Source organism: Daejeonella rubra (assembly GCF_900103545.1).
GTDB classification, from domain to species: Bacteria; Bacteroidota; Bacteroidia; order Sphingobacteriales; family Sphingobacteriaceae; genus Daejeonella; species Daejeonella rubra.
Genome location: NZ_FNHH01000032.1, coordinates 1 through 47,621, shown reverse-complemented (window position 1 = coordinate 47,621; position 47,621 = coordinate 1). Strand labels below are relative to the sequence as shown.

34 protein-coding genes and 2 tRNA genes are annotated in these 47,621 nt (G+C 37.7%); 12 read left to right on the top strand and 24 right to left on the bottom strand.

Translation table 11 applies throughout. The features are described 5' to 3' along the window. Positions 1 to 395: 395 nt before the first annotated feature. From BLR27_RS16405 to BLR27_RS16395, 3 genes are all read right to left on the bottom strand, one after another. Positions 396 to 1,094, bottom strand: coding sequence for a hypothetical protein (locus BLR27_RS16405; RefSeq protein ID WP_090706686.1), 699 nt, complete (start codon positions 1,092 to 1,094; stop codon positions 396 to 398). 10 nt (positions 1,095 to 1,104) lie between these two features. Further along, positions 1,105 to 2,352 carry an MBL fold metallo-hydrolase gene (locus BLR27_RS16400; protein WP_090706684.1) on the bottom strand — a complete coding sequence of 416 codons (1,248 nt, stop codon included), beginning with the start codon at positions 2,350 to 2,352 and terminating at the stop codon, positions 1,105 to 1,107. A 414-nt stretch (positions 2,353 to 2,766) separates the two neighbouring features. Next, positions 2,767 to 3,663, bottom strand: a complete 897-nt coding sequence (locus tag BLR27_RS16395; protein ID WP_221406367.1) for a GIY-YIG nuclease family protein — start codon at positions 3,661 to 3,663, stop codon at positions 2,767 to 2,769. 78 nt (positions 3,664 to 3,741) lie between these two features. Between BLR27_RS16395 and BLR27_RS16390 the strand changes: the two genes are divergently transcribed. Further along, on the top strand, positions 3,742 to 4,146 hold the full coding sequence (locus BLR27_RS16390) for an EVE domain-containing protein (RefSeq protein WP_090706683.1): 405 nt from the start codon (positions 3,742 to 3,744) through the stop codon (positions 4,144 to 4,146). A gap of 167 nt (positions 4,147 to 4,313) precedes the next feature. Here the strand turns inward: BLR27_RS16390 and BLR27_RS16385 are convergent, their stop codons facing one another. The 3 genes from BLR27_RS16385 to BLR27_RS16375 all read right to left on the bottom strand — a co-directional run bounded on the left by BLR27_RS16385 (position 4,314) and on the right by BLR27_RS16375 (position 8,579). Beyond that, a complete protein-coding gene (locus BLR27_RS16385; protein WP_090706695.1) occupies positions 4,314 to 4,844 on the bottom strand; it encodes an acyl-CoA thioesterase in 531 nt (176 codons plus the stop codon). A gap of 474 nt (positions 4,845 to 5,318) precedes the next feature. After that, the gene (locus BLR27_RS16380; RefSeq protein WP_090706681.1) at positions 5,319 to 6,614 is read right to left on the bottom strand and encodes a type IX secretion system plug protein; all 1,296 of its coding nucleotides are present in this window, start codon (positions 6,612 to 6,614) and stop codon (positions 5,319 to 5,321) included. A 45-nt stretch (positions 6,615 to 6,659) separates the two neighbouring features. Then, positions 6,660 to 8,579 (bottom strand): ABC-F family ATP-binding cassette domain-containing protein, encoded by a 1,920-nt coding sequence (locus BLR27_RS16375; protein ID WP_090706679.1) that lies wholly within the window; start codon positions 8,577 to 8,579, stop codon positions 6,660 to 6,662. Positions 8,580 to 8,750: 171 nt separating this feature from the next. On the opposite strand from BLR27_RS16375, the gene BLR27_RS16370 reads away from it, so the two are divergent. Then, on the top strand, positions 8,751 to 9,458 hold the full coding sequence (locus tag BLR27_RS16370) for a hypothetical protein (protein ID WP_143007772.1): 708 nt from the start codon (positions 8,751 to 8,753) through the stop codon (positions 9,456 to 9,458). 244 nt (positions 9,459 to 9,702) lie between these two features. Beyond that, on the top strand, positions 9,703 to 12,147 hold the full coding sequence (locus BLR27_RS16365; protein WP_090706676.1) for an AsmA family protein: 2,445 nt from the start codon (positions 9,703 to 9,705) through the stop codon (positions 12,145 to 12,147). A 25-nt stretch (positions 12,148 to 12,172) separates the two neighbouring features. Here the strand turns inward: BLR27_RS16365 and BLR27_RS16360 are convergent, their stop codons facing one another. Beyond that, positions 12,173 to 12,922: a methyltransferase family protein gene (locus tag BLR27_RS16360; protein ID WP_090706674.1), complete on the bottom strand. Its 750-nt coding sequence runs from the start codon at positions 12,920 to 12,922 to the stop codon at positions 12,173 to 12,175. 211 nt (positions 12,923 to 13,133) lie between these two features. Between BLR27_RS16360 and BLR27_RS16355 the strand changes: the two genes are divergently transcribed. Then, a complete protein-coding gene (locus tag BLR27_RS16355) occupies positions 13,134 to 14,153 on the top strand; it encodes a quinone-dependent dihydroorotate dehydrogenase (RefSeq protein ID WP_090706673.1) in 1,020 nt (339 codons plus the stop codon). 196 nt (positions 14,154 to 14,349) lie between these two features. On the opposite strand, the gene BLR27_RS16345 is transcribed toward BLR27_RS16355, so the two are convergent. From BLR27_RS16345 to BLR27_RS16335, 3 genes are all read right to left on the bottom strand, one after another. Then, the gene (locus BLR27_RS16345; RefSeq protein WP_090706669.1) at positions 14,350 to 14,532 is read right to left on the bottom strand and encodes a spore protein; all 183 of its coding nucleotides are present in this window, start codon (positions 14,530 to 14,532) and stop codon (positions 14,350 to 14,352) included. 25 nt (positions 14,533 to 14,557) lie between these two features. Beyond that, positions 14,558 to 14,628 (bottom strand) — tRNA-Cys (locus tag BLR27_RS16340). A 51-nt stretch (positions 14,629 to 14,679) separates the two neighbouring features. Further along, entirely contained in the window at positions 14,680 to 15,522 is an 843-nt protein-coding gene (locus BLR27_RS16335; protein ID WP_317040500.1) for a TrmH family RNA methyltransferase, read from the bottom strand. On the opposite strand from BLR27_RS16335, the gene tamL reads away from it, so the two are divergent. Next, entirely contained in the window at positions 15,465 to 17,786 is a 2,322-nt protein-coding gene (gene tamL, locus BLR27_RS16330; protein WP_245704542.1) for a translocation and assembly module lipoprotein TamL, read from the top strand. The two genes, BLR27_RS16335 and tamL, sit on opposite strands and share 58 nt — an antisense overlap. A gap of 98 nt (positions 17,787 to 17,884) precedes the next feature. Here the strand turns inward: tamL and BLR27_RS16325 are convergent, their stop codons facing one another. The 5 genes from BLR27_RS16325 to BLR27_RS16305 form a co-directional block, all read right to left on the bottom strand. Further along, the gene (locus tag BLR27_RS16325; RefSeq protein ID WP_245704541.1) at positions 17,885 to 18,445 is read right to left on the bottom strand and encodes a hypothetical protein; all 561 of its coding nucleotides are present in this window, start codon (positions 18,443 to 18,445) and stop codon (positions 17,885 to 17,887) included. Continuing rightward, positions 18,442 to 20,757: a patatin-like phospholipase family protein gene (locus BLR27_RS16320; RefSeq protein WP_090706667.1), complete on the bottom strand. Its 2,316-nt coding sequence runs from the start codon at positions 20,755 to 20,757 to the stop codon at positions 18,442 to 18,444. The genes BLR27_RS16325 and BLR27_RS16320 overlap by 4 nt, the downstream gene beginning before the upstream one ends. Before the next feature lie 85 nt (positions 20,758 to 20,842). Next, a complete protein-coding gene (locus BLR27_RS16315; protein WP_090706666.1) occupies positions 20,843 to 21,604 on the bottom strand; it encodes a hypothetical protein in 762 nt (253 codons plus the stop codon). A gap of 19 nt (positions 21,605 to 21,623) precedes the next feature. Continuing rightward, complete coding sequence (locus BLR27_RS16310; RefSeq protein ID WP_090706664.1) at positions 21,624 to 22,688, bottom strand: carbohydrate-binding family 9-like protein; 1,065 nt, start codon at positions 22,686 to 22,688, stop codon at positions 21,624 to 21,626. 122 nt (positions 22,689 to 22,810) lie between these two features. Then, positions 22,811 to 23,623 carry an endonuclease/exonuclease/phosphatase family protein gene (locus BLR27_RS16305; RefSeq protein WP_090706688.1) on the bottom strand — a complete coding sequence of 271 codons (813 nt, stop codon included), beginning with the start codon at positions 23,621 to 23,623 and terminating at the stop codon, positions 22,811 to 22,813. A 184-nt stretch (positions 23,624 to 23,807) separates the two neighbouring features. Between BLR27_RS16305 and BLR27_RS16300 the strand changes: the two genes are divergently transcribed. The 7 genes from BLR27_RS16300 to BLR27_RS16270 all read left to right on the top strand — a co-directional run bounded on the left by BLR27_RS16300 (position 23,808) and on the right by BLR27_RS16270 (position 35,497). After that, on the top strand, positions 23,808 to 25,151 hold the full coding sequence (locus tag BLR27_RS16300) for a 3-keto-disaccharide hydrolase (protein ID WP_090706662.1): 1,344 nt from the start codon (positions 23,808 to 23,810) through the stop codon (positions 25,149 to 25,151). A gap of 359 nt (positions 25,152 to 25,510) precedes the next feature. Then, positions 25,511 to 28,090, top strand: coding sequence for a phosphoenolpyruvate carboxylase (locus BLR27_RS16295; RefSeq protein WP_090706661.1), 2,580 nt, complete (start codon positions 25,511 to 25,513; stop codon positions 28,088 to 28,090). A 247-nt stretch (positions 28,091 to 28,337) separates the two neighbouring features. Next, positions 28,338 to 29,564: a site-specific integrase gene (locus BLR27_RS16290; RefSeq protein WP_090706659.1), complete on the top strand. Its 1,227-nt coding sequence runs from the start codon at positions 28,338 to 28,340 to the stop codon at positions 29,562 to 29,564. A 215-nt stretch (positions 29,565 to 29,779) separates the two neighbouring features. Then, positions 29,780 to 30,208, top strand: a complete 429-nt coding sequence (locus BLR27_RS16285; protein ID WP_090706658.1) for a helix-turn-helix domain-containing protein — start codon at positions 29,780 to 29,782, stop codon at positions 30,206 to 30,208. A 534-nt stretch (positions 30,209 to 30,742) separates the two neighbouring features. After that, complete coding sequence (locus BLR27_RS16280) at positions 30,743 to 31,357, top strand: hypothetical protein (protein ID WP_090706656.1); 615 nt, start codon at positions 30,743 to 30,745, stop codon at positions 31,355 to 31,357. A 71-nt stretch (positions 31,358 to 31,428) separates the two neighbouring features. Continuing rightward, a complete protein-coding gene (locus BLR27_RS16275) occupies positions 31,429 to 34,491 on the top strand; it encodes an Eco57I restriction-modification methylase domain-containing protein (protein ID WP_090706654.1) in 3,063 nt (1,020 codons plus the stop codon). 16 nt (positions 34,492 to 34,507) lie between these two features. Next, positions 34,508 to 35,497, top strand: coding sequence for an FRG domain-containing protein (locus BLR27_RS16270; RefSeq protein WP_090706653.1), 990 nt, complete (start codon positions 34,508 to 34,510; stop codon positions 35,495 to 35,497). Positions 35,498 to 35,660: 163 nt separating this feature from the next. On the opposite strand, the gene BLR27_RS16265 is transcribed toward BLR27_RS16270, so the two are convergent. From BLR27_RS16265 to BLR27_RS16225, 9 genes are all read right to left on the bottom strand, one after another. Then, a tRNA-Arg gene (locus tag BLR27_RS16265) sits at positions 35,661 to 35,732 on the bottom strand. Positions 35,733 to 35,792: 60 nt separating this feature from the next. After that, positions 35,793 to 36,893 carry a redox-regulated ATPase YchF gene (gene ychF, locus BLR27_RS16260; protein WP_090706651.1) on the bottom strand — a complete coding sequence of 367 codons (1,101 nt, stop codon included), beginning with the start codon at positions 36,891 to 36,893 and terminating at the stop codon, positions 35,793 to 35,795. Positions 36,894 to 37,102: 209 nt separating this feature from the next. Next, positions 37,103 to 37,975 (bottom strand): SMP-30/gluconolactonase/LRE family protein, encoded by an 873-nt coding sequence (locus tag BLR27_RS16255; protein ID WP_090706649.1) that lies wholly within the window; start codon positions 37,973 to 37,975, stop codon positions 37,103 to 37,105. 39 nt (positions 37,976 to 38,014) lie between these two features. Further along, positions 38,015 to 38,782 (bottom strand): SDR family NAD(P)-dependent oxidoreductase, encoded by a 768-nt coding sequence (locus BLR27_RS16250; protein WP_090706648.1) that lies wholly within the window; start codon positions 38,780 to 38,782, stop codon positions 38,015 to 38,017. 15 nt (positions 38,783 to 38,797) lie between these two features. Continuing rightward, positions 38,798 to 40,510, bottom strand: a complete 1,713-nt coding sequence (locus tag BLR27_RS16245) for an IlvD/Edd family dehydratase (protein WP_090706646.1) — start codon at positions 40,508 to 40,510, stop codon at positions 38,798 to 38,800. Positions 40,511 to 40,712: 202 nt separating this feature from the next. Beyond that, the gene (locus BLR27_RS16240; protein ID WP_221406366.1) at positions 40,713 to 41,537 is read right to left on the bottom strand and encodes a polysaccharide deacetylase family protein; all 825 of its coding nucleotides are present in this window, start codon (positions 41,535 to 41,537) and stop codon (positions 40,713 to 40,715) included. A gap of 43 nt (positions 41,538 to 41,580) precedes the next feature. After that, entirely contained in the window at positions 41,581 to 42,435 is an 855-nt protein-coding gene (locus tag BLR27_RS16235) for a sugar phosphate isomerase/epimerase family protein (protein ID WP_090706642.1), read from the bottom strand. A gap of 26 nt (positions 42,436 to 42,461) precedes the next feature. Further along, a complete protein-coding gene (locus BLR27_RS16230) occupies positions 42,462 to 44,225 on the bottom strand; it encodes a neutral/alkaline non-lysosomal ceramidase N-terminal domain-containing protein (protein WP_090706641.1) in 1,764 nt (587 codons plus the stop codon). A gap of 35 nt (positions 44,226 to 44,260) precedes the next feature. Continuing rightward, entirely contained in the window at positions 44,261 to 47,311 is a 3,051-nt protein-coding gene (locus BLR27_RS16225) for a PVC-type heme-binding CxxCH protein (protein WP_221406365.1), read from the bottom strand. Positions 47,312 to 47,621: the final 310 nt, after the last annotated feature.

Genomic DNA, 47,621 nt, shown 5'->3' with positions numbered 1-47,621 from the left:
TTCAATTGTCCGCCAGAAACGGAAAACTCAGCAAAGAGATTAATATATTTATTAAATAAAAAAGGCCATCTCGAATTGTGTTTCGAGACAGCCTCTTCTTTTTTGGTCAAAAGGTGCTTTTTCAGATGTTATTAACCTGAAGATAATTCTTAATGTACTTAATTATGTAAAAATTGACGTACATAAAACTATGTTTAATATGTTTATCTGGGATGTGTTTAAGGAAAAGAAATATTTTTTGGTTAAGGGGCTGCGATTGCGGCTTATCAAAAAATAGGTTCAAAACATTTGCTAGTGCACGCGTGTCGGGTGTATTTTTTTAATTATTTATTATCGTTGGCATTTAAATAGAATTATTATGGTATTTCAGTAGCATCCGCATATTAATGACAATTTTATTCTTTTGCAAAAGTTACCTTATCCATTATTACGTATTCGTTTGTTCTTTCACCATCAAATACGTAATTGTATAATTCAACCTCGTCTAAAAGGTTATTTGACAAAATTGGTCTTTGTGATTTTGGAGCTTGCCAAACGGCAATTTTCCTTATATTTCCATTCCACGTTTTGCCGGTAATTATTTTAACAAGTTCTTTTATTAATGGGGTTGTATCAAGTCTAACCTTTTTTTCAAATTCAATTGCTTGTTGTTTAACCTTATTATTTCTTATAGATTTTAATTCAATGATTGCCAGTTTGTTATCGGAATCAATCGCAAGGATATCGTTAATAATTTTTTTACCATTTGACAATTTTAAAACCATTTCAGAAGTTACAAATTCGAAGTCTCCAAAGGGTAAAATTCCATTGTTGTTTAAGGAATGATTGATAATAAATGCTTGTAAATTCTTTTCTTCAGTTTTTCGACCTGGATTTTTTAGCCAATGTTTAGGGGAGACATTTAGGTGCTTTTCTGCTTGCTCTTTAGATATTAATCCGCTTTTGCCGCATTCTGGTGATTTTTGACTGACAGAAACAATTGAAAATGATTTAAGATTACCTCTGAAATGCAATTGATTTTCAAGTAAAGAGGTATGATGTTTTTTGTTTAGTTCTTTAGCAAGTTTAAAATATTTTAATTCTTCTTCAAACATACTATTAAGATTAAATTAGATAGTCTATTCCATCTTCCCAAAGATTAACATTACTAAATCCATTTTTCTCGAATTCTTGTTTAAATTTTTCAGGAAAAGCAGTATGGATTGGGATAATTTTATTTGAATTAATTGCTTTCGCAAACTTCATTAAGTCAGGAATAGTGGCGTGTCCGCTTGTGTGAATTGAGTGATATACTATATCTTTATCTACTTTAAGAGCATTAATGTTGTCTGTGAAATACTGCTTATGATCTTCTTTTAAGTATCCTTCCCATTGAGAATAAATTATATTTATTTTTCCGTATTTTCTTAGTTTATCTACTAATTTCATATTTGGATTGCGAACAAAATAAATAAAATCAGAAGGTTTCTTAAAAATGTCAGGACCAATTCTGTTTGTTTGTATTCTTGCACGAAACTCGTCAAATGATTTTTCAGTTATTCTTTCCATTTGTCCTGGATGGTCAAAGACTCTAATTTCTTCCCATTCCATAGTTGGAACATTTCCTGACTGTTTATGTAGCATATCCAATAACCAGGAGGTATAAACATCGATCACAACTTTCTTTCCAGATTTTTTGCATGCCCGAATGATTGAAACCAGACGGTCAATGTTTTGTGCCGAGCTAATTACAAATGAAATATTTTTTTGTTTTTTGATTACATTATAAATTCCTTCTTCAACACTTTCTTCAGTTAAATAAATATGGTTTGCTCGCTCCACCATAGTTCCTTCAATCAAAAGCAGATCAATATCTTTAGGCGGGGCTTCAATAATTTTGTCAAAAACTATTTTTTTTCTTCCGGTGGCTCTAAAGTCCCCACTATAAAAAACTCTTTTTCCATCCGCTTCAATAATAAACGAAAATGACTCTGGTGTTGAATGATCAGTTAAAAAGGATTCTATTTTGAAAGTGCCAGCAATTGTAAAAGTTTGCCAGGGCTTATTTTTTTTGTGATTCCCTTTTAATAGAGGCAGGCCTATGAATAGTTTTGTTGTATTTATAAAATCATAGGCTAGTTCACCGATGTAAATGGGAACATCAACTCCAACCTTTTCCATTAAACCAAAGTGATCTTGATGTGGATGGGAAATTAATAAGGCATCAACTTTCTTGTTTGCATAGCCAATGTCAGGATTTTTGTCGTCAAGAGGTGCACCCAGGTCAACCCAAAGGATTTTTCCGTTTTCTGCTGTAAGTTCTACGCAAGTCCCTCCAATTTCTTTTGTGCCTCGATATATTTTCGCCTTCATTTGAATAGTTTTGACATTTGTAAAAGAATCAAAAGTTTGATTTAGCCCTTCCTCACAGAATTGCTGTTAAAGGTTATTGTTTTGGCGTATATGGCGCATTAAAGGCATTTATCTGTAGCAAATAACAATAAAAATGGAAGCCCAACAGTTCATTTTGCCCATAATGTAACCCTCCCCTAATTCGGACTGTTGTTTAAACAACAGATTTCATTCAAAGTCAGTTGTTACGTTATATTCTTGTTTTTCAAACTCTCCTGTCGCAGGATGTTGAATATAATCAAAGCGAGCTTTAAACTCAACTGTCATAATGTTGAGTTTACCGATACCAAGAAAATTGCATAGAAGGAAACATTTTACTTGAGAAAGATTTAATATCTGTCCAGTGTGTTTTACTATTTATAGTGAATTCATAATTTAGTTATTGTTAAGTCCGAAAGAATTTGTTCCGAGCTTGTTTTTAAAAAGTCGTTCTTTTTTAATTGCTTCATCAGCAGTAATGGTCCGTGGCAACAACATTAAGATTGAGAACTGAAAATTATTTCCGTGCGTTGGGTCATCCATAACAAGCTCCATTAAAGTTTTGTTGTTTCCGTGTCCGTTCGTTAAAACGTATTTACACCAACGCCCCCAAATTCCTTCTTCTCCGTAAGCAGAGCCAACATAAAGTTTACCTGTTTTTGTGTCACTAATTAAGTAAATGCCTTTTGTTACTGAAAGCATTTTTTTCCAGTCGCTATATTGTTCAGTTACAATTTCTTTTAATTCGTTAAAGCTTAGAGTGAAATCAGAATAGTCAGTGAATTTTTTGTAATGAAGCCCAGGTTGGATTTCAATTATTTCCATTTCATTTTTAATCCATTGATGCCAAGAGATTGCATTTTTCCAGCGGATAATTACACGTTCTTTTAAGTCGTCAAACTGTTCTTTGACTTCTTCCATTTGATATTCAAAATGGTCGTCTGCAAACTTTTTCCTGTCGGTTAGTTTGTAAACGCCAATAAAACGTGATTGAAATCCTTCTTCGCCAATGAATGAAACAATATAGTCAACACCGTTAAATACGTCATTTGATTGAGAGTTTTGATACTCAAAAAATTCAGCTTTGTCAGTCCGATAAAGATTATATAAATCTTTGCTATTCTCCTTGTGTCGAACTAGTTTAATTTTCGACTTTGCGTCAAGGCCTCGATTAAAAAGTAGTTCTTGTATCGTTATCATTTTTCTGTCTCTTTTATAGCCACCTAAATTTAGATGCATTGTTTCAATAACATCTATCCTAATTAAATATGCACAATATTTATCCAGAATCATTACCTCAAATCTCAAACAAAAGGAGTCTTTAATAAAAATCCCTCAGATTTCTTAGTTTTGCCCAAACGGAAAATTTATATGAACTATTGGTTAGTCAAGTCAGAACCTTTTAAATACAGCTGGGATAAATTCAATCAGGATGGCCGTACCTTCTGGGATGGTGTGCGTAATTATCAGGCCCGAAATAACCTGAGAGAAATGAAGGAGGGCGACCTTGTTCTGTTTTATCATAGTAATGAAGGCAAATCAGTTGTAGGGATAGCCAAAGTGGTGAAAGAATCTTATCAGGATCCTACGACAGATGATAAAAATTGGGTTGTGGTTGATCTGGTGCCAGTTGAAACCCTTAAACATCCGGTTACTCTGGAGCAGATCAAAGCAGATTCACGCCTGCAAAATATCGGCCTGGTTAAGCAGGGCCGACTTTCTGTGATGGGAATGAAGGTTGAGGAGTTTGACAGGATTGTGGAATTGGGTAGCTGATTTTTATTAGTTGGTTAGTAGTTACCCGATAGCTATCGGGTTTGTTAGTTGGTTAGCCCCGATAGCTATCGGGGTGGTTAAATAAGACTGCTTCATTTCAGATGATTACTCTTTTGTGCTTTTTGCTTTCCGCTTTCTGCTTTTACCTTTTAGTTTTCCGCTTTCCCTCACAATCCCTCTTGATTCAAAAACAGCGCCTTCAACTCTGTGGCATCATGAGCTTTCATTTTTCCAGCCAGAACAAGTCGTAATTGACGGCGGCGCAGGGCTCCATCAAACAGTTTTTTTTCTGGTTCGCTTTCGGGGAGTATTTCCGGAACAGGGACTGTTTTGCCATTGGCATCGATTGCCACGAAGGTGTAATATGCTTCATTAGAACGTACTCTTGTCCCGGAAGGGATATTCTCGGCCCAAACATCCAATCGTACTTCCATGGAGGTGCTGAATGCGCGTGTAACTTTGGCTTCGATCGTGATCACATCACCCAGTTTGATGGCATGCCTGAAGGATACATTATCTACTGAAGCGGTAACCACAATATTATTGCAATGCTTTTGAGCTGAAATCGCTGCGGCAATGTCCATCCAGTGAAGGAGACGGCCACCCATCAGGTTGTTTAATGTATTGGTATCGTTTGGAAGTACCAGTTCATTCATGATGGTGAATGAACCCTGTGGGCTTTTTAAGATTGTGCTCATGCGGCAAAGATAATCCTTTTTGTGATTGCTAGCCTGCATACCGGCTGGCAAGCTCATGCCGATGCAAAGGATTACACACTATTTGTGATAATTTACTTTAAATCAATAATTTAGCGTCTCTGCGTCTCTGCGAGACCATTATTAAAATACTATTTTTGCCGATTTTATAATTTAGCTTTCACGTGTTGATTTTACATAAAAAGATATTTCTCGCGAAGACGCTAAGACGCAAAGGGTTACCGCACCAAGTTTAAGATCTTTCTTGGATTTATGTCAGTCCGGACTTGATCCGGTACAAATTTTCAGCTTATATGGGCTTTATGTCAGTCCGGACTTGATCCGGTACAAATTTTCAGCTTATATGGGATTTAGGTCAGTCCGGACTTGATCCGGTACAAATTTTTAGCTTATATGGGCTTTATGTCAGTCCGGACTTGATCCGGTACAGATTATCAGTTTTACTGGGATTTAATGTCAGTCCGGACTTGATCCGGACTGCGTAAACCCAATCAGCTCATCCCATCTTGAACCTGGTTTACGGTAATAAAAGAAGATTTGGTAGTAATTCTCGGTTTCGAAATGTGAACCGTCAAAGAGCACATCATCTCTGGTTTTACCGTCTTCACTTACCCATACATAATGATAGTCTATAAGTCCTTGTTTTATGAATATGGATCCGTTGAAGCGGTTTCTGCTCTCATCATAATCCAGCTTATCGATGAGCCGGTAATCATTGAACTGGCCTACAACATAAAGATTTCCGTTAGTTGCTGGTTTTTTTGCCGACAGGCTTAAATGAACGGTAGTATAATCGGCATCGGTCCGGTTATCCCGACCGTCAAGGTTACGGACATAAAAGGCTCCGTTTTCATCATTAATAAAGGTATAACCCGACCTATTTTCTGTGACATCGGTCAGCAGGTATACATTATTGACCGTATCCTGTTCAATTTTTCCTACTCTTTCTGTCCGGAAGCGGAGACTGCGAAGGTCGAAACGTCTGAATTCATTTCCTGCCTTGAAATCCATCATCCGCATATCATTATACACCAATTGATTAGGTCTGATGAATGTGGGACGGTTCAGGCTTTGTGAATTATCATGTCTGCCATTCTGCAATACCCGCACTTTTGCTTCTGTATAAGGATTGTTGATCACTACCTGTCCGTGGTTGATGAGAAAATTAATTTTCTGCATCTGATCGCGGTCAGCCACATTATTGGAGCGGGTGATCTCGGCTGCAATGGTGGTTTGCGGATCAACAACAAAGAACCGCTTGGTGATTAGTATTTTACGCTGGTCATTATCCTCATAAATTTTTAAAAGATAATTGCCTGAAATTTTGGGCTTTATGGTCAGATTGGGTATGCTCAGCTCATAATGGGTGAACTTTTGCAGGGTATTGAATGAATTGCGGTAATCGATGATCCTGTCTTCAGAAAAGCCATCCAGATAATCGATAGGGGATAGCCGGCTGCTTTTCCATTCAAAATCGCAATGTTCAATGGAATAGGTGATATTCCTGCTGCCGGCACGCAGATCATCGAAGCCTAATAATAGGTTTTCTGTGCTGCCCAGAATATATACCGGAATGGATTGTTCCTTGGTACGATTATAAAATTCAACCGTTCTTATTTCCGGGATATAGGTATAGTTTTCATACCGGATAGTATTGAATGGAGCCTCAGGAGCACGAACACGCACTTTTTTTTGTCCAAAACCAATAGTGAAAGCCAGTATAAGGGGAATAAGAACTGATATTTTCTTCATACGATCATTTTATGCCCCAGAGTAGAAAATGTGGAGAGGGGATGATTACTTCCCCTCTAGTTCCATAATTTCTTCTGCCATGCGTTCCCATTCAGCCTGGGCTTTTAATAAACGCGGACTTAACTGTTGATAACGTCTGTTTGCTTCAGATAGTTTTTCAGGATCACTATAAACTTCCTCCCTGCTCAGTTCAGCTTCGGCATCTTTGACAGAGCTTTCGAGTTCTGCGATGTCGGTTTCAAGTTTTTGAAGTTCCTGATTCAGTTTTTTGATCTCTTTACTTTTATCGTCAGTCTGAACCTTCGGCTTCTCTTCTTTCTTTTCCTCTTTCTTAGGAGCTTCTGCTATTTTCTTAGGAACATATACTCTTTTTGAGTTCCATTCTTCATATTCTGCATAAGTTCCCGGATATTCTTTGATCTCCTGATCTTCAATGAACCAGATCTTATTGGCCACATTATCAAGCATATACCTATCGTGAGATACCACGATGAATGTTCCTTCATACTGATTTAAAGCAGATATCAGAATATTTACGGAGGCAATATCCAGGTGATTGGTAGGCTCATCCAGGATCAGGAAGTTTGCATCGGCAGTTAACGCTTTGGCAAGAGCAACCCTTGATTTTTCTCCTCCGGAAAGGACTTTTATCTTTTTAAATACATCATCACCGGTAAACAGGAAACATCCTAAAATGGAACGAAGCTCAGTTTCAGTATGCTTGGGAGCAAATGCCTGTAACTCCTGAATCAGCGTGTTTTCTAAATGCAGGGCTTCCAGCTGATGCTGAGCGAAAAATGTTTGTGTTACATTATGTCCGGTTTCACACATACCGGTAAAATTATTCTTATCTGCACCGGCAATGATCTTAAGTACGGTTGATTTACCGCGACCGTTTGCACCGATCAGTGCTATTTTATCACCTTTTTCAATGGTTGCTGTAGCATTTTTAACAATTGGCACACCCGGATATGCTTTGGTCATATCTTCGATGCGTATAACATGCCTTCCGGATTGCTTGCTGAATTTAAAGCTGAAGTTAACCGATGGGTTGTCATCATCCACATCATCAACGCGCTCCATTTTTTCGAGTGCTTTGATCCGCGACTGGGCCATTTTGGCTTTGCTGGCTTTAGCTCTGAAACGCTCGATCAATCGTTCTTCCTGTTTGATCTTGGCCTGCTGGTTTTTAAACTGTCCGCTCTGGATCTCTTCTCTTAGTCCTTTTTCCTCTACATAAAAACTGTAATTTCCGGCATAAGGGATCAGTTTACCTTTTCTTGATTCAACGATCTTTTTAACAACCCTATCCAGGAAATATCTATCGTGGGATACGATAACGATCGCACCTTCAAAAGCCTGTAAATAGGTTTCAAGCCATTTGATAGATGGAAGATCCAGATGGTTTGTAGGCTCATCCAGCAAGAGGATATCGGGGCTCTGAAGTAATATCCTGGCAAGCATCACACGCATGCGCCATCCTCCTGAAAATTCAGATAAGGTACGCTGAGTATCTACTTCGCTGAAGCCCAGACCTGCCATGATCTCATGTGCCCGGTATTCAATGCTATACCCATCAAGTGCCTCAAACTCATTCTGTTTATCACTTAACTTATGAAGCAGATCATCGGTATATTCCGTTTCTAATTTCTTAAGAAGTGCTTCTATCTCAGTATGAAGCTGGTTTTGGCGTTCAAAAGCCTCCATAGCCACATGCAGTATGCTCTTGTCGCTCTGATAAGAGAGAAGGTCCTGATTCAGGTACCCTATCTTAATATCTTTTGCCATAGAGATTGTTCCGCTTGTAGCGGCATAGTCTCCAACAATTATTTTTAACAGTGTAGTTTTTCCAGTTCCGTTTGCACCGATCAGACCGATTTTTTCTCCCGGTTTGATGTGCCAGTTCGCTTCGTCGTATAATGCCCTTGCACCGATCTCGAACGTTAGGTTATTTATTGCAATCATTTGCCGCAAAAGTACGGATTTTATGCATTTAATTTGAATTATACTGGTTAATAAGATCCATAGGATGATAAAGTCCTCATAGATGGCAACATATTTGAAATTAATACGTATTCAAATATATCTATGAATATATTTTATTACACATCTTACATCTTACCTAAAACAATTAAAATGAAAAACTACTTATTTAGTTATGGATCAGTGATACTGGCAGCAGGACTGTTCCTGACATCATGTACCAAAGATAATTCGACCGGAGATGGTAAGCTTGCTTATAAAGTTAAGCCATCTAATTTTACAGCTTCTATTGGTCCGACAACTTCAGGGAGCGGTTTAATTATTGCTGTTAATTCAAACTCAAGTTTAACATGGACTTCCGGAAATGTAAATGTCAGTGAAATTGATTTTGAAGCAGAAAGCAAGAGTGCCAAAATTGAGTATGAACTAAAACAAGCTTTTAATGTTGACCTGTTTAATCTGAGTCCGGTTTTGGGAAGTATTAGTCTTCCAGACGCAACTTATGAAGAGGTGGAATTAAAACTTGTATTAAGGAAATCAGCTAATTCTAATATTCCGCTGACGTTAAAGGGCTTATATACTGACGGGAGTGGTAATAAAATTCCGGTTGAGTTTTACTTCAACGAAGACTTTGAAGCAGAGGTTGAAGCAGAAAACCTTGTTGTCAGTGGCACAAACGATTATATAGGTTTAATAAATATTCAGCTGAATAAGTTTCTTACGAATGTTGTTTCCGCTGATTTGAGTGGAGCTGTAAAATCGAACGGAGTAATTGTGATCTCCAGTACCTCAAATGCTGAATTGTACGCTAAGTTAAAAGCAAACCTGAATGTATTTGCCGATTGCGATTTTGAAGATTAATTAAATCGTTAAAATTTTATGGAAAGAGACTGTATTTAAAAGCAGTCTCTTTTTTTATGCTTAAAATTTTATTCTTAGTTCGGTGACAGCTTGATCTGACAATAAATGTAGTTTTAGTACTCCAGAATTAAGGTTCAATGCCAATTGGTTCAGGAAGTTATATTACTGGCTCATCTTTTGTTTGTATTGAATGGTATCATAAGTATTTATGTAATCTTCAAATTATGAAATTCAAATTCAAATAATGTCGCGCTGGTTAAAAATATCTTTATATCTGGGAGGGGGCATTTTCAGCCTTTTCCTGATAGCCTGGGCAGTACTTGCATCCTATGTCTTCACACATAAGGAACAAATACTCAATACAATTATTTCACAGCTTAATGAAGACCTCAATGGCAAGCTCAGTATCAAGAGTATGGAACCTTCGCTTATACGCGGATTTCCGGGAATTTCAGTTTCTCTGGAAAATGTTCTGCTCAGAGATAGCTTATGGGATATTCATAAACATGATCTGCTGCGGGCGAAAAAAGTTTACGTGGCAATTAATGCGTTTTCAATTCTTTCAGGTTCGGCAAGTATAAAGGACATCAGGATTAATGATGCTGAAATCTACCTGCTAACAGATAGTAATGGTGTTCGGAACACCGACATATTTAAAAAGAAAGCTCCTTCAAGCGATAAGGGAGGGGGGATAAGTAAAAAGATCAGTCGTGTATATTTAAACAATGTTGAATTAACTATCGATGACAAACTGAAAAATAAGTTTTTCAAGTTCAATATCAGGAATTTCAAGGGTAGTATTAAGCATGGGATGGAGGGATGGAAGGGAGAATTAAAAATGCAGACGAAAGTTGATTTTTTTGCATTCAACATCAAAAGAGGAAGCTTCCTCAAGAATAAGCTGGTCGACCTTGATATTGATATGAGTTATGATAAGAAAAACGGTCTGTTGAATATACCATTGCAAAAGATCAGGATCGATAAGGATCAGCTTTATCTATCCGGAAAACTCAATTTTTCACCTAAATCATCTGATTATCTGATAGAAATACAAGCGCCTTCCATTTTGTTTAATGATGCAAAGAGTTTACTTTCTTCACATATCATTTCAAAATTAAAACCTTATGATTTTCAGGGACCGTTTGAGATCAGTGCTGTTCTGGATGGGAAATTAAAGCGGGGTGGTGATCCTTTGATCCGGGTAAATTTTACGGCAAAGGATAATACCATGAGTAAGGGAGGAGAGAGCATTACAGATTGCAGTTTTACCGGAATCTATACCAATGAATGGATAAAGGGGCAACCACGAAAGGACCCAAATTCTATGATTGCATTTTATAATATGGACGGTAAGTTCTATGATATTCCATTCAAGGCCGATTCAATACAGATCACTGACCTCAGGGATCCCATATTTACCGGGAAATTTAAGGCTGGATTCCCGCTTTCCCAACTCAATAAGATATTTGGTGGCAATACATTTCAGTTTAATGAGGGATCTGCAGATCTGGATCTGGTTTACAAAGCGCCATTCAATCAGCTCGATAGCGGAAAGCGTTATATTCATGGGACTGTTAAAGTGCAGAATGGACAAGCCAGTTATAAACCACGGAATTTACAGTTTAATGATATCCGCTTAGTGATGAATTTCCGGGGGGAAGATCTGTATTTGCAGAACCTGAAGGTTAAAAGCGGAACGACTTCCCTGAATATGGAAGCAGTGCTGAAGAATTTTTCAAACTTTTATTATACCGACCCACAAAAAATCCTGATTGACTGGAAAGTTAAAAGTCCGAATGTTAATTTAAATGAATTTATGGTCTTTTTAGGGAAGCGTAAATCCGGGTCGAATTACTCCTCTAAGTCTAAAAAATCAGTTCTGACTATGTCTGAAAATTTGGAAAGAATGCTGGAGCAGGCCAGTATGAATATGGATATTGATGTAGACAGGGTAGTTTATAAAAATTTCAGGGGTTCTGATCTAAGAACTAATATTACCCTTAAACAGTCCGGGATCCTGATAAACAGACTAACTCTTAATCAGGGTGGGGGAAGTTTGAACATTAGTGGTGATATAGACCAAAGCGGATCATTGAACCGCTTTAATGTGAATTCAAGGATCACAAATGTCAATGTACAGAACCTGTTCCATGCTTTTGATAATTTCGGGCAGTCTGCCATTACAGACAAAAATTTAAGAGGGACATTTTATGGTGGAACCTCCATTTCCGGTTCGATGTATGATAATGGTAAAATTGTCCCACGTTCATTCAGGGGCACGGTGAATTTTGATATCCGCAATGGAGCACTTGTCAACTTTGAACCTATGAAGAAAGTGGGTGCATTTGCCTTTCCAAACAGGGATTTTTCTAATATCAGCTTCCTGAACCTCAAAAATACACTCACTATCCGGGGTGATCGTGTTATTATTCCTCCAATGGAGATCAGTTCGAGTGTACTTAAAATATTTCTTGAAGGTATTTACAGCTTCGGTAAGGGAACCAGAATGGCTATGAAAATACCCTTAAGAGATCCGCGAAAAGACGAATTGCTTGATAAGTCGGGTCAGAAAAGGGAACGAACACAAAAGGGAATCGTAATTAACCTTAGGGCCATTGAAGACGAGGATGGTCAATTGAAGTTCCGTCTGGGAAAAAGCACACCGGATAGGCTTAGCGATATGAATTAATTCGGCAAACCTTCGGTCTGATCTCCTAATGAGGATCCTGTAGCAGCTTTGTATTGTACTTGATGAATTTCAATATGAAATAGATAACAATTGAAGTTGCTCCTGCAATATATAGGGCTTCATTAAAGTTCCTTTGCTCTTTTACCATTTCTCCGGCAATATCGAAAAGGCAGAATATGATGAGGAGTGCTGCAAGTCCGTTTTTTTCCTGACGAAGTACTTTCTTCCAGTTAAAGCTATAAGCTGTTTTTTTGAAAGAACTGAACTTTGGAACAATGATCGGTGTTTTTCTGGCCCATTCTAAATAGTTATGTCCGAATTTATTCTTTAAGAACTGCTCTTCTGTGAAAATTATACGTTCGTAGTATAAAAAATAAAAGAGGGTAAAGGCAATAATAAACCAGAAATTACCAGTTAGCATGGCAATACCCAGCCACATGAAAAAATTGCCTACATAAAGAGGGTTTCTCATGATGGAATAGATTCCAGTGGTATTTAATACATCAGCAACCTGATGTTCCGTGTTTCTGCCGGATGTATTCGGGCGACTGAAGCCAACGGTATATACACGAATAAAAAATCCAATAAAAGCAACCAGCAGACAGGCTAGTTCATAGAAACTCTCCTGCAGCTTGTCCTGGAGGATCCAGTTTTCAGGATTCGATTCGTTTTTAAAAAACAAGACTATTCCAATTGCGAAAATGATCAGTGGTAAAATGCCACGGTACTTAAATAGCCAGTTGCCCTGACTTTCCATTTGCTCAGTTAAGGCCATTTAATGTTCTCCGATAAAATTAATGATAACGTAATGTAAATATTAAAATTATAAATATCAATCATGTAATTGGCTCCACAACAAGGTTTAGCTCGATTTTTCTATAATTTCATGCTGTATGGTATTGATAAACAAACAATTGGCAACATCGGGTCTGATTATTACAAAGGCTCAGAAAAAAAAATATAAATCAAACCTGTAACTTTGCTGTATGTACGAGCTGATTAAACCCCTGTTATTTCAATTTGACCCGGAAAATATTCATTATGTAGTTACCGGAGGGTTACGGAGAGCAAACCGGATCTGGGGTGTAAAGTCAATGTTGAAAAATCTTTATCAATTTGAGGATAAACGACTTGAGAGAGAGGTGATGGGCTTAAAGTTTAAGAATCCTCTGGGCTTGGCTGCAGGTTTCGATAAAAATGCTTCAATGATTGAGGAGCTCGCTGAATTCGGGTTTGGTTTCATTGAGATTGGAACGGTGACTCCCTTGCCACAACCAGGTAATGAAAAACCGAGGATGTTTCGTTTACCTCAGGATAATGCATTAATAAACCGGATGGGTTTTAATAATCAGGGGGTTGACGTTGTTGCAGCACGTTTAAAGCAGCTGGACAGAAAGGGATTGATCATTGGAGGTAATATAGGCAAGAACAAGCTTACTCCCAATGAAGATGCTGTAAGTGATTATATCAAGTGTTTTGACCGTTTATTTGATGTGGTAGATTATTTTGTGGTAAATGTGAGTTCTCCCAACACACCGGGATTGCGTGAATTGCAGGAAAAGGAACCTCTAAAACATATTTTGAATACGCTGCAGCAGCGAAATAAGAAGAATGATATTTCGAGGCCTATTTTGCTTAAAATAGCTCCGGATCTGACGAATTCACAGTTAGATGATATTATTGAGATCGTAAAGGAAACAATGATCGCCGGGGTCATTGCCACCAATACTACGATCTCGCGCGATGATTTGCTTTCACCAGAGAATCTGAAAGGGGAAAGCGGCGGATTAAGTGGAAAGCCTTTAACCAGGCGCTCAACTGAAGTTATTCGTTATCTGTCGGAACATTCAAACCGATCTTTTGTGATCATAGGAGTAGGCGGAATTCACTCTCCTGAAGATGCCATTGAAAAGATCAAAGCAGGTGCATCTCTGATTCAGATCTACACGGGTTTTATCTATGAAGGCCCCGGTTTGATCAAAAGGATACTTAAAGGCTTGTTATAGATCAAAAATACTGCAAGAATTATCATCATCCCGAACATGCGAAGCATATTTAGTTTTAAAAATAAAATGACGCACTGAGAGATCTGTTGATAAATCCGCAAATTTGAATCTGATTCGGTTATTGATTCCTTCAGCATGAGGCAAAAAAAAATCCTGACCATAACTGATCAGGATTGAATTCTTTAACAAAAAACTATTATTTCTTTGCAGCAGACTCAATGGCAGCCAAAACTGCATTGTTTTTGCTTACCTGACTTTTAGCAGATTCTGCAGAACGGCTACCGATCTCAATATCGCGGCCTAGTTTTAAAAATTGAACCTCTAAACGTGAAGTGGTTTTATTTTTTCTGTCTTTTCTTTTTAAACGTGTAACACCCATGGTTTTAAATTTAATTTTTTTAATGAGGTCAGGAGCGGATTCGAACCGCTGTAAAAGGTTTTGCAGACCTCTGCCTAGCCACTCGGCCACCCGACCTTCTGTAAAGGAATGCAAAAGTAGCAAATTATAATTGCTACCCAACAAATTTTAACAATTTCTTCTTATTTCCGAGCAGAATATAGATGCAGAAATTGCAACGTTCAGAGATTCTGCACTTCCGAAGCGTGGAATAGTCACAGGAAAGGTAATCATTTTCATCAGATCAGCACTAATTCCTTTTCCTTCATTTCCCAATAAAAGGATTCCTTCCTGCCCGAAAGTGGTTTTATAAATTGATTGGCCATTCAATAGAGCACCATAAACAGGGAATTTTGTCTTCACGAAAAGATCTTTCAGATCTGTATAAATAATATTTACTCTGGCCAGAGATCCCATACTTGCTTGTACAACTTTCGGATTGTAGGCTTCAACAGTGTCTTCAGAACAGATTATGTAATTGATTCCGAACCAATCTGCTGTACGAATTATAGTACCAAAATTACCAGGATCCTGAATGCCATCTAAAGCCATGACGAAATTGCCTTCAAGTAATTCTATTTTTAATTCTTCAGGATTGGGTATTTTAATTGTTGCCAGCAATTGTTGTGGAGCACTTAAAGAACTTATCTTTGATAATTCGTCAGGGCTTATTAGATGCAGCTTTATATTATGTGATAATTTACCCAACTTTGGCATCACATCTGCAATATGATAGATAGAATCAATTTCAAATTTAGAATTAATGAATTCTGACACTGATTTTAATCCTTCAACAATGAAAAGACGATGTTCTTTTCTGAACTTTTTTTGATGTAAAGATTTTATAAAACTTATTTGAGACTTTGAAATCATACCTTCTCTGCCGTAGTTGCTTACCTGCAAGTATACTGCTTTTGTTCCTAATATTTGCCGGCTGTAATGCATCCAGGTATCTGCCTGAAGATCAGGCATTGGTTAAGAAAGTGAAGCTGGTGGGTGTAGATAAGCAATTTTCAGAAACTGCTTTAACTTTTGTACAGAGCGATATCCGCCCAAATTCAAGGCAGAATCTGGCATTATATAATATTTTTAATACCAGTAAGGGAAAATATCGTACAGACAGGATAAAAGCAATTGGAGAGGCTCCCCATGTTCTGGATAGTTCATTAATGGAGATATCACGTGTCCAGATCGAAAAATTTCTTGCCTCTAAAGGTTACTTTAATGCTAAAGTAAAAAGTGATCTGAAAGTAGAAAAACAGAAGGCTGAAATTGTTTTCACTGCCGATGTTGGTCCTGAATTCAAGATCAGGGATATTAGCTATGAAATTGAAGATACCACTGTTTCTGCCCTCTATCTGGCCAATCGTAATAAGTTTTCCCGTTTAAAAGAAGGCAAACGCTTTGACTCTGATACCCTGGCCTATGAGAGGGAACAGATCTACAAGCTAATGAAGCAACATGGTTATTATGATTACGTCAGACAGTTTGTGAGGTTTGATGTAGATAGTAATCTTCTTAGCAGTGAAGCTAATCTTAGATTATTTCTTGCTAATCCAGCTAATAAAACAGCACATCAAACGTATAATATTGATAATAGCCTCTTAACAATTTCTACCAGTAATGGGGTAAGCGATGCTCTGAAAGCAGACACAGTTGTGGTAGATTCACAATTTCATTTTGTTGATTATTCCGGGAAATTTGATGCAAAACCGATCAGTCGTTATATCTATTTAAAGAAAAATGATCTTTATAGTATTGATAATGAAGAGATTACATATGATCGTTTATATGATTTGAATGTGTTCAGAAACCTGAAGATTGAATATCAGAAGTCAGGCGACAGTACCTTTAAACTATTACCGAACTATACTATTACACCTCTCAAAAGAATGAGTAACAGGATAGAAGGTGAATATACTTTCAATTCAGGCCGTAATGGTTTTAATATCGGTAATACTTATACCAACCGAAATCTATTTGGTGGGGCTGAACATCTGGAGATTAAAGCAAAATATGGAATATTTTTTGATGCAAATGGAAGCGGGAATGTTTTTGACCGGATCTTTAGCCGTGATCTTCAGTTGGGAGCTAATCTGGTCATACCGAAATTATTGGTTCCATTCAATATCCCGGCAATGGGAAGAAATGGGATTCCCCGAACGACTATTTCAAGTAGTTTTCAACTTTTTGATCAAAGACAGGCGTTTTCAAGCCGGGTCTTTATTAATTCTATAACCTATGACTGGGTTGAAACAAAAACTAAATTGCACTCTTTAACCCCGATAAATATTGAGTTCAGAAAAGGTAAACTGGATCCTGTTTTCAAGGATAGTTTAATACAAAGAGGCTTTGAATTATATGTCAGGACCAACGATAGGCGTTTTTTCAATCTTGGAAGTCAGTATGCTTTTACCCAGAATGCCATCAAACTAAATACTTATGGTAATTTTTTCTACTTCAGGGGATCACTTGATGCAGCAGGAAATTCGCTTGGACTACTGAATAAGATAGTAAACTTTAATGTAGATAAGGATGGTTTCAGAACAGTTATGGGATTGCCATACCAGCAATATGTAAAAACAGAGCTTGATATAAGATATTACAGGTCATTTGGTGGAGAAAAGCAATTGGTGGCACGTATTAATCCGGGTGTTGGTATTGCCTATGGAAACAGCGATCAATTAACTTTTGAGAAGAATTTCTTTGCAGGCGGATCAAGCGGAGTTAGAGCATGGCAGGCACGTACTTTGGGCCCCGGTAATTACAATCGAGCTGTTCTGGGTAGTGATGGCAAGGCAGATACCCTAAGAGCTAACCTTCGTAATCTGGATCAGTTAGGAGAAATCAAACTGGAAGGTAATCTTGAATATCGTTTTAAGATCGCAGATAATATTTTGAATGCTAAGGTCAAGGGAGCAACTTTTGCCGATATTGGAAACGTTTGGAGAAGAAAACGAACTGTTGAAAATCCAGGTGGTGAATTTAAATTCAATCAGTTTCTTGGCCAGCTGGCAGTTGGAGTCGGGGCAGGTTTGCGGTTTGATCTTAACTACTTCGTTTTCAGACTTGATGCAGGTATCAAGGTCAAAGATCCACAGTTCACAGGATCAGATCAGTATGTTATAAAACACCTGTTTAATAAAAAGCAATTTAAACTGGATTATGCAGAAACACACCGACCGGATATTTACCGCTTTGTGCAGTATAATTTCGGTATTGGAATGCCATTTTAATGAGTCGACCTGAGTTTTGAGTGCCTGAATTATTGCCTTCCCTAAAGATTTGGTATCAGATTTCAGGTTCTGATATTTTTGCAGGGCATATTCTTACACTAAATCAAGTTCTTTAAGCCATCAAAGACCGTATCAAAGAAAGTAGGTAATTTAAGTCCGTTGCTTGAATTGTAATAGAAAATAAAAATCAGAAGGATTCCGGCAATAATAATAAACTTACGGAATAGGGTAGCCAGTATGATAAGAATTAGTGGTACGATCACCAGAACCCACCAGCTTATTTTTATAGGATTTATAAAATCACCCTTTCGCACCACATAATATAATTTACCATGAGTGCCCGTTTCATTCTCATGTCTTAAATAAATGAAGGTAGACTTATCGATTGGCTGTGCCGCTACAGCCACGCCATTATTGAATTTTAATTCCTGGCCGAATCCATTGATGCTAAATTGAAAAGTGCCGCTCAGTGTCTCTATAGGCTTGTCTAAAGAATCAGCAGCAATAATTGCGATCTTATTGTTCTTGAGCAGATCCTCTTTTACAATGAAATTATTGAGAACAACTTCCTGGCTCAGAGTTGATTCTGTCTGAGAATGGACCTGATTTCCTGATAAAATAATAAATAGTCCGATGAAAATAGTTTTGAAATTACTCATTCAAATGATCGTTTATTGTAAATTAAAAATCCAATATGAAACATTAGTCCGAAGCGTTTTTGGTCATCATCATAATGGTTTAAGCTTAAGCTGATCGGCCCTGCCAATGTATTATAAACAAAGCCGGCTGTCAGTGCATAATGACTGTCAGCAAATAGCTCACCATAACCCACAGATTGGAGTTTATTTAATTTAAACTCTTTCACCGGCTGGAAAATATATCCCTCTGCACGAAAATCAAGGTTTTTATAAACTTGAAATACGTTCTTCAAACCAAAGGCACCGTAGTTATTTGCTCTGAAATTTTCTAAATAGAGCGACTTAGAATCCTGCAGGGGATTGAATGCAGGAGCACTTAATATTGTTGCTTTATATGTACTGAAATCAGGTCTGTTTGATACAACAGCTTCAATAAGATACCCCAAGGAATATTTTTTGGATAAGACAAAATACTTTTCTCTGTTTATTATAGCTTTGAACCAATGGCGGTTTGTTTCTGAGGCTTTGATCTCGTTAAAAGTGCTTTCATCCCTGAAAATATTACCCGGAGTATACGATTCAGTACCGGTATAGGCGCTAAGCCCTACTTTAAATGATGAACCGCTTTTTGCATATTGCCTTCGTGTTAATAAATTCTTGCTGTAGTTAATAGATGCCATGAGGCCATTATAACTGTTGAAGTCCATAAGGTCACCAAATCTGAAAACCTGATTAGGGCTGTATTGATCATCAAAATTTATAAATCCGGTTTGTGCCTCAAGTTTTCCATTTTTTGTAAAAGGGATACCCAATTTTAGTACAATGCGCCGATCAGATTGTTCAATGAAGGCCGGTTTCACGTTCTCAATAAATATCTGACTCTTATTAAAATAGTTCCAGTGGTTATATGTGAACTCTGCCTCCAGATACATTGGAAGTTTACTGGGCATATCTACTCTTGCGGTTGTTTGTGCCGACTCATAAAAACCACCGGCATAGAAATTGGCGGAGAATGTATAAGATTTTTTTCTGAGGTAGTTGTATTGCAAGCCCACAAAGGCATTACTAATGGGCCTTGTTGAAATAACACCGCCAAAATCAATTTTAAAGTTCTTTTCCGGCTGAACGGCAACCTCGAAACTATTGACATCAGACACTTTATCATAGACAATTTTCGGATAAACGGTTTCGAAATTCTGGTCGGCCACTAATTTATAATAACCCTTTTTGATCTCTGAAAGGTTACTTCCTTCTTCAATATTGTTGTGAATGATTCGTTCAACATAGGTCTTTTGCTTACTGTTAATTCCGCTTGCAGTAATTTTGTTAAATTCCAGCAGTGATAAGCCTCCCTTAAAATCCTCCCTTCGTTTTTTTAATTCCTCTGCAGTATTACTTCTTCCAAGTGCTTTTTTTATCCTTGGGATATCAGCCAGCGCAGCTTCATAACCTTTTTTGATCAGTTCTGCTACGGGTGTGAAATTGGTAGTGCTGTATTCCGAAAGATCAGGTTGAATATATGCTCCCTTTTCTCCTATTGAGGTAGAATCTGTTTTAGAAAGGAACATATAGACCAGAAAACGGTTCATTAATTTCTCATCATTATCCTTGGGATAGTTATTATATGTTTTTGATGATACATTCGTTCCGATGATATAATCAGGCTTGAAATCTTTTTTCATTACATCAACAGGAAAGTTATTGTAAATTCCTCCGTCAAATACATATTTATCGTTCACTTTTATAGGCCGGTATACCAGTGGAACAGTAAATGTTCCACGAATAGCCTCAGATAGATTCCCGCTTGAAACAGGGATCATTTGCTGCGTAAAGACATCCGCAACAATACATCTGAAAGGTACAAAGAGCTTATTGAAATCATTCTTCGCTGTTGCAGATGCTTGTCCGTAAAGCTCCAGTAAAGCAAAGTTCAGAGGTACATCATTGATCAGGTTTGATCGTAATTTGATGTTAAAGCCTGTGTCAATCTGCAGTTTTGCAGTGATAAACGAGGGGTTTTCAGGTTTTTTATTGTAAAAATAGCGGTATTCACTTTCGAAATATCCGCTCACCCAATTTTGAAAATCTTCACTCAGAGCGATAGTTTCTATTTCGGCAGGAGTATAGCCTGAAGCATACATTCCACCTACGATACCTCCCATAGAGGTGCCAACGATATAATCTATGGGAATATTATTTTCTTCAAGTGCTTTTAAAACCCCGATATGGGCAAGTCCTTTGGCTCCACCTCCACTAAAAACCAATCCGACTTTCTGCCCGCTTACAGCAAAAAAACATAGAAGAAGGATACTAAGTGTGAGTGTTCTTTTCATTTAATCTGACTCAAAATTAAGGTATTTAACCATCAATCAGATTCTCTGCTCCTAAATTATAATGGAATGGAGCTTATTTCAAAATTTAATGGTCCTGAACCTGTGTAACAAGATTTACAGATCTTACTTTCCGCAATTCATTTACTGCTCTGTTATGGTGATTGGCTCCTGTAAGAACGATAATTCGTTTGCCTTTATTTTTCAAGGCCAATGCTTTGATATTATCAGCAATGCGCTGATCACGACTAACCTGAAAGTCATCATAAAATTGGTAGGGAGTATTTTTCAGAACTTCAGTCTGTCCGCGAGTAAATTCTTCAGTTAATGCATCATACTTTCCATCCATCAATTGGTTTGCGCCTAAATTAGCCATCATTTCTCCCCGCTTTGAAATAAGTGCAGGCAGCCCTCTGGCAATACGGGCTTTTACAATGGCAGTATCGCGCATTAGTTTCTGATTCATTGCTCTGAATTTACCAAACTCACCAATTATTTCCTTCATGAAATCAGGAGGTAATGATTTTCCTTCAAAATCGGCTCCCATAAAGTCAATACCAGCTTTTTCAGCTTCCGGAAATTCATTCTTGAACATGATCATTTCCGGATTATAAAAAGCTTTTAAATAGCTTGTATCCCGGTCCATATCTTCCGGTCTGATCTCCACGGCAATAATGTCTGGTTTAAAGTTCTCAATGATATGTCTGACATGTTCAAAATTGTAATTCACATTCTTTTTATGTCCGCCATGGATCGTTGGGAGGATGAGCAATTCGGTTTTTTGAGCAAACAACGGATTTGTGAAGCTGCTGATAATAAATATGACAGCCAGATAAAATTTTATTTTCATTTGATTCGGGGGTATATAATTAATTACTGATCAATCCATCCTGATCAAGGCTGATGGTACTAGTGCTTCCTTCTTCTTTGATATTAATAAGGAACTGCCGGCTATTCGCTTCCAGATGTAAGGTATTCTTTTTACCATCGATCAGGATATCGCTTTCAGGAACATTGAGTTCATTCAGGCTTAAAGCGTATTTTTTATTTTTCTTAAAGTATTCCTTCTGCTTGTAATAGGCCAGCCACAAATATTTTCGCTGTTTTTCTGAGTAGGGTAGCAAAAAGCTTTCTCCTTTGTCGCTTGCAGGGTTTTCAGAGAAAATTGTATATCCCCATCTTTCCGGGTAATGCATATTGATTATTCCCTGCGAGGTCCAGCATGCATAATGTGGTGGAAAAGCCTTTCCTGTATTATCCAGAGCTTTAGAATAAACTCCATCTTTCACTGTAAAATCAAAATTAGTTCTCAGGAAGTTGATTCTGAATCGTGTATTTTGCTTTGCATCTTTTGGATTAAAGCTGAATGCTGAAAGTGGTAAGGCGATCTCAGCTGTCCATCCATTATCGGTATCCTCTGATCTGTTAATCGTTCCGTTTATTTTGACGGCCGACTTGTATCCTATGGGTTCCCATCCGCTCACAGGTACTCCACCATCCCTGTAAGGCTTATTCATGATCAGAAAGAGCATATTGTTTTGAGGGTTTATCTGGATCTCAAAATCATCATTCATGTTATTGTCCGGGTCAATAAAGATCTTAAATACATTATCTCTGAATATAATATCCTTTTCAGGTCTTTTGTTAGCCCAAACATGTGGCTCTTCCAATTGTGCTGCTATGTACAGATACTTTTCATCCCAGAGCATCTTAACCCTGGTTTTATTTGCAGGAGCAGGCTTAAGATTGCCCTCAATATCAACAAAAAGGTCAGACCAGGGACTTTCAAGCCATGCCTTTTCATTCAGTTCTCCATCAATTTTAAGTGGTGTTTTACTGTTATATAAGGTATAGGATTTTGGTTCGGTAAACAGATTTTCAATCCCGGTAAACGCAGATTGGGCATTCACATTTGAAGATATAAAAAAGCTCATTGATATAATTAACAAGCTTTTCAGGTTGATTTTTGGTGGCAAGGGTATGTTTTGTTAGGTTTTTTATGTGATTCAATAAGATCGTTAAAGCTATAATAAATTGGACTTATATGCTTGTGCAACTAATAGTTATATCGTAACAATGCTATAACAGGTAAATGGTCTGATGCATAATGTTCCTGAACAACCTTATGTTCAAGGGTACTGAATTTATTTCCTGTCCGGAAGGCGATAAAATCAATCGTCCTGTTGGGATTAACTACAGGGAATGTTGGGTCACATTTCTGACAGGTGCGGGTGAATACTTTGTCCAATTTTTGTATGACAGATGATTCCTCAAGCGCATTCAGGTCGCCTGCAATAATAAATGGCAAGGTTTCATTTAAAGCTACCTGATTGATCTCTTCTATCTGAACTTCCCGGTTTGTCGATTTTCCCTGTGCATCGAGGTGGGTAGATCCAAAACGTATGAATTTCCCATTTTTCAGATGAACTTTGGCGGTCGCTAATATACGCGGCTCACCACCGGTTCCGCCAATGGTTGTCAGTCGGTGGATCTTTGTTTCACTGATGGGGAATTTCGATAAAATAGTAACTCCATAGTCGCCGCCATCGTGATCAATTGCTTTTGCAAAGAAAAAGTTCATCCCAAGATTTCTGGCAATGATCTCGGCCTGATTGATCTTACCTGAGCGGACAGTGTTCACATCTACCTCCTGTAAGGCTACAAGGTCGGGGTTTTCAGCTTTTATAGCTTTAACTATTGATTCCATATCGATTAAGCCCGGTTTGGAAGGAGGGTTGCCGATATGAATATTATAGCTCATTACTTTTAGTTCGTTCGGTGCAGATTGCACGGAAATTTTTGTCTTTTCTTTAAAAATGCTGCAGGATGTTGCCAATAAAAGGAAAAAGGCAAAAATTATTTTTTTCATCAGAATATACTTGTTTTTTCGGGGTTTCATTTCTGTCATTTATGACGAGTTGAATTTATGACATTTTTAGAAATTACAGGATGGAAAATGGCTTTTTTGAACATTCGGAACTATTTTATTATTTGCTTATGCCCTCATGTAGGTTCATTGGAATGAATTTGTACATTTATTAAAAAAACTAAACATGAAGATTTTTGCATACCTGCTACTTTTTACGGCATTCACTGCTTCTGCTCAACCTAATGACAGGAATTGGGAATATTTATTTAACGGGAAGGACCTGAGTGGTTGGAAGTTATTGGGCGGAAAGGCTACCTATGTCGCAAAAGATGGCGAATTGATTGGCACAACAGTATCCAATACCCCTAATTCATTTCTATCAACCGAAAAGGAGTATGGAGATTTTATTCTGGAGGTTGAACTTTTAGTACACCCTTCTATGAATTCCGGTATTCAGATCAGGAGTCTGAGTAAGAAAGAATACCAAAATGGAAGAGTTCATGGCTATCAGGTTGAAATTGACCCTGCTGCACGTGCATGGAGTGGTGGAATCTATGATGAAGGCCGCAGAGGCTGGTTATATAATCTGGAATTAAATCCTGCAGCAAAAACAGCTTTTAAAAATAATGTGTGGAATAAGTATCGTATTGAATGTATCGGTAACAGCATCAGAACCTGGGTGAATGGAATTCCTGTGGCGCATTTAATAGATGCAGAAACAAGTAAGGGATTTATAGCGATGCAAGTTCATGCTATTCCTGCTTCCGAACCTGAAGGCAGGCAAATCAGATGGAAGAATATCAGAATTCAGACCGGTAAATTAAAGCCTTCTGCGCCCGACAATATTTTTGTTGTTAATACAGTGGCCAATGATCTTTCTAAACAAGAAAAGGACCTGGGATATCGTTTATTATGGGATGGTAAATCAGGAAAGGACTGGACGGCTGCGAATAATGCCATGTTTCCTAAAAATGGCTGGAATATTCAGGAGGGTGTTTTGTCGGTACAGAAAGACCAGGCAGGGCAGCCTGCAGTTGGAGGTGATATTGTAACAACAAAGGAATTTGCTGCATTTGAATTGAAGTTTGATTTCAAAATGACTGAAGGAGCCAATAGTGGACTGAAGTACTTTGTGAATACGGTCAATGGTTCTGCCCTGGGTTTGGAATACCAGATTCTGGATGATGAAAAACATCCGGATGCAAAAATGGGGATTAAAGGTAACCGCACTTTAGCATCATTGTATGACCTGATCCCGGCTCAAAAAGTCCCGGCTTCTATTAAAAAGATGGGTGAATGGAATCAAGCTATGATCCGGGTATTGCCTGATAATAAGGTGGAGCATTGGTTAAATGGATATAAGGTTCTTGAGTTTAATCGTGGATCTGCTGAATTCAAGGAATTTATTGCTCAGAGTAAATTTAAGAATGCACAAGGTTTCGGTTTAGCTCCAAAAGGGAAAATAATGCTTCAGGATCATGGAGATGAGGTTTCTTTCAGAAGTATAAAGATAAGAGAGTTGAATTGATTTAAAATTTCGATATCCGGTAGGCTTTAATTGTTGGAATCAGGAAGTATTTTACACGAAAATTCATTTTTTCAATACTCTAATTTTTAGCCTGCTTGTGTACTTGTTTAATTGCTGTTTCTTTTATTTAAAGCCTGTAAAATATTGACTAACAATTGATTAGTAAAATTTTTGATTCAGAGAGTCTATCCCTGAGTTTTGAAAGCGATTTGTATTCCGGATCTTAAGTCTATTTTTCATTGTTAATTATCTAACAAATGGTTGTTTTTGTTAACATTTATCAACTAAAAATTGATTATTGTTATAAATATCGCACTTTTGTGTATTGGCTGTATGTTATGCCAAAGAATAGAATTTAAATGAAACTCAGCGAAAAAGAATCAATTTTCACTAATGAAGTTGTAAACAGATTTGAACTGTATAATAGCTTATTTCTGACATTACCCTTTTATCAGATCAAGCATACAGGTACTTTATTGCCATTTTTTACCTCACATTGTGAAGATGGTGTGAAGTCTCAGTTAAGTCCGACGGACATTATAGAAAGCTTTTTTGGTCAATATGAACAGTATATTCAGGCTGCCGACCGTTTTGACCTCCTATTTCGTTTTATACAATATATAGAGCGTCAGGTGGTTTTATTTGATGCTGTGGAAGATGCTTCCTTCAATAAAACGGGTCGCTGGGAGGATACCGGTTCTTTGAACTCCCTCTTTCAGCAGGCTGCAGCTAACCCCCTGATTGAAAAAAAGATCAAGGATAAATTAAAGGATTTCTCCCTGCGATTAGTCCTAACAGCTCATCCAACCCAGTTTTACCCGGGCCCTGTTTTAGCAATAATTACGGATCTTATTGAAGCATTAAAGCAAAATGATATTAACTCTATCAACCTGCTTCTTAAGCAGTTGGGGAAAACACCTTTCTTCAATAAAAATAAGCCTAGTCCGGTAGATGAAGCGGTAAGTCTGGCCTGGTTTCTTGAAAATGTATTTTATCAAACTACCTCAAGCATTCAGTCGCAGATAGATAAGGAATTTGATCTTACCGACCCACCCCAGTTTATTGAATTAGGATTCTGGCCGGGTGGTGATCGTGATGGAAATCCTAATGTGACCACCGAAAGTACAAAAACAGTTTCTGCATTGCTCCGAACAGTCCTTTTCCGCTGTTATTATCGTGACTTCAGGAATTTGAAAAGACGCGTCACCTTTCGGGGAGTTGAAAAGTATATCGCCACCTTACAAAACCTGTTTTATGAAAACAGTTTTAATGTGGCAGAAGAACCAAAAAATCAGCAGGCTGAGATCATCAGTAATCTGGAGGCCATCAAAAAAGTATTAGTAGAGGTTCACGACGGATTGTTTTTGGATAAAGTTGAAGATCTTATCCGTAAAGTAAAACTATTTGGCTGTTATTTTGCCTCTCTGGATGTTCGTCAGGATAGCCGGATCTTGCGTACTGTACATCAGTTCGCCCTTAAGGAGAATGGTTTAGATACTGCTAAAAAAGATAAACATGCAGAGCTGACTGAGGATGAAAGGATCTCCGGACTTACATTCAAAGAAGCTGATTTTCATTGTCCGGCAAAGGCTGATAAACTCATCAGGGATACCTTAGATACCATTCGTTTGATACATCAACTGCAGCATGCAGGAGGAGAAAAGGCATGCCATAGATTTATCATCAGTAATTGTCAGCAGGCCTCAGACATACTCCAATTAATGGAATTGTTCCTTCTGAGCGGTTGGAAAAAGGAGAAGTTAAATATTGATTTCGTTCCGCTTTTTGAAACCATTGAAGACTTATCGAAGGCCACTCAGATAATGGAAAGGCTGTATTCTCATCCTTTCTATAAAAAGCATTTAAAGCGTCGCCACAACAAGCAAACTATTATGCTTGGTTTCTCAGATAGTACCAAGGATGGGGGCTATTTAATGGCAAACTGGTCTATTTTGAAGGCTAAAGTATCCCTGACCACTGCTGCCCGAAATAATGGTGTTGACCTGGTCTTTTTTGATGGACGAGGTGGTCCGCCGGCAAGGGGTGGTGGTAAAACTCATTTATTTTATGCTTCAATGGGTAAAGATGTGGCAAACGACCATATTCAATTGACCATTCAGGGCCAGACAATCAGCAGCCAGTATGGCTCTTTTGACAGCGCGCACTATAATATGGAGCAATTGATCAATGCCGGAATTGTATCCTCACTTGATCAGAACAATACCAACACGCTTAATAAAGCTCAAACCGATCTGATCGCCAATCTTGCAGGAGAGAGTTATCAGGTATTTGCTTCCTTAACAGCGCATCCATTATTTTTGAAATACCTGGAGAAGCACAGCCCACTGAAGCTCCTTTCTCAGATCAATATCAGCAGCAGGCCGGTAAAAAGGAATGTTGATGCTGAATTAAGACTTGAGGACCTTCGTGCAATTAGTTTCGTTACGGCATGGAGTCAGCTGAAACAAAATATTCCGGGCTATTACGGCGTGGGTTCAGCCTTGAAAAAGGCAAAAGATGCGGGTTCATTCAATGATATCAAGCAGCTTTATAACGAATCCGGGCAGTTTAAAACGATGATTGATAATTGCATGATGTCCATGTCTAAATCAGATTTTCGGGTAACTGCCTATCTTGAAAATGACGATACATTTGGCCAATTCTGGAAGATGATCAAAGAGGAGTTCGAGCTTACCAGAGATTTGCTTCTTGAAGTTTCGGATACTAAGGCTCTGATGGAAAAGTATCCTGTGGAGCGGAAATCTATCGCTTTACGGGAAAAGATCGTTCTTCCATTGGTAATTATCCAGCATTATGCCTTGCAGCAGCTTAATAATCTGAAAACTGAAAAGATGGACGATGGCCAATCAGAAATTTATGATAAACTGATCATACGCACGGTATATGGAATTGTAAATGCAGGGAGGAATTTGGTTTAAGGAGTGTATTTAATCTGCCTTTAAAATTGACACCCAATAATGAAAAAGCCTTCCTGAATAATCAGGAGGCTTTTTTTGTGTGCCCAGAGGGTGAGGGGAATATTTAATCAGGTTTTATCAAATTTGATTAAATTTTACTATAACTACCTGTATGTCAGATATTTAAATTGCATATCTGGTATAATGTTGTCAAATTTAGCCAAAGTCAATAAAGAAGGTTTTGACACCTACTTTGACACCTAATTTTATGGCAACACTTAATTTTTATTTAAAAAAATCAGATAAACAAGGTTTATCGTTAATCTTATTAACCTATCAGGGAAGTGGTAATAAATTTCGCTATGCTGCGAAAGCGAAAGTCAATCCTGCACAATGGATTGAACGCAGACAGCGAGTGAAAGTTAAATCTGAGATGGATGATTTGGTAAACAATCATTTAGACAGCCTTGCATCAATCATTTCAGAGGCAGAAAGGGAAAGCCTGTTGATAAACCATCATATTGATTTTAATTATGTCAAGGAAAGATTTGAAGAGAAGATAAGAGGCAAAAAGGTTATAAAGGCAAAACGAGTTATTAAAGCTTTAAGGGAGGATTTTCAGAATTTTTTATTGGAGGTTAAGGCAACTAAAACTATGTGGACATGGAAACATTATGGAACTTGTTTTAATCATTTAATAAAGTTTGAAAAAGAAAAAAACTATAAGCTAACCTATGAATCTTTAAACTTAAATTTCTATCACGCCTTCGTTGGATACCTGTCGAATGACAATAAGCTATTGAACAATACTGTAGGATGTATGATTAAATCCTTAAAAGTATTCCTTAATTGGGCAACAGATAGAGAATTGAATACTATTTTAATATTCAAAAAATTTAAAGCTTTCAAGGAAGAATCTGAGGCAGTTTCTTTATCAGAAGAAGAATTATTAAGAATTTTTAACTCGAAAAAATTAACACCCAGCTTTATGAATGTTAGAGATCTCTTTTGTTTTGCATGTTTTACAGGTTTAAGATTCTCAGATATACATTCATTTAAGGAGACATCCATTAAGGAAAATTATATTGAAGTAAAAACTGAAAAAACACGACAATTTATTAGAATTCCTTTGAGCAACTATGCAAAGGATATTTTGCTTAGAAATGGAGGGAAATTGCCAAAACCGATTTCAAATCAAAAAATGAATAATTTCTTAAAAGAAATAGCTGAAATATGTGAACTGAATGAAATAATCAGACTGACAAAGTATAGAGGGGTTGAGAAAGTTGAGACAATTGAACCAAAGTATAAATTAATAACAACTCATACTGCTAGAAGAACATTTGTTACTTTGTCATTGGAAAAAGGAATGAGAGCAGAAACGGTAATGTCGATTACAGGGCATAAAGACTACCATTCATTTAAAAAGTATATTAAGTTAACTGATAAGGTTAAATTAGTAGAAATGAATACAATTTGGAATAATGAACAATAAAATTTACTATTGTATAACCTTAAGCCAGACTATCTGGCGCTAACCTTAGCAAATTTAATTTTGCTACCTTTTAAAAATAATTTGTTAATTCTATTAATAGGTTATTCCTTCTGACCTTTTATATAATTGAGGTTATACTTCAATTTACCTTCGCACATTAAATTTTAACGTTTATTACTTTTCAATTGGAATAGACTATCAGTTCTAAAACTATTTTGCTCACAACAGAGCCTAAACGCGGTTTGGTAGTAGCCATAAAAAATTTAAACAAAATGCAATCAAGGGAATATAATGATCTAGAAAAAGCAATACTAGAAAATATTAAAATTTGTATTAGAGAAGAGGTGCAGAAAATACTTCAAATGCATATCGAAGATAAAGCACCGCTTTTAACAATTAAAGAACTGGCAGAGAAACTTAAAGTTACCAAAGCAACTATTCATAATTACTTAAAAAAAGGGTTGATTACAGGAGAGAAGATGGGAAAAAACAGATATTTTGAGTTCCGTAAAGTTCTAGAGGCCATGAAAAAATATGGATATCATGAATCAAATGCGATTGGACGCCTTATTATTGAACAAGAATGCGAAGCTAGAGATATACAGAGAGCCGGCAAAGTTAAATTTGATGAATTAGTGAGTTAATTTGAATATATGAATAGTATAATGTAGTCCCATTGGCGGGAGTAAATGTAGTATGTTATAATACTTACTACTTTGTTTTTGATTTTTACAATAAAGGAGGAGATCGGAAGATTCCTCCTTTTTCTATGTCAATAAATCCAGAATGTCAATAACTCAATATTTCAATCGTTCTAGAGCTAAAATGAAGCTCCTGAGCAATGTTTAATTTGTTAATTAATTCATTAATAAATAACTAAAACGTCTTAAAAGAGCCAAGAACGCATCGTGTAAATCACATCTATTCAGCGAAGGTAGCTCAATCTTAAAAGACAAGCCTGCGGTAGTCAAAAGACTACGGCATAAACCCTCAAGGCCATTCCTGCCCTTCAGGCCTACATCACCCTCTCAGCCCATTTATTCCGTTTCCTTTTGCCTATCTCTTAAGATTTTGCTCTGGTGGCTTAAGATGAGATTAGACCAGACTTGAATTAATTAGTGGAACTGAAAAAAGAATTTAACTTTAGAGAAAATAGTTGATTTTAATTAACCTTATTTATGGCCAAATGCATAAAGTGTGGTGGTGTTTCCAAGTTTGAAGGAGGATTGTGTTATTCCTGTTTTAAAAATGCTAAACCTGATGAAATTAAAAGTGATGTTATAGAAAAACCTGCTACTGATGGATTATCGGATAAAGATTACTCTTATAGATATGGGATGATAAAAGGGAGAATTGCAGAAACCCTTGTTCAGGAACTATTTTTAAGCTTAGATTATTTTGTATTCCGTTATGGTATGGAAAATACTATCCCTGGCATTATGGAATTATTAAAGGGTGTTAGATCGGATGTTGCTCAGGAGATAAGACGGATGCCAGATTTTGTTGTGCAGAATAGGGGAACAGGAGAAGTTTTTTTTATTGAAGTTAAGTTTAGAGCAAGTGGGGAGTTTAGACTTAAAGACCTGCCAAAAGATTATCCGTACAAGAATGCATATATTATACTTGTTTCAAAAAAACATATTAAATGCTTATCTGTAACTGAATTAGAGGCAGGACAAGAAATAACCCCCACATCTAAAAATTATTTAGGTAACAGGAAGGAATTTGAACTGGATAAAAAGGTGATTATTGATTTTTGTGATTTTGCTATTAAGTTTTTCGAGAATGTTTAAATAATTAAAACATGGTTCCAGTATTAATTTATCATTTTTACTGTTACATAATCTATACCTAACATTACCAAATGGCATTATTTCAAAAGTCAGTTCTAAAAAAATATCTGAATGAACTTTCAGTTGAAGATATTGAAAAGTCCTATTCCAAGTTTCAGAGTATTTTTAATAATCCTGCTAAGCAACAAAATATAATAAACTCAAAAGAAGAGCAATATCAGGAGGGATTTTTAAGGGAATTATTTGTTCAGATTCTAGGCTATACTTTAAATCCTGATGAAAACTTCAATCTAATTACAGAGCAGAAAAATGAAACGGATAGTAAAAAGGCCGATGGAGCAATCTTAAATGGCCTACAGATATTAAGTGTTATAGAGTTAAAGAGTACAAAAACAATTGATTTAGCCAGTGTAGAAAGTCAAGCCTTTGGGTATAAGAATAATCAACAAGGGTGCAAATATGTAATTACTTCAAATTTCAGAAAGCTTCGCTTTTATATTGAAAATGCGATTGATTTCGAGGAATTTGATTTATTTAACCTCAGTAAAGATCACTTCAAGCTTCTTTGGATTTGTTTAAGCTCAGATTATTTACTAAAAGATATACCGGCTCAAATAAAGTCCATTTCAAACAATGAGGAAGAAAATGTAACCAAAAAGCTTTATGCAGATTATGCAAATTTTAGAAAAGCGTTATTTCAGGATATAAGCATAAAGAACCCTCAAACAGAACGTATTTTAATTTTCAAAAAAACTCAAAAGCTTTTAGATAGGTTTTTGTTCCTGTTCTTTGCAGAGGATAGGGGCTTAGTTTCTCCAAATTGGACGAGAAAAATCTTACAGGACTGGACAGATTTAAAAGATCGTTATGATAATTATTTACCCCTTTATAGTCGATTTAGGAAAAATTTTGAATATCTGAATACTGGATACAGTGGTAAGGATGGCGAAGTATTCGCATATAATGGCGGTTTGTTTGCCCCTGATGAACTTTTAGACAGTCTGTTAATAGATGACGACCTTTTATATAAAGGTTCTTTAAAACTCAGCAATTACGATTTCGAGACAGAAGTAGATGTAAACATATTAGGCCACATATTTGAACATAGCTTAAATGAAATTGATGAGATTGAAGCGAGCCTTATAGTTGATGTAAAATCAGGGATTAATAAAGTAACAAAACGAAAAAAGGATGGAGTTTTTTATACGCCTAAATACATAACCAAATATATCGTTGAGAATACCATTGGAACACTTTGCAAAGAACAAAAAGTAGTTTTAGGGCTTGTTGAAGATGAATTCGAGTATATAGATGCAAAAGCCAAGGGAGCTTTAAAAACAAAAAGAGAAGTCTTAAATCAAAAAATAAACGATTATCGCAAATGGCTCCTAGAATTAAAAATTGTTGATCCTGCTTGTGGTTCAGGAGCATTTTTAAATCAAGCCCTAGAGTTTTTAATAGCAGAGCATAGAAAGATTGATGAATTGAAAGCAGAGCTTTTGGGAGGAAGCTTTGTTTTGTCAGATGTTGAAAACAGCATTTTAGAAAACAATCTTTATGGGGTTGACCTTAATGAGGAAGGTATAGAAATAGCCAAGCTAAGTTTATGGCTTCGTACAGCTCGAAAGGGTAGAAAATTAAGCTCCTTAAACAGAAATATTAAATGTGGGAACTCTTTAATTGAAGATGTGAGCGTTGCGGGTGATAAAGCCTTTAATTGGCAAGCCGAGTTTGCAGATGTATTTAATCAAGGCGGGTTTGATGTTGTAATTGGAAATCCGCCTTATGTTGATATTAAAAATCTTCCTGCAAAAACATCTAAGTACATATTTTCAAAGTATGTAACTTCTGAAAACAGGATTAATTTATACTCAATATTCATTGAAAAAGGGTTTAATATATTAGCTAATAATGGACTGTTATCTTTTATAAATCCAAACTCAATGTTAGTTAATAGTTCATACAGAAAACTTAGAGAGTTATTAATCGATTCATTAATTCAAATTGTAAAGCTTCCAGACGATGTTTTTTTAGATGCTAAGGTTGAAACTATAATTTTTGTCTGCCAAAGAATGAGTAATAAAAATGCAATAAAAATATTGTCATATCCAAAAGATGCTAAAATTAATTCAATTGACTTCGAAGGATTTTCTACAGTAAGAAAAGAGGAATGGTTGAAAGAAGATTCCATAAACTTCAATCTTTACTTATCTGACTCAATTAGTAAGGTGATAAGCCAAATTGAGAAAAATTCCTCGCCACTACAGGGAGATTGTTATTTTTCCTTGGGTATCACACCATACGATAAATATAAAGGACATAGTGAGAGTGACATTAATAATCGAGTATTTCATTCTAGTTCAAAATTAAATGAGTCATATAAACCTTTAATTTCTGGAGAAAATATTATCAGGCACTTCACTTTACCTCATGTTAAGGGCTATATAAAATATGGGGATTGGTTAGGGAGACCTCGAGAGGAGAGGTTTTTTACTGAAGAAAGAATAATTGTCCGTCAAATTATTTCAGGTAATCCACCAAGAATATATGCTTCCTATGCAAATCAGCAATATTTTTTCACACATCATGGTTTCGGACTGATTCCCAAAAGTACCTTAGCAGTAAAATATCTATTAGTGATAATGAATTCAAAACTCATTAATTATTATCACACATATAAATTTTTAGATATCGAAAAAAGACTTTTTCAAAAGTTTTTGATAGAGAGCTGTAAAAAGCTTCCCATTAAAGTGATAAACATGGATTGTCAACAATCATTCATTATAAAAGCTGACAATATACTTAGTTATCACCGTGACCTTAATGTAGTAAAATGGCAATTCCTTCAATTAATTCAGGCTAAAGTAGGTGACCTTAGCATAACTAAAAATTTGAATGATTGGCCAAGTTTATCATCAAAGGAATTTATAAAAGGAATAGAAAAAAACAAAGTAAGGCTGAGCTTATCAGAACAAGCCGAGTGGTTAGAATACTTTGAAGAGCAGAAATACAAAGCATTAAGCATTAAATCTCAAATAGAAAAAACCGATAAAGAAATAGACCACATGGTTTATGATCTTTATGAATTAACTGAAGATGAAATTCAAATTGTAGAAAACTATCATCAGGAATGAAAAAATGTAAAATAGAATGAGCAAGGAAAAAGAAATCAAGTATGTTAAAAGCCTTGCAGAATTTATGGAAGTGCTTTTGTCTGCAATTGAACCTTTTGAAGAAGCCCATAAGATTTGGTACAGAGGACTTGGAAGTGAGGAATTTGATCTAATACCTAATTTATTTAGAGGTAAAACACAACAATATAAGAAGGGAAGTGTTTTAAATGATCCTCAAAAATTTAGCAGAATAGAGGAGAATATTGATTCCAGTTTTTCAAGAAAGACATCTCAGTTTTTCAGAAAAAATGGAATTGAGGATAATCTTTTAAATAAATATTTTTTGAAGCAGCATTACGGTATTAAAACACGTCTATTAGATTGGACAGAAAGTGCATTAATTGCCCTTTATTTTGCTATTAGAGAAGAAAATGGAAAAAATGCAAAGTTTTGCATTTTATATCCATTCATTTTAAATAACTATTCTATAACAAACAATAAAAGTATTCAGGATGTTGAACACCTGAAGAGTAAAAATTTTTATACGATTTTAGGGCCGAATAAAATTGATAAGAAAGGCGAGTTAATTAATGATAGTAATATTATAAAACTTGACGAATTAATGCGTCGATATTATAGATTAGACTGTACAGAAAGTACAAAAATGTATCCGATTGCAATTTATCCACCGTACCTAGATGATCGAATGGCCTCACAGCAAGCTTGTTTTACCTTGTTTGGCAATATTCCTTTAGGGCTCGATAATTTTGAGTCTCAAGAAAAATTTATTGACTTTATCTATATAGATAAGAATAGCAAAAGAAAAATTTTAAGACAGTTGAATTCAATCGGCGTAAATCATTATTCTGCATTTCCAGATTTAGATGGTCTTGGAAAATCTATTAATTATGATTTTTCAGATACAATTAACCAAATTAATAGTGATGAGTATTTTAGAAGTTTAATTAAAAACCAAATTGAAATTACTGACAGTGATACTGATAGTAAAAATAAATCTCCCTTGTAAATATATTTTTCAACTAGTTTTTTAAAATAATATTTTGATCGGTTGAGGTTATCAGCCATTAAATTTTATTATTTTTAACTGTAATAGATCGTTCTTTATTGACACCTATTTTGACACCAAAGCATAAAAAAAGCCCTCCTAAGCTATCAGGAGAGTAATTTCGTGTACCCAGAGGGATTCGAACCCACATCAGCAGAACCGGAATCTGCAATTCTATCCATTGAACTATGGGTACAATCTTTCAGAGAAAAAGATTAAGCTGCAAAGATAGTTATTCCGCTATCAGTGGCAAGGTTTAAACATTAAATCTGAAGTGCATAATGTCTCCATCCTGTACGATATAGGTTTTTCCTTCCACTCCCAGCTTTCCTGCTTCCTTGCAGGCTGCTTCAGAGCCCAGGCTGACAAAATCTTCGTATTTTATAACCTCTGCACGAATAAATCCTTTTTCAAAGTCTGAATGGATCACACCGGCTGCCTGAGGAGCAGTAAATCCTTGTGTAATGGTCCATGCTCTTACTTCCTGAACACCGGCAGTGAAATAGGTGGCTAATTTTAATAGTTTGTAAGCAGCGCGGATCAATTGTGTAACGCCAGACTCAGTAAGTCCCAGGTCTTCAAGAAACATTTGTCTTTCTTCAAAACTCTCCAGAGAAGCGATCTCGGCTTCGATCTGAGCAGAAATGACCAGAACTTCCGCATTTTCCTCTTTCACAGCTTCCCTTACCAGATCTACATATTTATTGCCATTTACAACCGATTTTTCATCCACATTACACACATACATCACTGGTTTTTCGGTAAGTAAAAATAGATCTGCGATAAATTCTTTATCCTCTTCGCTGATCGGTGCGGTTCGTACAGATCTGCCTGTTTCCAGATGAGCTTTTACAATATTACATACCTCATAGGTCTTCTTGGCATCTTTATCGTTTCCGGTCTTTGCCATTTTTTCAACCTTCTGGATCCTTTTTGTGATCGCATCAAGATCCTTTAACTGCAATTCCGTATCAATGATCTCTTTATCGCGGATAGGGTCCACAGAACCATCCACATGGATCACATTGTCATCATCAAAACAACGCAGAACATGAATGATAGCATTTGTCGCCCTGATATTACCCAAAAATTGATTTCCTAATCCTTCACCCTTACTGGCACCTTTAACAAGTCCGGCGATATCAACTATTTCAATAGTATTTGGCTGTATTTTGACCGGCTTTACAAGTTCAGCCAATTTGGTTAAACGTGCATCAGGTACAGTAATGACACCAATATTAGGTTCAATGGTGCAAAAAGGAAAATTCGCAGCCTGTGCTTTCGCATTTGATAAACAATTAAAAAGTGTGGATTTTCCAACATTTGGTAATCCGACTATACCGCATTGTAATGCCATTTGTATTTATTTGTAGGTAATAAGTAATAAGTTGTAGGTAATAAGTAATAAGTTATAGGCTTTCAGCTTTCAGCTTTGAGCTTTCCGCTTTCCGTTTTGAGCTTTCCCCCATTTTGCCGCAAAGATAGAAATTATGTTCTGAGTTTTACTGTGCTATTGAGGACAGAATGAGATATTCCTTTAAAGACAGATTCAATTCATGTGTAAATTCAAAATATACATTTATTGGATTCAAATCCCTTTACTTCCAATTTAATCCAAAAGGTATTTCCGCTTTCCGGATACCGGGCAAGATCTGCTTGATTCAGGTCGCCTTTTGCTGTGGTTATGACCAGGTGGTCCAGGTTTTCGCCGGCAAAAGTACAGGAAGTAACGTAAGGGGCAGGGATTTCAATTTTATCTAAAAGTGAACCATCGTATGGATTCCATCTGTAAATTCCGTATCCACCCCAGTGTGCGATCCATAACATTCCTTCCTGATCGATCGTCATTCCATCCGGGATGCCCAATTCTGAAGGGATTTCGATCACGTTTTTTTCAAATTTAATTTCTCCGGTCTCTTCTCTGAAAAGAAAAGATTGAACCACCCGCGTCGGACTATCAATAAAGTAAAGTCTTGAATTATCCGGCGACCAGGCAAGTCCGTTTGAAATAGTAAGATCATCCAGTACCTTGTTGATTTTCAGATCCTTGTCAATAACATATAAGGATGCAGCATCCTCTTTAAATTCCTTATGCATGGAACCTATCCATAATCTTCCCTTGCTATCACATGCTCCATCGTTACAGCGTATATCCTGGTTTTCTGTTTCAACATTCAGAATATATTCGAGCTTTTCAGATTCCGGATCAAATCGTCCTATACCGCCGTTTAATCCTAAAATAAGTGAATTGTTCTGCCCCGGGCAGACCATCGTGACCTGATAATCAAATGTCCATGTTCTGGTAGATCTGCTGATCCAATTATATTCAAATAAAATGCCACTTTCAATATCAACCCAATAGCAGCATTTTCTTTCAGCATGCCAGATCGGGCCTTCCCCGAGGATACACTGCGATGGATGTAATACGCTTGCTTTCATCTGGTCAGCAAGGAATAATGATCATCTGTTCCGGCATGATCAGTAAGGAGAAGGACTGATACATGACCATCCTCCATCAATTACAAGGCATTGACCGGTAATTTGTTTGGCTTTATCAGACACAAGGAAAAGGGCCGAGTCTGCAATATCCTTTGCTGTGGATGGCCGGCCGGTAGGAGAGAGCCTGGACCAGGTAGCTTCATATTCAGGGTCGCCAAGCGTTCTTTCTGTCATGGTTGCCCCCGGTGCAATCGTATTTATGTTGATCTTATAGGATGAAAGTTCTATTACCAGGTTTCTTGCAAGCATTTCTATTGCCGCTTTGGTCATGGCATAGGCAGCCAGGTTTTTATGGGCCTGATGACCGGTAACTGAGGATGTGAATAAAAGTGAACCTCCTGAACCCTGTTTGATCATTTGCTTAGCTGCCGCTTGCGCCAGAAAGAATGTCCCTGCCAGGTTAACCTGCAGAACAGAGTTGAATGATTCATGGCTATAGGTTAAAAAATCACCGAATAAGGTAATGCCTGCATTGGCGATCACAATATCCAGGTGACCGTATTCTTTTACTGCCAAATCAACCATCTCCTGTATAAATTCCAGGTTACTGGAATCTCCGGAAAGGGCGATGCAATTCCCGTTTTCCTCCCGGATATTTTTTGCGGCATTCTCTGCCAAAGAGGAGTCAAGATCATTTAAAATGACCTTAGCACCTTGAAGCGCCAATTGTCTGCATATCTCATAGCCTATCCCTTGTCCCGCACCAGTAACAATGGCCACTTTATTTTCAAACGGTTTATTCGTCATATTTGATGATTGAATTTAATGAGAATCTCTTGTTACATCGCTGCCTGAACCGCCTTTCAGGAAATTAAAGTCTGCACCCAGATGAGCCTGTTCTACATTATTAATATAAAGTCCGGTATATCCTCTTTCAACAAGATTCTCAGGTTTGATCCATTTTTCTTTTCTTGCATTTAATTCTGCATCGCTGAGATCAACATTAAGGCTTCTTGCTTCCAGATCCAGGGTGATGATATCACCTGTTTCCAGAACACTGAAATTGCCCCCATGAGTTGCTTCAGGCGATACGTGTAGTACCACAGTTCCGAAACCTGTTCCGCTCATCCTGCCATCGGAGATTCTAACCATGTCTTTAACTCCTTTTTCAAGCAATTTCACTGGTAAGCTCATATTTCCAACTTCAGGCATTCCCGGATATCCTTTCGGACCAACATTCTTCAATACCAGGATGCTGGTTTCATCTACCGGCAGATCAGGGTCATCTATCCGGGCTTTAAAGTCCTCAATGTTTTCAAATACTACAGCTTTTCCTGTGTGCTTAAATAAGTGCGGACTTGCAGCAGAAGGTTTTATAACCGCTCCATTCTCGCAAATGTTACCCTGAAGTACTGCCAGAGCTGTTTCAGTGTTAAATGGCTTGTCGAGGCTTGTAATAACATCCTGATTAAAGCAACGGGCATTTTTGTAATTTTCCCGGATCGTTTTGCCATTTACTGTAATACAATCTTTGTTAAGGAAAGTATCCAGTTCCTTCAATAGAGCAGGCAGTCCGCCGGCATAGTACAGATCTTCCATGAAGAACTTTCCTGAAGGCTGCAGATTTGCCAGGAGTGGGATAGGAGCTGATATAGGGTCGAACTCTTTCAGCTCGAGCGGAATTCCGATCCTTCCTGCAATAGCGGTCAGGTGTATCACAAAATTGGTCGATCCTCCTATCGCTGCATTTACTTTGATCGCATTTTCAAATGCTTTTTTGGTCAGTATATCTGATGGCTTAAGGTCTTCTTTCACCATATCTACGATTCTCCGTCCTGATAGTTGTGCCAACACCTTCCGGTTTGAATCTGCGGCAGGAATTGCAGCATTCCCAGGCAGGGTAAGTCCGAGGGATTCAACCATACAAGCCATTGAAGATGCAGTACCCATAACGGCGCAATGTCCGCGGCTTCGGCACAAACCTGCCTCGGCTTCATTCAATTCATCCTGAGACATTAATCCTGCCCTGAGGTCATTTGTAAAGCGCCACACATCGGTTGTACCTATGTCTTTGCCTTGATATTTTCCGGTAAGCATTGGTCCGCCAGATACAACGATAGTAGGAATATCCACGCTGCAGGCCCCCATAACCAGGGCAGGAGTGGTTTTATCACATCCGCAAAGCAGAACAACTCCATCTAAAGGATTCGCTCTTATCGACTCCTCAACGTCCATGCTTACCAGGTTTCTGTAAAGCATGGCAGTAGGTTTGATAAGGGTTTCACCCAAAGACATTACAGGAAATTCAACAGGAAAACCACCGGCTTCCAGGATACCCCTTCTTACAGATTCAGCTAGTTCACGGAAGTGTGCATTGCAGGGTGTCAGTTCTGACCAGGTATTGCAAATACCTATCACCGGCTTGCCTTCAAATTCATCAGCTGGAATGCCCTGATTTTTCATCCAGGCACGGTAAATAAAGCCGTCCTTGCCTTTTTTGCCAAACCATTGTTGGCTTCGTAATTTTTTATCCATTTTATATGATACTATCTGGCTGGAATTCCTGGTAAATAGCCATTATTTTAAAAATCAATTTTTTTATAAAACTGAATACTTTTTTCTAATCCTGTTTAATTTGTTCCTGTATTGGAGAACATAATACTGATTTATTATAAGAAATATAACCCTAAAGCAAGTTATTGACGAAAATTATTTTGATTCATTTTTGCACTATAATTTATTCGTTTTGGCTTTTAATGTATTTGGCAATTGTTCCAACAGGAGCGATCCAAATCCCGTTTTTAGGATCTTGCGAGTATTCAATTAGTTTTTTCAGCATACTCAACCGGGTTGTTTGATTTCCGGATGTTCCCATTTCATGTCCCGCAAGAACCAACCAGGCACCGCTCTTTCTGGCATTTTCAATAAACGGTAGAATTTGATCAAAATCTTTTCCATCCATTTCCATCCCGGTTAGCTGGGCAAGATCACAGAATTGAGGAGCATTTGGTCCTTCATCAAGCCAGCCTCTGCCGCTGAGAAATAATTTTGATACGACGGGGACGTAGCTTTCAGTGTTTTCTCCTCTGCCAATATAGGTTTGTCCGCAAGGATAAGCAAAGACCTCAGCCTCAACTCCAAGTAATTCCTTGATGTCTTTATTGGCCAGAATTAATTCATTCCGCATTTGTTTCAGAGTATAATTCTCTATGGCCTTTTGTCGCGACCATGGAAAATTACCTGTGCAGGGATGGTTGAAAGAATGATTACCAATTTCATGACCACTGGCAACCGCTTTCTTCCAGCCCTCTAGTCTTTGTTTAACTGAATTTGGAACCACATAAAATGTGCCTTTCACTCCATACTGATCAAGCAGTGCGGTTCCGGCATCTACCTGACTTGCACGGGCATCATCGAAACTTAAACTGATAGCAATTTGCTTTCCCTCAGGCCAGGCAAATGTTGATTCGTTTTGTTGCGCCAATAGTATTTCACCAGAAAGAAAAATAGATAATATTATTAGAAATAAATTATTCTTTGAAAAAAATATATTTCTTTTCAAGATTGTCGTAAATAATTTCATATTAGGTTCAGATTGACTTCTTTTAATTGACTTTATTATTTAATCCCTCGAAGTATTTCTTTCCTGCGATCACCTCAGCGAGGTTATTTTCCATTTTATGCTCACATTCAACATGAATCACTCCCTTAAAATGTTGACGTTTTAATTCATCTATTATAGCAGGGAAATTAATGACACCCTTGCCAATAATTACATCATTTGCGTCAGGGTTGTTGGTTTCGTGGATATCTTTTAGATGAACCCCAAGTATATTTCCCTCCAGTTTTTTCAGAGATTCAGCAGGATTTAATCCACTTCTTTCCCAATGTCCTAAGTCGGCACAAACTCCAAAATTTGGATGATCTTTCATAGCGGCGATTACAGAATCAGGATGCCAGTATTGACTTTTTCCCTTTGCGTGCTCATGAATGGCTATTTTGATTTTGTATACTCCTGCCAGACTATCAAGCATGTCCCATGATTCCTTTTCCGGCTCAGCTACCAGGTGCTGCATATTCATTGCCTTAGCCATCTCAAAATAATACTTCCAGTCGGCTTCATTTTTTGCACCACTAACATACATAGATTGCATTTCAATCTTTTTAGCGCTGAGCATTTCCTTCAATTTGCTGATGTCTTCATCAGTCATCGCAGCCATAGTTTTATCATTGAATTCCTTACCCATATTATGGAAAGAAAAGCCTTCCACATAACTCACTCCGGCACTGTCTGCTTTATCAAGGGCGTCAGCAAATGAAAAGCGGTTGAAAGAATACAAGGCTACTCCCATATTCCATTCGGTATTTTGGTCCTGAGCTTTTTTGGAATTTTCGGCACATCCAATGAATGAAACAGCGAATAGGCATAAATACCAGAGACTACTTTTAAATGTTATCATTTTATATTGATTTAGAAGATGAGTATTTATTTGCTTTTTACCAGACTTAGTTTAATTTCCCGCAGGTCCAACATTCCGGCATCTACAGAAGGCTTGTTTGATCTGAAAACAATTTTCTGCCGGCCAGGCTTTAGTTTGATTGTACCGATATTTTTTGATTTAAAGGTTTCCCAGGAACCGCTGCGGTCAATAGTTCCGGTCAGTTTTTGTTTGCCGGCTTCCAGCAGAAACTCATTACCTGCTGTTTCATCCGAAACTGACCAAACCAGCTCGGCATTGTATTCACCTTCAAGATCTACCTCAACATCCCATTCAACCCTGTCTAAGTTCGTAAACCATCCAAAAGCCCACCATTCGGGCATATATTTAATTTTCGGACCAATTCCTTTACCATTACGGGCAGTCAGCCTGAGCATGCCATCAGGTTCTGATTTTACAATTGCTGGTTTATTGAGAGTTTGTGGCTGGGATACTGGTGTACTCTTCATTTCACCCTCCAGATAGCCCAGAACGGCTTCTTTTAAATGTTTCTCTACAACAGGTGTGTAAGGGGAAACGGTTTCGATTTCATACCCTCCATGCTTCCATTCTTTTTCTGTAGGCAGATATCCGAGCCAGCCATTCGCATAGCCAAAGAAAAATGTAAAGGGAAAGGGCGAGCGATCGCGGATCTCGTTCGAGATCTCACAAAACAGTTCAACCGGTAAACTCCATATGGCCACATCTTCATTGATCTTCAGGAACCTTGCCGGCAGCAGCACCATATGGTCTCCATTCGCTGAGGTCTGGGTATATCTCGACAAATCCTTAGGCCAGCTTAAATTGGGCTTTCTTGGGGTTTCAATAATGAGGGATCCGGTAAATAGCTTAATGTCAGAACGGCTGGATACAATTTCTTTATTAGCCGAAAGAATCTTGTCACCTAACAATACCTTGAACTGACTCAAATGCCCTGCTCTGGGATTCGGATAAACACTGTAAATAGGAGCCAGATTACCTGCTGCACCGTTGATGAATAGAAGTGGGACACCTAATTTTTGTTCTACATATTCAGATACGATTCCGGGAGCATCACCACTAACTTCAGTATGAGCAGGTCCAAGCACAGTTCCATGGATTGCATAATTGGCAATCAGCGCAAGCGGACTTCCATCTTCTTTATCGAGGCGGATCAAACCAATTTTGCGGTCAACAGCGCCTTCCGGATTTAATCCTAAAGAAGCTTTACCATTTTCATCAATCGCCCGGCGGTTAATATTTGCCTGAGAAAAACCCCAGCCAACACCCAGTTTGGCTTTAACCAGTTTGCTTCGTGCTTCTGTGATACCTTTTATCAGGGAACGCTCAACCAGGGAGGTATAGGCGGTATCTACATCATGCTTATAACGATCTCCCATAAAAACCTCAGGAAGACCGGGAACTCCAACTTCAGGTGCAGAATGGGTATGGGTTAATGTCCACCAAAAATTCTCGGGATCAATACCCAGATCTTTCTGAAGTATAGCTGCAACATGGTCGTATTCAGAAGGTGACATCACACAGATGTCTGTTGAAACCAAAAAGAATTGCTTCACTCCATCATCCATCGCTACAATCCGATGATAAATGCGGTCATTGATACCGGTTGATTTCCTTGCTGCATAACCCAGCAACATTTTAGGTTCATCAGGAGTTATGTCAACTTTGACCACAGATGCCCTGAAGACTTTATCAGGCACTTGTCCGTAAGCAGTTTGGGTAGCAATTATGACAAGCCCTGAGAGCAGAAATTTTAAACCTTTGAGTGACATGCTTATATGATTTTTATTTTAAGACAATTATTCCTTTAAAATTTGCGTAAAAAAGCGAGAAGATCTGCCATTTCCTGTTTGTTGATTTTTTTCTCCAGTCCGGAAGGCATTGCAGAAATTTCCATGCTTTTTATTTCCTTAATATCCTGACGATTGATCGTTTTTTCAAGTTTTCCATTGTTTTTGATCGTTATAGCGACATCTGTTTCACTTGAAATAATTCCCTGATGTGATTCTCCATTTTTTAATTCCACATTCCAGAGATCATAACCACTGGATATTGAAATATTGGGATCAAGAATATTAGCCATTATAATTTCGGCAGTCCAGTTATGAATGGTACCCAGATCAGGACCCAGTTCAACACCCATTTTTCCTCTCACCTGGTGACAAATAGCACAGTTCTGTACATAAACAGCTTGACCTTTCGTTGCATCTCCCTTAAGCTCAAGAGCTTCCTGGTACGCTTTATTTACCTTTTTGCCTTCTTCTTCATTTTTGGTAAACAGCGTTCTGGCTCTGTTGCGCAAGAGGTCATCTTTATTTTGCATGAGCTGAACACTTCTACCGAAACTAACACTGCTTGCCTGAACCTGATTTTTTTCAATTGCACTTAAAAGTAGATTGATTCTGTCATCATTACCCAGAAATGTTCCGATAGCTGCATCCCTTATTTCAGGAGTAAGAACCGCCCATTTCTGCAAAACATAATCGCTGACCATAGTTCCCGGTATTTTACTCAGGGTTTTTAAAGCAGCCAGCTGAACGATCGGTTGTTCCTGAGGAACGATTAAATTCTTTAACAAAGAACTATATGGGGCAGGGTCAGTCAGTGCAAGGAAATTAATGGCTTCAGTCCTTTTTTTATCTGTGAGGCTGCGGTCTGCCATAATTAGCAAGGACTTGTCTATGGCAGCTTTTGTTTCAGGCCCGGTACTTAATCCGATTACCCTCAACATATCGAGAGATCCTTTTCGTACTTCCTCGGATGGGTGCCCGAAAAATGTACTAATCAATAGGCCCTGATCGTTTTTAAAGGCATTAATGGATTCAGGAGATTTTGATTTCAGGGATTCCATTCCGATGGCAAGCCCTTCAAGCATAGCTCCCTGCCATTGTATTTGCTTTCCGGAACTATTAGTTACAGAATTTTGAAGAAGCTTCTGTATTGCATTTTGATTACCACCATTGGCAGTCATTGTAGCCAGCCTCTGGACTAATAATGAATAGGCAGGTACATCAGACTGGTACCTATTGAGCACTTCCTTTAAAACTGATTCTGTTTGTGAAGAGGATGCAGTTAAAGCGGCAATCTGAACCCATTTATCACTGATGTCCCGGAATAGTAGTTTGTTTCTGACAGCCGCTGATTCCTTTGAATTATCATATCCCAGGGTTAATAATAATTGCAGCCTGACTTTGGGGTCATTGTCATTTTGCATGGACAGGAGTGCTCTAAGCAGTTGAGGGGACTCCTGCAAATGAAGTTCGGCAAGTTTGATTGTATTGCTGCGGATGCCTGCTTCATTATCTTTTAAAGCCTGTTCAATCAAGGCAGGGCTTAATTCAGCCAGACCTTCAAGTGTCCAGAGTGCATGTAACCTGCCCATGGGGGATTCCTTATTGCCGGCCATTTTAAGAAGTGCTGGTAAAGCTTTTTTGTCATTTCGGTCGACCAAAAGTCGCTGAGAGGTAGTCCTCCACCAACGGTTATTATTTGCAAGGTGCTCCACTAGTTTTTCGCTGCTTTCATCACCCAGTTTAAGACCTTTTGTCCATTCTGCAGCTTTCTGGCCTGTTGCAGTAATTCTGTAAATACGACCCTTGTCAGAGCCATCATATAGTCCGCCGGCTTTTACCGCTTGTTCCGACATCCATTCTGGCGACTCGATCACTCTGCGGTAATAATCCAGCATGTAGAGTGCACCATCCGGACCAACATAGAAATTGACCGGTCGTGACCATGCATCCGTTGAAGTCAGAAACTCCTTATTCTTTAACAGAGCACTTGCCTCAAAGCTTGTTCCCTTATCTTTAAGGACGTCCGCATGGACAAGATTGCTAACAGGTTCGGCCACAAAACTTATATTCTTATCGAAAGGAGCAGGGAAGGCACCTCCATCGTATACAGTAATACCGCATCCTGAAGTCATTACTCCCACGTCGGTGAGTAATTGCCTGTCGGGATGAGTGGTAGTAGGGAAGACCTCGGGAGCATTCAGATGGTCTGACATCGACTGGATTGAACTGGAAATAACCAGGTCTTTATTCCGCTGGAAATAACGGTTAGCTATTACCTCATGATAACCCTGGTTAGAATTATTACATCCAAACCAATGTCCCCATTGATCAAAAGCATGTCCGAACTGGGTTTGGGTGGATAGGCTCTCTATTTGTTTTTGATCAGGCAGAAATCTGATGGATCGTCCATTTGCATTCTTTGGTAGTTTCGCTGCATTCACAGAACCAGGAAAAATAATTTCCGATCCTTCATCCCCAAACTCTTCCTTGTATTCACGTGTGGAGGTGGCTCCCTGATGTGCAATATATATCCAGTTATCCAGGCCGTACATTGGATTATTGGTGTTGTGCTGGGGATTTGACAGGGCAAAACCGCTCAGGACAGTATCCCGGATATCCGCTTTCCCGTCATTGTTGGAATCTTCGAGATAAAGCAAATTAGGGGCATCAGTAACCATAATGCCCTTTTTCCATCGCATGACTCCTGCTGGCAGGGTTAAATGGTCAGCGAAGACAATTCTCTTATCCATTATTCCGTCCCCATTAGTATCCTTCAGCAGAATTACATTGCCAGTCCCGCTTTTATCCAGTGGATAACCATGCATTTCAATAACATACATATTGCCGTACTCGTCAATTTCCATATCCACCGGATCTGAGATCAGGGGTTCTGCTGCAAGCAGTTCAATTTTAAATCCTTTCGGTAATTCAAAGGTTGATAAGGCTAGTTCTGCATTTACGGCGGTTGTGCCTGATTCTGATATATCGATACAGCTTATTATGAATATGGCTAAGAATACGAAAGAAAAAGGCATTCGACAGAAGCCGTTATTATGTTTGCTCATTGAAACTTTCTAATTTTTAAATCTGCTGCCCGCTTTTATTGTTGATTTAAATCTAAATATTCTTTCCCTTGTTTTTACTCTTAATTTTTCAATAAGACTATATTTAAAATGTCCTGGCTTTGCGGTTTTTCCAGGGATCTGCAATTGAATAAGCAGCAATAGGGGCATTATTTAACAAGTTTTTCATTGAGAGATCAATACCGATTTCCTATATTAATTCATTAGTGTCCATTAAAAAATAAAAATTGTTCTTTGAAATCATTGATAGTCTATTAGTTACGGAGTGATTAAGTGCGTGACGATTTGAATT

What these genes read in the sequence shown, in the direction of transcription:
- BLR27_RS16405 (WP_090706686.1), bottom strand. Translation starts at nt 1,094, where the DNA reads ATGTTTGAAGAAGAATTAAAATATTTTAAACTTGCTAAAGAACTAAAC.
- ychF (WP_090706651.1), bottom strand. Translation starts at nt 36,893, where the DNA reads ATGGCATTACAATGCGGTATAGTCGGATTACCAAATGTTGGAAAATCC.
- BLR27_RS16300 (WP_090706662.1), top strand. Translation starts at nt 23,808, where the DNA reads ATGAAGATTTTTGCATACCTGCTACTTTTTACGGCATTCACTGCTTCT.
- BLR27_RS16245 (WP_090706646.1), bottom strand. Translation starts at nt 40,510, where the DNA reads ATGGATAAAAAATTACGAAGCCAACAATGGTTTGGCAAAAAAGGCAAG.
- BLR27_RS16255 (WP_090706649.1), bottom strand. Translation starts at nt 37,975, where the DNA reads ATGAAAGCAAGCGTATTACATCCATCGCAGTGTATCCTCGGGGAAGGC.
- BLR27_RS16310 (WP_090706664.1), bottom strand. Translation starts at nt 22,688, where the DNA reads ATGAGCTTTTTTATATCTTCAAATGTGAATGCCCAATCTGCGTTTACC.
- BLR27_RS16335 (WP_317040500.1), bottom strand. Translation starts at nt 15,522, where the DNA reads ATGCCTGATCTTCAGGCAGATACCTGGATGCATTACAGCCGGCAAATA.
- BLR27_RS16280 (WP_090706656.1), top strand. Translation starts at nt 30,743, where the DNA reads ATGGCCAAATGCATAAAGTGTGGTGGTGTTTCCAAGTTTGAAGGAGGA.
- BLR27_RS16345 (WP_090706669.1), bottom strand. Translation starts at nt 14,532, where the DNA reads ATGGGTGTTACACGTTTAAAAAGAAAAGACAGAAAAAATAAAACCACT.
- BLR27_RS16305 (WP_090706688.1), bottom strand. Translation starts at nt 23,623, where the DNA reads ATGAAAAAAATAATTTTTGCCTTTTTCCTTTTATTGGCAACATCCTGC.
- BLR27_RS16355 (WP_090706673.1), top strand. Translation starts at nt 13,134, where the DNA reads ATGTACGAGCTGATTAAACCCCTGTTATTTCAATTTGACCCGGAAAAT.
- BLR27_RS16370 (WP_143007772.1), top strand. Translation starts at nt 8,751, where the DNA reads ATGAAAAACTACTTATTTAGTTATGGATCAGTGATACTGGCAGCAGGA.
- BLR27_RS16235 (WP_090706642.1), bottom strand. Translation starts at nt 42,435, where the DNA reads ATGATAACATTTAAAAGTAGTCTCTGGTATTTATGCCTATTCGCTGTT.
- BLR27_RS16400 (WP_090706684.1), bottom strand. Translation starts at nt 2,352, where the DNA reads ATGAAGGCGAAAATATATCGAGGCACAAAAGAAATTGGAGGGACTTGC.
- BLR27_RS16375 (WP_090706679.1), bottom strand. Translation starts at nt 8,579, where the DNA reads ATGATTGCAATAAATAACCTAACGTTCGAGATCGGTGCAAGGGCATTA.
- BLR27_RS16365 (WP_090706676.1), top strand. Translation starts at nt 9,703, where the DNA reads ATGTCGCGCTGGTTAAAAATATCTTTATATCTGGGAGGGGGCATTTTC.
- BLR27_RS16230 (WP_090706641.1), bottom strand. Translation starts at nt 44,225, where the DNA reads ATGTCACTCAAAGGTTTAAAATTTCTGCTCTCAGGGCTTGTCATAATT.
- BLR27_RS16275 (WP_090706654.1), top strand. Translation starts at nt 31,429, where the DNA reads ATGGCATTATTTCAAAAGTCAGTTCTAAAAAAATATCTGAATGAACTT.
- BLR27_RS16320 (WP_090706667.1), bottom strand. Translation starts at nt 20,757, where the DNA reads ATGAAAAGAACACTCACACTTAGTATCCTTCTTCTATGTTTTTTTGCT.
- BLR27_RS16315 (WP_090706666.1), bottom strand. Translation starts at nt 21,604, where the DNA reads ATGAAAATAAAATTTTATCTGGCTGTCATATTTATTATCAGCAGCTTC.
- BLR27_RS16250 (WP_090706648.1), bottom strand. Translation starts at nt 38,782, where the DNA reads ATGACGAATAAACCGTTTGAAAATAAAGTGGCCATTGTTACTGGTGCG.
- BLR27_RS16385 (WP_090706695.1), bottom strand. Translation starts at nt 4,844, where the DNA reads ATGAGCACAATCTTAAAAAGCCCACAGGGTTCATTCACCATCATGAAT.
- BLR27_RS16360 (WP_090706674.1), bottom strand. Translation starts at nt 12,922, where the DNA reads ATGGCCTTAACTGAGCAAATGGAAAGTCAGGGCAACTGGCTATTTAAG.
- BLR27_RS16225 (WP_221406365.1), bottom strand. Translation starts at nt 47,311, where the DNA reads ATGAGCAAACATAATAACGGCTTCTGTCGAATGCCTTTTTCTTTCGTA.
- BLR27_RS16380 (WP_090706681.1), bottom strand. Translation starts at nt 6,614, where the DNA reads ATGAAGAAAATATCAGTTCTTATTCCCCTTATACTGGCTTTCACTATT.
- BLR27_RS16290 (WP_090706659.1), top strand. Translation starts at nt 28,338, where the DNA reads ATGGCAACACTTAATTTTTATTTAAAAAAATCAGATAAACAAGGTTTA.
- BLR27_RS16270 (WP_090706653.1), top strand. Translation starts at nt 34,508, where the DNA reads ATGAGCAAGGAAAAAGAAATCAAGTATGTTAAAAGCCTTGCAGAATTT.
- BLR27_RS16295 (WP_090706661.1), top strand. Translation starts at nt 25,511, where the DNA reads ATGAAACTCAGCGAAAAAGAATCAATTTTCACTAATGAAGTTGTAAAC.
- BLR27_RS16325 (WP_245704541.1), bottom strand. Translation starts at nt 18,445, where the DNA reads ATGAGTAATTTCAAAACTATTTTCATCGGACTATTTATTATTTTATCA.
- BLR27_RS16395 (WP_221406367.1), bottom strand. Translation starts at nt 3,663, where the DNA reads ATGATTCTGGATAAATATTGTGCATATTTAATTAGGATAGATGTTATT.
- BLR27_RS16390 (WP_090706683.1), top strand. Translation starts at nt 3,742, where the DNA reads ATGAACTATTGGTTAGTCAAGTCAGAACCTTTTAAATACAGCTGGGAT.